The organism is Neorhizobium puerariae, assembly GCF_042429745.1.
GTDB lineage: Bacteria > Pseudomonadota > Alphaproteobacteria > Rhizobiales > Rhizobiaceae > Neorhizobium > Neorhizobium puerariae.
The window spans coordinates 57,672-114,253 of sequence record NZ_JBHMAA010000077.1; the positions used below are offsets into that span (position 1 = coordinate 57,672).

Below are 56,582 nucleotides of genomic sequence, written 5' to 3' on the forward strand. Positions count from 1 at the left end.
GTTACGAAGCCACGCTTGCCATCGGAACGGGAAATCAGGAACGGCGTGCAATGGGTTTCGAAAAAGGCGCGGGCCGAAGCGGCATCCCGTGGACCTTCGCCGGCCTTTTCCATCAACGCCTCCAGATCATGAGCCGTCAGGCCGAACGACCCGGTGCGATAGGGCTTGACGTTGCGAATATGATCAAGACACGCCCGCATGCCGGCAAAGAGCAGGGTCGGGTCATCTTCCTCCCACCCCGCCAGATCGGAAAAGAAAACGGCCCGGACCGTATAATCCGCGGAATTGCCCGTCATTGCTCTGATTCGGTCGCCACGAGCTTCCAGTTCGGGTCGCGAGAGCGGATGTCGCGTGCGAAGGTCCAGATATCCGTCACTTCGGCGACGGTTTCCTGATCGCCTTCGATCAGAGTGCCGGCCTTGTCATAAGTGGCGGAAATCAACTGGCTGACAATGCGAACCGTGACCTGCGCCTCGGAGTCCTTGACGGCCGCCTGTGTGATATCCGATTTGTCGATGCCGACAAAAGTGGACTTCACCAGCTCGCCCCTGGCTTCCCGTTCGGAAATAGCGGTGTCGAATCCGTCGTATACCTCTTTCGAGAGCAGGCCTTTCAACGTCTTGCGATCACCATCCGCAAAAGCCATGACGATCATCTCATAGGCCATGCGGGCGCCATTCAGGAACTCGCGCGGCCGGAAGGAGGGATCGGCCTTCAGCACTTCGCGAAGTGCGGCATTCAACGGCGTATCGGGCTTGGCCACGGCATCGATATCGGCATAACGCTGCTCGTCGTCCTGCGATTCACGGCGCGGCAACGTGACGACCTTGCTATCGTCGCCGTTCGGATTCTTCGCGACATCGCGCGGGCTGTACGGATCGAACGGCGGCTTCTCGTTTCCCGTCCGCCGACCGAGCACACTGCGCAGTTGCAGGAAGATCAGAACAGCGGCGACAAGGAAAAAGAGTGTTATAAAGTCGTTGGAGCCCATCTTAACCCGCAATTGCCGTTTAAATGTTTGGTGCACTTTCTCATATAGTCCGCATCCGCCGATCATTCAAATAGCGAAGACGTCAGTGCGAGAGCGCTGTCGGGCCATCAATAACAGGGAACAACATGCGTTTCTCTCTCGTGCCGCTCTTTCTCGTCGCCTGGCCGCTGGCAGAAATCGCCGGTTTTGTGCTGGTCGGCCGTGCGATCGGCCTTTGGGCGACGCTCGGGCTGGTGATCGGCACGGCGATCCTTGGCGCCGTTCTGCTCCGGACCCAGGGCATGCACATGTTGCGGCAGGTCTCCACGGAGGGCCGCGAAGGCCGGATGCCCGGGCGGGCACTCATCGACGGCGCTATGATCGTGGTCGCCGGCATCCTGCTTCTCCTGCCCGGCTTCCTCACCGACATCGTTGGACTGGCGCTTTTCATTCCTTTCGTGCGCAATCTCATCTGGTCGCTGGTCGGCCGCCGCATCGTTGTGGTCGGTTCATCCAACAGCACGCGCTATCGCTACGAAAGCGGAAAGCCCTCTCCCAATGACAGGAAGTCCGGCCCGGTGGTCGACCTCGACGAAGAGGATTTCCATCGCAATCCCAACCCGTCTTCACCCTGGGCTGGGCCAAAAGGCAAAGAACCTTGAGCGACGCCGCAAGTTTGCCAGGGTTGTAAGCCATATTACAAGATGTTAGAGGGCCTCAACGCTCTAAAGCCTCGAGGAAGTCCCATGGCAGACGAAAACAACCAGGCCGCCCAGCCGTCCATCAACATTCTGGCACAATACACCAAGGATCTCTCCTTCGAGAACCCGGGTGCGCCCCGCTCCCTGCAGGCTCGCGACAAGGCGCCAAGCATCAACATCAATGTGAATGTCAACGCCAATCCGCTTTCCGAAGTGGATTTCGATGTCGTGTTGACGCTGAACGCCGAAGCCAAGGAAGGCGACAAGGTGGTTTTCGCCGCCGAACTCGTTTACGGCGGCGTTTTCCGCGTCACCGGTTTCCCGCAGGAGCACATGCTGCCGCTGCTGTTCATCGAATGCCCGCGGCTGCTTTTCCCCTTTGCCCGCCAGATTATTGCGGATGTAACCCGCAACGGTGGTTTCCCGCCCTTGATGATCGACCCGATCGACTTTGCGCAGATGTTTACGCAGCGCATGGCCGAAGAACAGGCGCGCTCCAAGGTTCAGGCGCTCAACAGCTAAGAGTTGTTCCAGATACGATCCAGGAAAGCCGGGCCAAGCCCGGCTTTTTTATTCGGCCGTACGATATTTCAGCCAGAGGGCCTTGTCCTTGAGGGATGCGACCATCGCGCCATGGGCTTCGATCTCGGCTTCCGTCAACCGGGCCGGCAGAGGCCTCGGGCGGCTGGTGGCGGTGATCACCACTTCCTCGACCTCGATCACCGTCGTCGACTGTTCGGCTCCGCTCAGGCCGAGGGCCGCCTGACGGCCGCCGGTCATCTCGATATAGACTTCCGCCAGAAGTTCGGAATCGAGAAGCGCGCCGTGCTTGGTACGATGGGCATTGTCGATGCCATAACGACGGCAGAGCGCATCGAGCGAATTCGGCCCCATCGGATGTTTGCGACGCGCCATGGCCAGCGTATCGACGACCCGGTCCATCTGCACCGGCGGAAGTCCGATCCGAGCGAATTCCGCATTGATGAAACCGATATCGAAGGTAGCGTTGTGGGCGATCCACTTCGCGCCGTCGAAGAACTCTACGATCTTCTGGGCCACGTCCCCGAAGCCCGGCTTGTCCTTCAGGAATTCATCGGTGATGCCGTGGACGGCAAGCGCATCCGGATGAACCTTGCGATCGCCCGGATTGATATAGAGATGCAGCGTCTTGCCGGTCGGAAAATTGTTGATCAACTCGACCCCGCCGATTTCGATCACCCGATCGAACTTCGATTCGAGGCCGGTGGTTTCCGTATCGAAAATGATCTCGCGCATGTTCTCGCCCGTCTTTCCGGCGTTTATTTCGCGTCCCGCAGGGAGGCGATGATTTCCCGTACCCTTTCCCTTGCAGCTTCCAGGCCAAGACCTGTGTCGACAAGGAAGTCGGCTCTCTTCCGCTTTTCCGAATCAGGCAGCTGGCGGGAGAGAATCATCGCCAATTTTTCCTCCGTCATGCCCGGACGCGCAAGCACCCTCTCCCACTGGATCTGTGGATCGCAGGTGACGACGACAATCACATCCACGCGGCTTTCCGCCTTCACCTCGAAAAGAAGGGGGATGTCGAGAAGCACCAGACCAGTACCGGCTTGCCGATGGTGCTTCAGGAAATCGGCTTCCCGCTGTCGAACCAGCGGGTGGACGATCGATTCGAGGATCGGGAATTTTTCCGGAGCGACCGCAAGCTGACGGGACAATTCCCGCCGGTCTATGACCCCGTCGGCGATCGTGCCGGGAAAGGCCTTGCCAACGGGCTCAACCGCATCGGTGCGGTAAAGATCATGGACGACGGCATCGGAATCGTTCACCGGAATGCCCTCTTCGGCGAACATTTTCGCCGTCGTGGATTTTCCCATGCCGATGGAACCGGTCAGCCCGATGACAATCATCCGTGTTTTTCCATATCGGCGATCACGAGGTCACGAAGCACCTTGTCGACCAGCGGCCGGCGGCCGAACCATTTTTCGAAACCGGGTACGGCTTGATGCAGAAGCATGCCGAGCCCGTCGACAATCGCAAACCCCTGCTCTTCCGCCTGGGCAAGCAGAGGGGTCTTCAGCGGCACATAAACGATATCGGTCACGACCGCATCATCCCGGAGACGCGAGAAGTCGATCCGGGGCGCTTCACTCCCATCCATGCCGAGCGATGTCGTATTGATGAACAGCCCTGCGCCGGACATCACCTCGCCGAGAGCCTCGACGGCATGGGCGTGTACGCTTGGGCCAAAGCGGTCGGCCAGTTCCCGTGCCCGGGAAACGGTGCGGTTGACGACATGTATCTCTCCGACGCCGCGGTTGCGAATTGCCTGGATCACCGCACGGCTGGCTCCACCGGCTCCGAAAATCACGGCACGGCCGGCTTTGTCCCATTCCGGATGACAATCGTCGAGATTGGCGGTGAAGCCATAACCGTCCGTATTCGACGCATGAAGCAGGCCGTCTTCCATCCAGAGCGTATTCGATGCGCCGAGCTCTTCGGCAAGGGCATCGGGCCGGTTGGCCAGTTTGTAGGCCATTTCCTTGTGGGGAATGGTGACATTGCCGCCGCGATATCCCGCGCTGCCGTCCTTCAGGGCCTGTATGAAAGCCGGAAAATCTTGTTCTGAGATCGCCTCGGCCTTGTAGGTGCCGGATATGCCGAGCTGCCTGAGCCAGTAATTGTGGATCAACGGCGAGCGTGAATGCTTCACCGGCCAGCCTGTGACGAATGCGTTAACCAAGAATGTTTCACGTGAATCAGCCATCGATGGCTCCAAGTTCACGCAGTTTCCCCAGGAGCGGCAACATGGGCAGGCCGAGAATCGTGAAATAATCTCCCTCGATATCCGAGAAGAGCTGAATGCCCTCGCCTTCAAGCTGATAGGCACCGACGCTGCCGAACACCTTTTCACCGACACGTGCAAGATAGCGATCGACAAAGGTTTCGCTCAGCGGCCGGACCGTCAGGTCAGCATGGGAAACATGTTCCCAAACGATATCGCCATGTCCGGCAAGCGTGATCGCGCTGTTGAGCCGGTGGGTCTTGCCAGACAGCGAAAGCAGGCTTTCCCTTGCTTTGGCGAGGGACTTCGGCTTGTGATAGACCCGGTTGCCAAGAGACATGGTCTGATCTGATCCGATCACCAGCGCATGCGGGACATGGCGGCTGACATCCAGCGCCTTGGCCTTGGCAAGCGTCAACGCCACCTGGTCCGGTGACGCTCCTTCAAGCCCGGCCTCTATCTTCCGCTCATCGATCTCGGCGGGACGGTTCTCAAACGTCAGGCCGGCATTTGCCATCAGCGCGCGGCGGAAAGGACTGGAGGAGGCAAGCACAAGGGGCACTGTCACGAAAATCTCCCAAAAGCGGCAGGCCGTTTCGCTTAACGCAGCTTCGGTCGCAGCGCAACGATAGCGGCGGCCGTCTCCTCGATCGAGCGTCGCGTTACATCGATGATCGGCCAATTGTGCCGGGCGCACAACGCACGAGCATATTTCAATTCCTCGTTGATCGTCGCTCGGTCCGTGTAATGGCGACGGTCAAAGCCATGAGTGGAGCCCAGCTCGCGGTTTTCCCGCACCTGGCTGATCCGGTCGGTCGTCGCGACCAGGCCGACGATCAACGGTCGCGTGGCGCGATAAAGGCTATCGGGCAGATCCACGCCGGGCACGATCGGAATGTTGGCCGTCTTGATACCGCGATTTGCAAGATAGATGCTGGTCGGCGTCTTCGATGTACGGCTGATGCCGATCAGCACGATATCCGCCTCGTCATATTCCTCCGGCATCTGGCCATCGTCATGGTCCATCGTGAAATTGAGCGCCTCGATGCGCTTGAAATAATCGGCATTCAAAGCGTGCTGCGCGCCGACACGCCGACGTGACGGAGCGCCGAGATAGGCCTGGAACGTCGCCATGACCGGCTCGAGAACGTTGACGCAGGGAAGACCCATCTCACGGCAGCGCTGATCTATGAATTCCGCCAGTTCCCGATCGACGATCGTATAAAGAACGATGCCGGGCTCGCGATCGATATCGTTCAGCACAGACAGGAGCTGCTTGCGGTTTCGAATCAGCGGATAGACATGTTCGATCGCCAGCGACGATTGAAACTGGACGGAAGCGGCCCGGCCTGCGGAGATCAAGGTCTCTCCCGTCGAGTCAGATATCAGGTGCAGATGGAAGAAGTTTTTTCTGTTCTCCACGCTAATCTTGACCCTTTGTTGAAAACCCGGGAGAGCCGAACGGACTGTCCCTGCCTCGCGGCGAGGCCTGGGAAAACCGCCTCGTTTTCCACATCCGCAGATTCGATGAACAGCTATCAATGGAACTTGTGCGCTCTGGGGATAAAGGCATCAAGTCCTTTTCTTCTCCCCAGCTTGTCCACAGCCAGTTCCGCTTTCATGCCTATCTCATCTTATTGAATTATCTTGCTGAATCCCAGATATCCATTCAAACTTCCGTTCAACAGGTGATTTTATCCTGTCGAACGGAGATAGAGCGGCCGATGGTCGCGCAAGCTGTGATTTGACTTTAATCCTTGCTACCCACCGACTCTAAGAAATAAAAACCAATTAAATATTCATTTCTTTGATTAGGGAGAACCCATTGACCGGCGAAACCCGCAAGATCGTCGCGGTACTGGAAGGCAAGACCGTTACGCCACCGCCGATCTGGCTAATGAGACAGGCAGGACGTTATCTGCCGGAATACCGGGACACGCGCGCAAGGGCCGGAAGTTTCCTCGATCTCTGTTACACGCCGGATCTGGCTGTCGAGGTGACCTTGCAGCCGATCCGGCGATATGGTTTCGATGCTGCAATCCTCTTCTCCGATATCCTGGTCATCCCCGATGCCCTCAGAAGGAATGTTCGTTTCGTGCAAGGCGAAGGTCCGCAAATGGACCCGATCGACGTTCCCGGCATTCAAAGGTTGAGGAATGAGGACATTCTCGGACATCTCGCTCCGGTCATCGAAACTGTCCGCTGGTTGAGACGGGAGCTTCCCGCGGAAACCACGCTGCTCGGTTTCTGTGGTGCTCCATGGACGGTGGCGACCTACATGATCGCTGGCCACGGCACGTCCGACCAGGCCCCTGCCCGGCTGTTTGCCTACAAACATCCGGAGATTTTCGAAAAGCTTCTCTCCTTTCTGGCGGAGGTGTCGGCGGAATATCTGATTGCGCAGATCGACGCCGGCGCCGATGCGGTCCAGATCTTCGATTCCTGGGCCGGAGTCCTCGGGGAGGAGGAATTTAAGGCCTATGCCGCCAGGCCTGTTGCCCGGATGATCGAGATCGTGCGCGGGCAACGGCCGAAGGCCAAAGTGATAGCCTTTGCCAAAGGTGCCGGGTTGAACCTGAAGACATACCGCCAGAAGACGCGGGCCGATGCGATCGGGCTGGACTGGTCCGTGGGGCTTTCCTTTGCGGCCGAGCTTCAGAAGGATGGTCCGGTCCAGGGCAATCTCGATCCGATGCGGGTCGTTGCCGGTGGACAGGCGCTGCAGCAGGGTATAGATGCCATTCTCGACAAGCTCGGGAACGGGCCGTTGATCTTCAATCTTGGTCATGGCATCACGCCGGAGGCCAACCCCGATCATGTGACCGCTCTGGTGGAGCGTGTGCGGGGAGTAAGGCGATGAATCCGACGGAACCGCAGACTGGCAATGCGGCCGGCCGCCGATCTGCGGCCCGGGCGTTTATGGCGCTTGCGGTCTTCGTTGCCATTCTGGCTCTGGTCTACCTGATCCGACCCAATGACTTCATCCTTTACATCAAGGCTTTCCATGTGATCGCCGTGATGTCCTGGATGGCCGGGCTCCTCTACATGCCGCGGCTTTTCATCTACCACAGCGATGCCGAACCAGGCTCGCCGCAATCGGAAACGTTCAAGATGATGGAGCAGCGGCTTCTGAAAATCATCATGAATCCCGCGATGATGATCACCTGGGCTCTGGGCCTTTTTCTCGCGTGGGACGTCCACGAGTTTCGCGGAGGCTGGCTGCATGCCAAGATCGCACTCGTGGTCCTGCTGACCATGGTGCATGTGCTGTTTAGCCGCGCCGTCCGGACCTTTATAGTCGACGGCCCACGCCGGTCGCCGCGTTACTGGCGGATGATGAACGAGATTCCGACCGTCTTGATGATCGGAATCGTGATCCTCGTGATCGTGAAACCGTTCTGATTTTCTTCTTTGGCAAGATTTCTGCGATGCCCCTTGCGGCGTTCCATGTGAATCGCTATTTTCACCGCCATCTCATCTCGTGGCATGCGTGTAATTTCCCGTCGTCCCCGGATCATCTTCCGCGGTAGCGAATTTCACCGACACGCCTAAATTCCCCTGAAATTCTCACTATGGTCACCTCTTCATGGCTGAAATGAAGCTTCAAGAACTCAAGAGCAAATCTCCTACCGATTTGCTGACCTTCGCCGAATCATTGGAGGTCGAGAACGCCAGTACGATGCGCAAGCAGGAACTGATGTTCGCTATCCTCAAGGTTCTGGCGAGCCAGGATGTTGAGATCATCGGCGAAGGTGTGGTTGAGGTCTTGCAGGACGGATTCGGTTTCCTGCGTTCCGCGAACGCCAACTATCTCCCGGGTCCCGACGACATCTATATTTCCCCTTCCCAGATCCGGCGGTTTTCGCTGAAGACCGGCGATACGGTGGAAGGTCCCATTCGCGGACCGAAGGAGGGTGAACGTTATTTCGCCCTCCTCAAGGTCAACACCATCAATTTCGATGATCCGGAGAAGATCCGGCACAAGGTTCATTTCGACAACCTGACGCCGCTTTATCCGAATGAACGGTTCAAGATGGAACTCGACGTACCTACGTCGAAGGATCTTTCCGCCCGTGTCATCGATCTCGTGGCGCCGCTCGGCAAGGGCCAGCGCGGCCTTATCGTCGCGCCGCCGCGTACCGGTAAAACCGTTCTTCTGCAGAACATCGCCCATTCCATTACCGCCAACCATCCGGAATGCTATCTCATCGTTCTTCTGATCGATGAGCGCCCCGAGGAAGTGACCGACATGCAGCGCTCCGTGCGCGGTGAAGTGGTTTCCTCTACATTCGACGAACCGGCCGTTCGCCACGTTCAGGTCGCGGAAATGGTCATTGAAAAGGCCAAGCGCCTGGTCGAGCATGGCCGCGACGTGGTCATTCTGCTCGACTCCATCACACGCCTCGGGCGTGCCTATAACACCGTCGTTCCGTCGTCGGGCAAGGTGCTCACCGGTGGCGTGGACGCCAATGCGCTGCAGCGCCCGAAGCGTTTCTTCGGCGCTGCCCGCAATATCGAGGAAGGTGGTTCGCTGACGATCATCGCGACGGCCCTCATCGATACCGGCAGCCGCATGGACGAAGTCATCTTCGAAGAGTTCAAGGGAACGGGTAACTCGGAAATCGTTCTTGACCGCAAGGTCGCCGACAAGCGCATCTTCCCGGCGATGGATATCCTGAAATCCGGTACGCGTAAGGAAGATCTGCTTGTGCCGCGTCAGGATCTCCAGAAAATCTTCGTCCTTCGCCGCATTCTCGCTCCGATGGGTACCACGGACGCCATTGAATTCCTCATCGATAAGCTGAAACAGACGAAGAACAACGGGGATTTCTTCGATTCAATGAATACGTAATCCTTAGCCGGATTCAACAAGTACAAAACGCCCGGCTCGAAGTCGGGCGTTTTGTGTTTCTACATCCCGTTTGGTAAAGCATCCCGTATGGCTGGAACCGAAGACACCATTTTCGCACTTTCGAGCGGCAACCTGCCGGCTGGGCTGGCCGTCGTGCGGCTCAGCGGTTCCCGGGCTTTTGAAGTTGCTGGAATCCTCGCCGGGACGGTGCCAGCTGGTCGGCAGGCCGGTCTCAGAACGATTCGGAGTCGCAACGGTACGATTATCGATCAGGCTCTGATCCTCGGTTTTCGCGGCCCGAATTCCTTCACCGGTGAAGATTGCGTGGAATTGCATCTTCATGGAAGTCGTGCCGTGGTCTCCGCGATCTATGGGGAGCTTTCCGGTTTTCCCGGCCTTCGTCTGGCGGAAGCCGGAGAATTTTCAAGGCGGGCCTTTGAAAACGGCAGGCTCGATCTGGTCGAGGTCGAGGGGCTTGCAGACCTTATCGCAGCCGAAACGGAGATGCAGCGAAGGCTGGCTGTCGAGCAGGGTTTTGGCGGACAATCGGCGCTTTATCGGGAATGGGCGCGGCGACTGACGCACGCGCGGGCGATGATCGAGGCGGAGCTGGATTTCGCCGATGAAGATGATGTGCCGGGTTCGGTATCCGAGCGTGTCTGGGCGGATATGGGAGCTCTCTACCTGGAGATGGAAGAGCATATCGCTGCGGCGAAGGCGGGTGAGATCATCAGGGATGGATATAAGGTGGTGATCGCCGGACCACCGAACGCCGGAAAGTCCAGTCTGCTTAACGCCCTTGCGCAAAGGGACGTCGCCATTGTCGCGGAAGTTGCGGGGACCACCCGGGATATTCTACATGTGGATATCGATCTGGACGGATATCTCGTGCGTTTCTTCGACACGGCCGGTTTGCGGGAAAGCGAGGACCGGGTCGAGCAGGAAGGGGTACGTCGCGCGAGGATCGCCCTTGGGCAGGCGGACATGATCCTCCTCCTCGAAGAGATCGATTCGGTTCCGGAACATGATCTGGATTTACCGGACGCAAAGGTGGTGCGGATTGGCACCAAGCTAGATCAGCACGATAGTTCATCGAATTACGACATTTGCCTATCCAGCAAGAGCGGCGAAGGTCTGGGACAACTCCGTTCCTATATCCTCAATTATCTTCAGAAACTCTGGTCGGGATCACTTGTTCCCAATCGCATGCGGCACGTCAATCATCTCAAAGAGGCTTCCAATTTCGTCGCGGAAGCGTTAAACGGCCAAGGCTTGGATATCCGGGCTGAAAGCCTTCGAGCGGCCGCGTCGTCACTTGGACGTATTACGGGACATGTTGATGTCGAGCAGCTTTTGGATGTGATTTTTTCGCAATTCTGCATCGGTAAATGATTCACGTGAAACGTCGCGCTGCGTGGTTTCATGGAGCAATTGAAAATGACGACATTCGACGTAATTGTCATCGGTGGTGGGCATGCGGGATGCGAGGCGGCAAGTGCCGCTGCGCGCATGGGCGCAAACACGGCCCTGATCACCCACAGGCAGGAAACGATCGGCGTCATGTCCTGCAATCCCGCCATAGGCGGGCTTGGAAAAGGTCACCTTGTTCGGGAGGTGGATGCCCTGGATGGGCTGATGGGCCGCGTCGCTGATGAAGCGGGCATCCAGTTCCGCCTCCTTAACAGAAAGAAGGGGCCTGCTGTCCGTGGGCCTAGAACGCAGGCCGATCGAAAGCTGTATCGTTTGGCGATGCAGCGGGAGATATCGGATCACCGCAATCTGGCTGTCATTGAGGGCGATGCGTTCGATTTTTCGATCGAGGAAGGGCGCGTTGCGGCCGTTGTTCTAAAGGACGGCCGTCGATTCGGATGCGGAACGGTTGTCCTGACGACCGGTACTTTCCTGAAGGGGCTAATTCATATTGGCGATCAGAAGATACCAGCGGGCCGGGCCGGTGAAGCACCTTCCATGGGCCTGTCGGGCACTTTGGCACGTTTTGGATTGCGTCTGGGACGTTTGAAGACCGGCACACCGGCGCGCCTGGACGGGGGGACGATCGACTGGAGCGCGATTGGCCGCCAAGAGGCGGATGAAGAACCCGTCCCGTTCTCGTTCATGACGGACCGGATCGCGACAGCCCAGATTGCCTGCGGCGTTACAAGAACAACGGAAGCAACCCATCGGATCATCTCTGAGAATATCCACCGATCCGCCATGTATTCCGGCCAGATCGAGGGCGTGGGTCCGCGTTATTGTCCTTCCATCGAGGACAAGATCGTTCGTTTCGGTGAACGCGACGGCCATCAGATCTTTCTTGAGCCGGAAGGCCTGGACGATGCGACGGTCTATCCGAACGGTATCTCCACGTCCCTGCCCGCCGATGTGCAGGAGGCATTTATTCATACCATTCCCGGCCTGGAGGCGGTAACGATCCTGCAGCCGGGTTATGCCATTGAATATGATCACGTCGATCCACGGGAGCTGACCGCCTCCCTGGAGGTCAAGAAAATGCCCGGCCTTTTCCTTGCGGGGCAGATCAACGGCACGACGGGTTACGAGGAAGCGGCTGCACAGGGCCTGGTTGCCGGCCTTAACGCGGCGCGGCGGGCAGCCGGCGAGGAGGCTTATTATTTCAGTCGTGCTGACTCCTATATCGGTGTCATGATCGATGACCTCACTTCTCGTGGTGTCACCGAGCCCTATCGCATGTTCACGTCACGCGCGGAATATCGGCTGTCTCTTCGGGCCGACAACGCGGATAGCCGGCTAACCGATAAGGGGATCGAGCTCGGATGCGTGGGCGAGGAACGCAGGAAGAAGTTCGACGAGTACAAACGTTTACTCGACGGTGGCCGCGGACTCCTTCAGGCTTTGAGCCTGACGCCAAGCGAAGCCGGTCGACATGGCTTCAAGATGAATCAGGACGGACAGCGCCGGACGGCTTATGAAATCCTGGCATATCCGGAACAATCTCTGCAAACGCTTTCAACGATCTGGCCGGATCTCGGTAAACTCCCGGGCCGGATCGGCGAAGCTCTGGAAATAGAGGCCACCTATGCGGTTTACATGGACCGGCAAGTGGCCGATATCGACGCGACCCATCGCGACGAGGCGCGTGCCATACCGCAAGGCTTTGATTTTTCGGCACTTCCTGGCCTGTCCAACGAATTGAAGCAGAAATTGACGGTTGCAAACCCGACGAATCTGGCTCAGGCTTCGAAAGTCGATGGGATGACCCCCGCTGCGCTGGCTCTTATTCTTGCACTTCTTCGTAAGGAAGAGGCTGCCAATCGCGTCAAGCGGGTCTCCTGATGTTGCTGAACGGCGAGAGTGTTTCACGTGAAACGCAACAAAGGCTGGAGCATTTCTCTGGCCTTTTTCAGAAATGGGCCAAGACGATAAACCTTGTTGCGCCCTCGACGGTCGATGAACTTTGGCGGCGGCATATTGCGGACAGCGCGCAGATTTTTCAGCTTTCCCCGGGGCCTTTTCGCTGGGTAGATCTAGGGTCTGGAGGTGGTTTTCCCGGAGTGATAACGGCCATTCTTCTCGCTGAGGGAGAGGACGGATGGGTTCATCTTGTGGAAAGTAACCAGAAAAAGGCTGCTTTCCTCAGAGTCGCTCTCAGTGAAACTGGTGCCCGAGGTTCCGTACATCCCGTGAGGATTGAAGAGACATATGCGTCGATTCCCGAATGTGATCGGATTTCCGCGCGCGCGCTAGCGGAGCTGGACCAGCTTCTTTCCTATTCTGCTGGCTGGTTGAAAGAGGAACGTACGCGAGCCTTTTTTCATAAAGGACGGGATTACTCCGCGGAAATCGCAAAAGCCCGTGGCCGCTGGGACTTCGATCTGGTAAAACACCGGAGTGCCGTCGAGTCAGATTCCGTTGTCCTCGAAATTGGTAATTTAAGGCACAAAGAACCCTAGATTTCAGGTGTGGCATGTTCGAAAAGAACCGGATCATTACGATAGCCAACCAAAAGGGCGGCGTTGGCAAAACGACAACCGCCATCAATCTCGCTACCGCACTCGCGGCAATTGGTGAGCATGTCCTCATCGTGGATTTGGACCCTCAAGGCAATGCGAGTACAGGCCTGGGTATCGAACGCAAGGACCGTAAGCTGTCTTCCTACGATCTTCTGATGGGTTACAATACCATTGCGGAAACGGCGCTGGAGACGGCCGTTCCGAACCTGTCCATTGTCCCTTCGACCATGGACTTGCTTGGTTTCGAGATGGAGATTGCCCAATCTTCCGATAGAGCCTTCAAGCTTCGCCGGGCGTTGGGTGATCACGAAGCAAGCGCTTATTCCTATATCCTGCTGGATTGCCCGCCTTCGTTCAATCTGTTGACCATGAATGCCATGACGGCTGCGCATTCTGTACTCGTTCCCCTGCAATGTGAATTCTTTGCGCTTGAGGGATTGAGTCAGTTGCTTGAAACGGTCGATCAGGTGCGCCGGACGGTCAATCCCTCTCTGGACATCCAGGGGATTGTGCTCACCATGTTCGACGCTCGCAACAATCTTGCCCAGCAAGTGGTCAGCGATGTTCGTACCTATCTGGGGGAAAAGGTCTATCACACCCTGATTCCCCGAAATGTGCGCGTATCGGAAGCCCCCTCTTATGGCAAGCCTGCTATTCTTTATGATTTGAAATGCGCTGGCAGCCAGGCTTATCTCCAGTTGGCGTCGGAGGTGATCCAGCGGGAGCGGAGGCGAAAAGCCGCCTAAAAGGCCGCAGATTGACAGGTGAATGAGCATGAACGACGATGTTTCCAAGCGGCGACTTGGCCGCGGTCTTGCGGCCCTGATTGGTGAGATGGATCAACCGTTGCCGGCGGAGAATGCGCCGCGCAGCGTCAATCCGGATCGGATGGTGCCGATCGAGCACGTTTCTCGAAATCCGAAGAACCCGCGCCGGAGTTTTGACGAGAACGAGCTGCAGGATCTGGCAAGCTCAATCCGGCAGCACGGGATTGTCCAGCCGGTTGTTGTCAGGCCGAGAGGCGAAAGATACGAAATCATCGCTGGTGAGCGGAGATGGCGTGCGGCTCAACTTTCAGGTCTCGTCGATATCCCGGTCATCGTTCGTGATGTCGATGACCGGACCGCACTGGAACTCGCTATCGTCGAGAACGTTCAGCGCTCGGACCTCAATCCCCTGGAAGAGGCGATGGGTTATGAGCAGCTCATTGCGGAGCATGGTTATACCCAGAACGATCTTGGTGAAATTATTGGCAAAAGCCGAAGCCATGTGGCTAACAGCCTTCGTCTGCTGAAATTACCTGATCCGGTTCGTGATATGCTTGCCGCAGGAAGCTTATCGGCTGGGCATGCGCGCGCACTTGTTACCACCTCCGATCCGGCGGCGCTGGCTCGGACAATTATTGCAAAAGGCATGTCGGTTCGCGATGCGGAGCGGCTGGCTCAGAATGACATCAAGGCCCAATCCGAACCGGGTTCCGTTTCGAAAGCGGAACAAAAAGATTCCGATACGCTCGCGCTGGAGCGGACGCTATCGGATTCCTTGGGATTGGAGGTCAAGATCAGCCATAAAAACGGGGGCGGTCATGTGCGCATCGGTTACCGTACGCTGGAGCAACTGGAAGAGATATGCCGGCTCCTGGAACGGCGATAATACAGTGAATTCAACGGCTTGATTGTATGGCGATTGCCATCAGCGTGTGGAAGGCGATGCTTGGCTCCAACGTCTGCTTCTGGCGGGACATGAGAACGGCCGCCTGAAGCCGCTCGGTTTCACGGGAAAGTGCTTGGGAATTCCAGTTTCTCAGTGCTTTTTCCACGATTGGCTTGCGCTTGAAATGGATATGGCGGCCGAGTGTGGCCATGACCTGGGCGGTCGGAAGTTTCTTTTCTTCCATCTCGGCTTTCATCAGATCCAGCATCTGGAATTGTTTCAGGCATGACTGAAGGACGAGAAAGATCGGCGTCTTCGACGTCAGGACCTTCTGGATGGCGCGCTGGAGACCGGCAAGATCGCCGCTCAAGATCGCATCGACGGCTTCGTCGGCGGAAACACCGCTCGCATCGCCGATGATCTCGTCAATGTGGTTTTCCTCCACGGTTCCCATGCCGCGGCAATAGAGAGCCAGCTTGCGGATCTCATTGCGGGAAGCTACCCGGTCGCCGCCAAGGTGATCCAGCAGCTTCTGGCGTGCAGCGGGGCTTATCCTGAGACCCTCGTTTCCCAATTCGGTATCGACAAGGCTGTTCAGCGCCCTCGTGTCGTCCGCATAACAGGGGATCACGGCGATGGATTTCGCCGGCTCGGCAATTTTCCGCAGACCGCTGCCTTTCTTGAGGTCGCCCGCTTCGACGATCAGGACGTTTGCAGGCGGCGGGCCATCCGCAAGAATCTGGATCGCGTCGAGTAGCTGCTTTTCATTTGCTGCGCCACGTAACCAGATCAGCTTGCTGCCGCCAAAAAGTCCAAGGGCATTCACTTCATCCAGAAGGCGGCCGGGATCGCCCTGAAGGTCGGAAATATCGAGCTTCAGCATGGCAAACGGGTCGTCTTGAGAGACGCCGGTCTTGCCGGCGAGCACTGCGGCCCGCTCCGAAACGAGGCCGCGATCGGGTCCGTATATTATGAAGATCTTGTAAAGTTCGGCGCCTTTTTCCGCGAAGCGGTCGAACTCGTGCGATTTTATTTCTGCCATGTCGCTTGTGGCTGAGGTTCGCGCGCCAAGGCAATGGCGATCTCGGCACGGATGAATTCAGCCAGTTCCCTTGCGGCGCGGTTCTCGGCATCCCGGATGGCACGCAGTTTCGCAAAACCCTGGCCCGAAACGTCGATAAGGGAAACGACCTCCCGCTTGCCCGATTTAAGGACCTGTCCATCGCTCAAGCGCGTCAGCGTATAGGTGGCTTCGACCTGGACACGTCCCGGAAGCGGCACGCCGGTCGCGGAGACGTTGTCGTCGTCTTCGTCATCGATGATGCTGGAGGCCGTGCTCTTGGCCGTAAGTTTCACATCGTAAGCCGCATGTTTGGACTCGCCCGCCCCACCGGAGGTCAGGAAGACCAGGTGATTGCGGATAACTTGGTCGATCCGGCTTCCGGGATGCGAGAAGCCCACGGAGGCCAGCCGTTCTCCCGTGCCGCCGGCTTCGGAATAAAGCGGACGCACCTGGCAACCGGCGAGAACTGCGAGCATCGCCAGGCCGGAAAGGAGCCCGATGCGGCGGAAAGAGCGGTCAAACGACAATGTTCACGATCCTCTGTGGGACAACGATGATCTTTTTCGGCGCCCGGCCTTCAAGAGCCGCTTTCACCGCATCGAGCGTCAGAACCGCAGCTTCGACCGCACTTTGATCCGCGTCGCGCGCGATTGTCAATTCGGCTCGTTTCTTGCCGTTGATCTGAACCGGCAGCGTGACGTCGTTCTCGACGACCAGCGCTTCGTCATGCTTGGGCCATGCCGCGTTGGCAAGCAGTTCCTTGTTGCCGAGCACGGCCCAGCATTCCTCCGCCAGATGAGGTGTCATCGGCGCGACGATCTGGATGAGGATTTCCGCTGCGTTGCGGACGGCGGCAGAATAGGCAGTGTCAGTCTCTCCGGCAGCGACCTTGGCGAGCGGAGCAGCCAGGGCATTCACCAGCTCATAGATGCGCGCGACAGCCTTGTTGAAGGAGAGTTTATCGTAATCTCCCTGAACCGCCTTCAGCGTCCGGTGGGCAAGCTGGGAGATCGCGAGAGCTTCGCCCTTCGTGGCCGGAGCCGGCGCGGCCTTCGCCAGATTGTCAGCCGCCTCGGAAATCAGCCTCCAGAGGCGCTGCGTGAAACGGTGGGCGCCTTCGACGCCGGCTTCGGACCAGATGACGTCGCGGTCGGGCGGCGAGTCGGACAATACGAAGAAGCGTGCGGTATCGGCGCCGTAGGAAGCAATGATGTCGTCGGGGTCCACGACGTTCTTCTTCGACTTGGACATCTTCTCGATGGAGCCGATCGTCACGTCTTCTCCGGTCAGGAGCAGGGTTGCACGGCGCTTGCCGTCAATTTCCTCGATGCGGATGTCGGCCGGCGAGACCCATTCGCCGTTCGGGCCGGAGCCGCGGCGATAGGTTTCATGCACCACCATGCCCTGCGTGAAGAGACCTTTGAAGGGTTCTTTCACGTCCACATGGCCCGTTTCGCGCATGGCGCGGGTGAAGAAACGCGAATAGAGCAGGTGCAGGATAGCGTGTTCGATACCGCCGATATACTGGTCGACCGGCAGCCAGCGATTGGCCGCGGCCGGATCGGTCGGTTCGTTCTCCCACGGCGCGGTGAAGCGCGTGAAATACCAGCTCGAATCGACGAACGTATCCATCGTGTCCGTCTCACGGCGTGCGTCCTTTCCGCAATTCGGGCAAGCAACATGCCGCCAGGTCGGATGACGGTCGAGCGGATTGCCCGGCTGGTCGAAGGTCACGTCGTCCGGCAGGCGCACCGGCAAATCCTTCTTCGGCACCGGTATGACGCCGCAGTCGTCGCAGTGGATGACCGGGATCGGGCAGCCCCAATAACGCTGGCGGGAAATGCCCCAGTCGCGCAGGCGGAAATTCACCTTGCGCTCCGCCTGCGGCATGTTGCCGAGCGATGCGCTGGACAATTGTGCGGCGACGACCTCGAACGCTTCCTCAGTCGTCTTGCCGTCCAGGAAGCGGGAGTTGATCATCACGCCGTCATCGACATAGGCGGTGTCGCCGACGGTAAAGGTCGACGGATCGCCATCCCTCGGCATGACGACCGGAACGACCGGCAGACCATATTTGCGGGCGAAGTCCAGGTCGCGCTGGTCGCCGGACGGACAACCGAAAATCGCCCCCGTGCCGTATTCCATCAGCACGAAGTTCGCGACATAGACCGGCAGCTCCCAGGAGGGGTCAAGCGGATGTTTTACCCGGATGCCGGTATCCATGCCCTTTTTCTCGGCGGTTTCCAGCGCAGCGAGCGATGTACCCTGCCGGCGGCATTCCTCGGCAAAGGCTTCGATAGCCGGATTCGATGCCGCGACCGCCTTGGCCAGCGGATGATCGGCGGCAATCGCCAGGAAGGAGGCGCCGAACAATGTGTCAGGACGGGTCGTATAGACCACGACTTCGCCCTCGCCGGCCGGTGCCGTTTGCGGCACGATTTCCCAGCGGATGGTGAGGCCTTCGGAGCGGCCGATCCAGTTCTTCTGCATCAGCCGGACTTTTTCCGGCCACTGGTCGAGCGTGTCGAGCGCGTCCAGCAGATCCTGGCTGAAGTCGGTGATCTTGAAGAACCATTGCACCAGCTCGCGCTGTTCCACCAATGCGCCGGAACGCCAGCCGCGGCCATCGATGACCTGCTCGTTGGCCAAAACGGTCTGGTCGACCGGGTCCCAATTGACTTTCGACTGCTTGCGATAGACGAGGCCCTTTTCCATCATGTCCAGGAAAAGGTGCTGCTGGCGATGGTAATAGTCGACGTCGCAGGTCGCGAACTCGCGCGACCAGTCGAGCGACAGGCCCATAGCCTTCAGCTGCGTCTTCATCGACGCGATGTTCTGGTAGGTCCAGGATTTCGGATGGACCTTGTTGTCGCGTGCCGCATTTTCCGCCGGCATGCCGAAAGCGTCCCAGCCCATGGGGTGCAGGACGTTGAAGCCGCGGGCGCGCTTGTAGCGCGCAACGACGTCGCCCATGGCGTAGTTGCGCACATGGCCCATGTGGATGCGGCCCGACGGGTAAGGGAACATCTCAAGAACGTAATATTTCTCGCGCGGATCGGTGTTGTCGGTTTCGAAAACCTTGGCCTCGTTCCACTTCTGCTGCCAGCGAGGCTCGGCATCGCGCGGATTGTAACGTTCAGTCGCCATTTCGATGATATTCCGGGAAAATCAAGATAAAGAGTCGGCGAGACCTTCACCATGAAACCCCGCAAGCGTCAAGTTTTGCGGGCCGGGAAGGGCCAAGTTTCGGACGATGTGCCCTTGGCAGAAGCTTATATGAGAGCTACTCGCTGATCTCACAAGAAAGACGGGGCGAGAATACGGAAGGTGATCATGAGCGTCGAACAGAGGCTTCAGGATGTCAGAGAGCGGATCGGGGCGGCGGAGCGCCAGGCGAAACGGCCGAAGGGATCGGTTACGCTGGTCGCGGTTTCGAAGACTTTTGATGCCGAGCATATCCGTCCGGTGATCGCGGCAGGTCAGCGCGTGTTCGGTGAAAACCGGGTTCAGGAAAGCCAGGGCAAGTGGCCGGGGCTGAAAGCCGAAACGCCGAATATCGAACTGCACCTCATCGGCCCGCTGCAATCCAACAAGGCGGCCGACGCGGTAGCGCTGTTCGATGTGATCGAGACCGTCGACCGGGAGAAGATCGCCCGGGCGCTTGCCGACGAGATGAAGAAGCAAGGCGTAACGCTCAGGCTTTACGTGCAGGTGAATACGGGGCTGGAACCGCAGAAGGCCGGCATCGAGCCGAAAAGGACGGCGGCCTTCGTGGAGTTCTGCCGCAAGGAGCTTGGGCTCACGATCGAAGGGCTGATGTGTATTCCTCCGGCGGAGGAGAATCCCGGACCGCATTTCGCCCTGCTCGCGAAGCTTGCCCGGGAAAGCGCCGTCGAAAGACTTTCCATAGGCATGTCGGGGGATTTCGAGACGGCAATCGCCTTCGGCGCGACAAGCGTGCGTGTCGGCTCGGCCATCTTCGGCGCGCGATAATAGACTTTTGTCAAATTTGTACCGCTCCTTCTAGCGCTTTCGTCGGGGTTCCCCCCTTTCTTCCCGCGCCCTAGATTGGCTGATCTAGGCTGGTTTGTGACGGGAGGTACAGATGCAGAGCCGCTTTCCCAGCGTCTATGAGGCTTGGCAGAAGGAACCGGAGGTTTTCTGGCGCGAGGCTGCCGCTGCGGTCGACTGGTTCAAGGAACCCGACAGGATCTTCGACGAGGACCAGGGCGTCTACGGGCGCTGGTTCGCCGATGGCGAGACGAACACCTGTTACAACTGCCTGGACCGGCATGTCGCTTCCAGCAGGGGTGAAAGTCTTGCCTACATCTATGACAGCGCCATGACGGGAGACAAGAAAACCTTCACCTACGATCAGGTGCTTTCGGAGGTCCAGGCGATTGCCGCCGTATTGCGCAATCATGGCGTGGAGAAGGGCGACCGGGTCATCATCTACATGCCGATGATACCCGAGGCGGTGTTTTCGATGCTCGCCTGCGCGCGGCTCGGCGCGATCCATTCGGTGGTTTTCGGAGGATTTGCGGCTCACGAACTTGCAGCGCGCCTCGACGATTCCAAGGCGAAGGTGGTGATCAGCGCAAGCTGTGGCCTGGAACCCGGACGGGTGGTGGCCTACAAGCCGCTTCTGGACCAGGCCGTCGACATGGCGAAGGTGAAGCCGGATTATTGCCTGATCCTGCAGCGCGACCAGCTGCATGCCCCCCTGCGCTACGAACATGGCGACCGGAATTTCGCCGAGGCGATCGAGGCGGAAAAGGTCAACGGCACCCAGGTACCCTGCGTACCGTTGAAGGCAACCGATCCGCTCTACATCCTCTATACATCGGGAACCACCGGGCAGCCGAAGGGCGTGGTACGCGACAACGGCGGACATATGGTGGCCTTGCGGTGGAGCATGGAGAACATCTACGGGCTGAAGCCGGGCGATGTTCTCTGGACCGCCTCCGACATCGGCTGGGTGGTCGGCCATTCCTATATCGTTTACGGGCCGCTATTGGCCGGCACCACGAGTGTGCTGTTCGAAGGAAAACCGGTCGGCACTCCGGACGCCGGGACTTTCTGGCGCGTCATCAACGACCACGGCGTCAAGGTTCTTTTCACTGCCCCCACTGCCTTCCGCGCGATCCGCCGGGAGGACCCGGAAGGGGAGTATATAGGCAAATACGATATCTCCACCTTGAAGGCACTGTTTCTCGCCGGGGAGAGAGCCGATCCCGAAACGCTGAAATGGGCCGAGCAGCAGCTCCGGATTCCGGTCATCGATCACTGGTGGCAGACGGAAACGGGCTGGCCGATGGCTGCGAATACGGTGGGGCTTGGCCTGATGCCGGTCAAGCACGGTTCGCCCACCCGGCCGATGCCGGGTTATGCGCTGGATGTCCTGGACGACGCCGGACACCCGCTGCCGGCTGGCACGCTCGGCAATATCGTCGTCAAGCTGCCCCTGCCGCCCGGCTGCCTGGTGAGCTTCTGGGAGGCTGACGACCGCTTCCGCAAAGCATGTCTCGAAGAGTTTCCGGGTTATTACAAGACGGCGGATGCCGGCATGGTCGATGAGGACGGTTATGTCTTCGTCATGGCCCGCACCGACGACGTCATCAACTGTGCGGGGCACAGGCTCTCGACCGGCTCGATGGAAGAAGTCTGCGCCATGCATCCGGACGTTGCCGAATGCGCCGTCATCGGGGTCGCGGACGCGCTGAAAGGCCAGGTCCCCTGCGGCTTCGTGGTGCTGAAGCACAATGTCACGCGCGACCACGGGATGATCAAGAAGGAGGTCGTGGATCTGGTCCGGAACGAGATAGGCCCGGTCGCCGCCTTCAAGACGGTGATGGTGGTCGACCGGCTGCCCAAGACCCGATCCGGAAAGATCCTGCGGGGCACGATGCAGAAGATCGCCGACGGGATGCCCTGGAAGATGCCGGCGACGATCGACGATCCGGCGATCTTTGACGAGATCACGGCGATCCTCAAGGCCAACGGTTATGCGCATGAAACAGGCGGGTTCAGGCAAACCGCCTGAGAGACGAATCAAAAAGCCTCGGAAGCGATCCGAGGCTTTTTCCGTCTGGTCCGAAGCCGCTCAGAAGCGGTCTTCGTCCTCGTCTTCTTCGCGGCGGGTGGATTTCAGCGAGCTGAGCTTCTTGAAAACCGCATCCGCGTCGATTTCGTCTTCCTCGCGTTCGCTGCGATAGCTGAAGCCGAGGTTTTCCGTCTCGGATGCCGGCTGCAGCGAGGCGCCGAGTTCGGCTGCGGTCGGCAGCGGACGGCCCTTGGAAGCCTTTTCCACTTCGAGGTCGAGATCGATCTGGCTGCAGAGGCCGAGGGTTACGGGGTCCATCGGCGTCAGATTGGCCGAGTTCCAGTGGGTGCGCTCGCGGATCTGTTCGATGGTCGACTTCGTGGTGCCGACGAGGCGGGAAATCTGTGCGTCCTTGAGTTCCGGATGGTTGCGGACCAACCAGAGGATGGCGTTGGGACGGTCCTGGCGCTTGGAAACCGGCGTATAGCGCGGGCCGCGGCGCTTCGATTCCGGTACGCGCACTTTCGGCTCGGAGAGTTTCAGCTTGTAGTTCACGTCCGCTTCGCCGCGGGCGATCTCATCGCGGGAAAGCTGACCGGTGGCTATCGGATCGAGGCCCTTGATGCCCTGTGCCGCTTCGCCGTCGGCAATCGCCTTCACTTCGAGCGGATGCAGCTTGCAGAACTGGGCGATCTGATCGAAGGAAAGTGCCGTATTGTCGACCAGCCAGACGGCAGTTGCCTTCGGCATAAGCAATTGTTGAGCCATGGATATAGTTCCTCTGTCCGTCCGCGCCGGTGTCGCGGGCCGTGGGTATCAACCACAATTTCCGGGAATTCATGTGGCTCTATAACCGGATTGGGACAGAATTGCAAATCTCCGGGCAAAATACCCCTTCGTCTAATTGTCGGGCTTGCACCACCTGTTATGAATGCGGCACATATCGCTGAAGTCGGACCTGCTTTGGCGTTTCGAATGGGAGGTATTCATGTCCGAAAAGGTTTATCCAGTGCTCAAGTCTACCAAAGCGAGAGCTTTGATCGACAAGGAAAAATACGAAAAGTGGTACGAGGAGAGCATCGAGAATCCGGACAAGTTCTGGGGCAAGCATGGCCGGCGCATCGACTGGTACAAGCCCTACACCAAGGTCAAGAACACCTCCTTCAAGGGCAAGGTTTCGATCAAGTGGTTCGAGGACGGCCTCACCAACGTTTCCTATAACTGTATCGACCGGCATCTGAAGACGCACGGGGAGCGCACCGCGCTCATCTGGGAAGGCGACAACCCTTACATTGACAAGAAGATCACCTATAATCAGCTCTACGATCAGGTCTGCCGGCTTGCGAACGTGCTGAAGAAGCATGGCGTCAAGAAGGGTGACCGCGTCACCATCTACATGCCGATGGTCCCCGAAGCGGCTTACGCGATGCTCGCCTGTGCCCGCATCGGCGCCGTGCATTCCGTGGTCTTCGGCGGCTTTTCGCCGGAAGCTCTCGCCGGGCGAATCGTCGATTGCCAGTCCACCTTCGTGATCACCTGCGACGAGGGCGTGCGCGGTGGCAAGCCGGTGCCGCTCAAGGAAAATACCGATACCGCCATTCACATCGCGGCCCGGCAATACGTGACGGTCGACAAGGTCCTGGTGGTGCGCCGCACGGGCGGCAAGACGAACTGGGCGCCGGGGCGCGACCTCTGGTATCATCAGGAGATCGCCAGTGTGAAGCCGGATTGCCCGCCGGTGAAGATGAAGGCGGAAGACCCGCTTTTCATCCTCTACACGTCCGGCTCCACCGGCAAGCCGAAGGGTGTCCTGCACACGACCGGCGGTTATCTCGTCTATGCGGCGATGACCCATGAATATGTCTTCGACTATCATGACGGCGATATCTACTGGTGCACGGCCGATGTGGGCTGGGTGACCGGCCATTCCTACATCGTCTACGGTCCGCTCGCCAACTGCGCCACGTCATTGATGTTCGAGGGCGTGCCGAATTTCCCCGACCAGGGGCGTTTCTGGGAAGTCATCGACAAGCACAAGGTCAACATCTTCTACACCGCGCCGACGGCGATCCGCTCCCTGATGGGAGCCGGGGACGATTTCGTGAAGCGTTCCTCCCGCTCCAGCCTGCGCCTGCTCGGCACGGTGGGCGAGCCGATCAACCCTGAAGCCTGGGAATGGTATTATAACGTGGTCGGCGAGCAGCGCTGCCCCGTCATCGATACCTGGTGGCAGACGGAAACCGGCGGGCATATGATCACGCCGCTGCCGGGCGCGACCGATCTGAAGCCGGGCTCGGCGACAACGCCTTTCTTCGGCATCAAGCCACAGCTCGTCGACAACGAGGGGAAGGTGCTGGAAGGGGCTGCCGACGGCAATCTGTGCATCACCGATTCCTGGCCCGGTCAGATGCGCACGGTCTATGGGGACCACGAGCGCTTCGTGCAGACTTATTTCTCGACCTACAAGGGGAAATATTTCACGGGCGACGGCTGCCGGCGTGACGAGGACGGCTACTACTGGATCACCGGCCGCGTCGACGACGTGCTCAATGTCTCCGGTCACCGCCTTGGCACGGCCGAGGTCGAATCCGCGCTCGTTTCGCACCATCTGGTGTCCGAGGCCGCGGTGGTCGGCTATCCGCACAACATCAAGGGTCAGGGCATCTATTGCTATGTCACGCTGATGGCCGGAAACGAGGGCACGGACGCGCTGCGACAGGAACTGGTCAAGCACGTTCGCCAGGAAATCGGCCCGATCGCGGCACCGGACAAGATCCAGTTCGCGCCCGGCCTGCCGAAGACCCGTTCCGGCAAGATCATGCGCCGCATCCTGCGCAAGATCGCCGAAGACGATTTCGGCTCTCTGGGCGATACCTCGACACTCGCCGATCCGGGGGTCGTGGACGATCTGATCGCCAACCGCCAGAACAAGGCGGGCTGATCACCAAAAAGGGCCGTCCGGGAAGCCGGGCGGCCTTTCAGTTCGTCTCGCAGGCGAGGCGTGGCTTGCGGCCGCCATCATAAGACTGCGCGAAACCGGCAAGAAGCAGATCGTCGGCAACGCTCCGGCCGTCGGACAGCGTGACATCGGCAACGATGCGGCCGAAATACTTGTCTCCGGAAATGCGGGTGAGCTGGATTCGGTGCGATGTCGCTGTGAGCGCCTCCAGCGCGTGTTGCGCATCGAATGCGGCCTGCCGGACGCCTACGCATTTCGAATGCAGTTCCGGCGTATCGATGCCGCGGATACGGACATAGACTTCCATCTTCTGTTGCGGCCAGGGTTGCGCCTCGACGAGCAGCGTATCGCCATCGACGATGCGCAGGATTTCGGCTGCGACCGGTCCCGATATCTCGTCGCGTGCCAGCGCCTCGGCACCGAATGCCGCAGCCAGACCAGCGAGAATCAGAAACACCTTGACCATGAAAGGAATAAATTCCGTCATCCGGTCAAAGTCAATAGGAATATTTACTTATGCCATTGAGGCGGAATGAAGCGTGAAACGGGCGCGACATTTCGGCATCCCTTTTAGAAATCGATGGCGCGTCCGTTGATTTCCCAATCGCCGAAGCGGGCGGGGTCTGCGCCGCCGCGTCCGCCGACTTCCTGCGGCATCTCCACGTTGACAGCAGCCTGCCGCCGTTCCTCGGCTTCCTTCAAGGCCCGCTGCGCCGCCGGCGACAACGGCTTCCCGGCGGCATCGCTTTCCGATGCCGTCTCGATATTGTCGTTATCTGCGTTTTGCATCTTTTGCACCACTGGATGGTTTATTGAAAACTGTGGTTGAATTGACCACATGATAGGACGTTCGCTGGCGAGGGAAAACCCCGGACGAGCCCGGCAACAGGAGAGATGACGATGAATGTGATGCGCACCGCCATGCTTCTGGCCTTCATGACGGCCCTGTTCATGGGGGTCGGGTTCCTGATCGGCGGCAAGAGCGGGATGCTGATCGCGCTTCTGATCGCTGCCGGCATGAATCTGTTTTCCTACTGGAATTCGGACAGGATGGTGCTCTCGGCCTACCACGCCCAGGAAGTCGACGGTCGCACTGCGCCGGAATTCTACAACATGATCCGGGATCTGGCGGCCAATGCCGGCCTGCCGATGCCGAAGGTCTATGTCTACGACAACCCGCAGCCGAACGCCTTTGCAACAGGCCGCAATCCGCAGAATGCCGCTGTCGCTGCATCGACCGGACTTTTGCGGCGCCTGACGCATGAGGAAGTCGCGGGCGTGATGGCGCATGAACTCGCGCATATCCAGAACCGCGATACGCTGACCATGACGATCACCGCGACGCTTGCCGGCGCGATCTCCATGCTGGGCAACTTCGCTTTCTTCCTCGGCGGCAATCGCGAGAACAACAATAATCCGCTGGGCATCGTCGGCATGCTGGTGGCGATGATCGTCGCGCCGTTTGCCGCGATGCTGGTGCAGATGGCCATCAGCCGCACACGCGAATATTCCGCCGATCGTCGCGGCGCCGAAATCTGCGGCAATCCGCTCTGGCTTGCCTCGGCGCTTGCGAAGATCGCCGGCGCGGCGCATGCCATCCCCAACTATGAGGCCGAACGTAATCCGGCCACGGCTCATATGTTCATTATCAATCCGCTCTCCGGGGAGCGTATGGACAACCTGTTCTCCACCCATCCGAACACGGAAAACCGCATTGCCGCCCTGCAGCAGATGGCGGGCGAGTTCCGGGGCGATGCCTCGACGGGCGGGTTCCGGACTGATAGACCGCAGCGCACCGCGCGCTCCGTTCCGAATACCGGAGCCAATTCCGTTTGGGGCCGCGGCTCTGATGAACCGCGCAAAGGTCCCTGGTCTTGAACGACAAGAAGAAGAAGAAAAAGCCTGCCAAACCAATGGAACATAGCCGGAAACCGGCTTCTTTCCCCGACGGTGACAACCGGGGAACCCACAAGCCGGGGCTGGAAGTCCGGGCCACTGCCGCCAAGCTTCTCGCCGCGGTCATCGACCGGAGGATTTCGCTCGACGGGATGCTCGATCCGGTTCATGGCAACCCGGCCTACAAGGCACTCAATGACGCAGACCGGGCGCTGACACGCGCCATATTGATTTCGGCGCTTCGGCATCTGCCGCGCATAGAAGCGGCTATAGCCTCCCTCATCGATACGCCCTTGCCGGAGGGTGCTCGCGCCCTCCATCATGTGCTCGTCATCGCGGCCACGCAGATCCTCTATCTCGACGTGCCCTCCCATGCGGCCGTCGACCTCGCTGTCGAGCAAGCCAACCGCGATCCGCGCAACCGACGCTTCGCCAAGCTGGTGAATGCGGTATTGCGACGGCTGGTGCGCGAAAAGGACGAGGTGCTCTTGAGGGTCGCCACCGTTTCGCCGGTGCCGACCTGGTTCCGCGAGCGTCTTGCCGCCGCCTATGGCGAAGCGGGGGCTGCGCATATCGCCGAGGCGCAGCTCGTGCCGCCGGCGATCGACCTGACGGTGAAGTCCGATCCGGCAGCCTGGGCGGAGAAGCTCGGTGGCAGGGTGCTGCCGACGGGCAGCGTGCGCCTGGGCGCCTTTGAAGGCGCGGTATCCTCGCTTGAGGGCTTTGGAGAAGGCGCATGGTGGGTGCAGGATGCCGCCGCCACCATTCCTGCCAAGCTGTTCGGCGACCTCAGGGGCAAGAGAATAGCCGACCTTTGCGCCGCGCCCGGCGGCAAGACGGCACAGCTCATCCTTGCGGGGGCGCATGTCGTGGCGGTGGAGCAATCCGCCAACCGTCTTGCCCGGCTCAAGGAAAACCTGGTTCGCCTGGGATTGGAGGCCGAGCTGGTGGGGGGCGATCTTTTCGATTTCCGGCCCGCGGAGTTGCTGGATGGCATTCTGCTCGATGCGCCCTGCTCGTCAACGGGCACGACGCGCCGGCATCCGGACGTGCTATGGACCAAGGGACCGGAGGATATCGCCAAGCTTGCGGCGCTGCAGGAAAGGATGCTGCGCCATGTGGTCACGCTGGTGAGGCCGGGCGGCATTCTGGTCTTCTCCAATTGCTCCCTCGATCCATCGGAAGGAGAAGATCTGGTGGCGCGGGTGCTCAAGGCGCATCCACGGCTGAAGCGGCTGCCCGTCGATCCGAAGGACTGGCCCGGACTGGAGGAGGCCGTTTCTCCTCTCGGCGAGTTCCGAACCACGCCAGCCATGCTGCCGGGCGATGAAAATTCTGTGGGCGGAATGGACGGGTTCTTCGCGAGCGTGCTGCAGCTCCAGTAAGGCTTTATTCACCATACGGGATCATTCTTTCGAATGATCTAAAGTGATTCTTGCCGGTCAGGCGAAGACTGAATTCCTGCGGAGTGTTCCAGATTGATGATGCGGCTCGCGGATCGCCGGAGGCTTTTCTCCTACGGCATGCGGGAAATCTGGCGCCGACTTTGCCGGCGGTCGGCCGGATTTCGCCTGGCCTTGACGTCGTCTGCCCTGCAGGTCCCCGATCGGCTGATTGTTGCGCCAACGGACCTGAGAGCGCTTGATCCATTTGTCGCGGAAGAGATTCTGGAAGGCCGCTTTCCATTGGCCGGCCGGATTCTGGAAACCTACGGCCAATCGCCTTTCTCCGTCGAACTTCCGTCGCGCGCCTTCGCCGAACGGTTGCATTCGTTCGCCTGGCTCAGGCATATCCGCACCAACAAGACGGAGGAGGCCTGTGCCCATGTGCGGCACATCGTTTCCGACTGGATTGCGCTGCACGGACGGCGTCCGAAAGGCCTGGCCTGGGAGGCGAACATCGCAGCGGAACGGGTGGTTGCCTGGCTCTCCCATTCGACTGTCGTGCTGCAGGGGGCGGAAGCGGGATTCTACCGGCGCTTCATGAAGAGCCTAGCCTATCAGGTTCGATACCTGAGAAAGATAGCCGGCTGCACGCCGGAGGGCGATACCCGGCTGAAGCTCAGGATCGCCCTCGCAATGGCGTCGATCTCCATGCCGACCCGGGCCGCCTACATTCGTCGCGAAGGCGTCCGGCTCGACCGCGAGCTGGAACGGCAGATCCTCGCGGATGGCGGCCATATATCGCGCAGCCCCCGCACCGTTCTCGACCTGCTCATCGATCTCCTGCCCCTGCGTCAGACCTATATCAATCTCGGTCACGACCTGCCGCAGAAGCTCATTCCGACCATCGATCGCATGTATCCGGCGCTTCGGTTCTTCCGCCACCAGGATGGCGATCTGGCTCTGTTCAACGGAGCGAGCTCGACACCGGCAAGCGAGTTGATGTCGGTGCTGAGATATGACGAAACTGCAGGCAAGCCGTTCAAAGCATTGCCGCACATGAACTATCACCGGCTTTCGGCGGAAGGGACCACGCTGATCGTCGATACCGGCTATCCGCTTTCGACCGAGCTCTCCCGCGGCGGGCATGCCGGTTGCCTGTCCTTCGAGATGTCGGCCGGCCGGCACCGTTTCATCGTCAATTGCGGTGCACCGAAATATGCCAGCCGAAACTACAGGCAGGTCGCCCGGTCGACGGCAGCGCATTCGACCGTAACGCTCAATGAAACCTCTTCCAGCCGCATCGTCCGGTCGCGGCTCGCCGGGCCCATCCTGATCGGCGGCGTGTCCGAGGTGGAGTTCGAGCGAAGGGATGATGCACATGGCAATGACTGGCTGCGCGCGAGCCACGACGGTTATGTTCGCGAATTCGGCTATTTCCATGAGCGGGAGATCGGCCTCAACGCCAAGGGCGACAAGATCAAGGGCCACGACCGGCTGTTCCTGCCCAATGGCGAAGGCCCCAGGAACGGGCCTTTCATAGCTGTCGCGCGTTTTCACATCCATCCGGTCGTCACGCTTTCACGGCGAGACAGGGAAAGCGTCGTCATGCGGGCTCCGGACGGGGAAACCTGGACATTCGCCTCCCCCGGCCTGGAGGTTTTCATCGAGGAGGATATCTTCTTTGCGGATGTCTCCGGTGTCAGGCCGAGCCAGCAGCTCGTGATCGAGTTTTCCCCGCCGGAGACCAGCGAGATCCGCTGGATGCTGAGGCGCGGCGATTAACGCGCATCGCGTCCTGATCATTCGTGCTCGCATGTCGTCATTCCGAAACCGGTTCCCGCTTTCAGGCGCGATGCTTTAGTCATTCCCTCTTCCGCCAAGCTATGCTAACCCGCCGCCATCTTTTGATGGCGCCCGGTTTTGCGGCGCATTTTTGAGGAGAGACCGATGGCCGTCGTTTCCAAGAAGATCCCTGCTCCCGACCGTGTCAATATCCGCACCGCGCTGCTGTCGGTTTCCGACAAGACGGGGATCGTCGAACTTGCCCAGGCGCTCAGCGAACAGGGCGTAAAGCTGCTTTCGACGGGTGGCACGCACAAGGCGATCACCGCGGCCGGCCTGCCGGTTATCGACGTCTCGGAAGTCACGGGTTTTCCGGAAATTATGGATGGTCGCGTCAAGACGCTGCATCCGACCGTGCACGGGGGGCTTCTCGCCATCCGCGACGATGCGGACCATGCGGTGGCGATGAAGGAACATGGCATCGAGGGTATCGATCTTGCCGTCATCAACCTCTATCCGTTCGAGGAAGTGCGGGCCGCGGGCGGCGACTACCCCACGACGGTCGAGAACATCGATATCGGCGGCCCTGCGATGATCCGCGCATCGGCAAAGAACCATGCCTATGTGACGATCGTCGTCGATCCGTCCGATTATCCGGCCCTGATCGAGGCATTGCGCACCAATGACGGCCAGACGGTCTACGCATTCCGCCAGAAGCTGGCGGCAAAAGCCTATGCCCGCACGGCGGCTTACGACACTGCAATTTCCAACTGGTTTGCGGAAGCGCTGGATATCGAAATCCCTCGATACCGTACGATCGGCGGCGTCCTGAAAGAAGAAATGCGCTATGGCGAAAACCCGCACCAGAGCGCCGGCTTCTACGTCACCGGCGAAAATCGGCCTGGCGTCGCGACCGCCAAGCTGTTGCAGGGCAAGCAGCTTTCCTACAACAACATCAACGACACGGATGGCGCATTCGAGCTGATCGCCGAGTTCTCGCCGGAAAAGGCGCCGGCCTGTGCGATCATCAAGCATGCCAATCCGTGCGGCGTGGCGACCGGCCCCACGCTGAAAGACGCCTATCTGAGGGCGCTTGCCTGCGATTCCACATCCGCTTTCGGCGGCATCATAGCGCTCAACCGGCTTCTCGACGGGGAGACGGCCGAAGAGATCGTCAAGCTGTTCACGGAAGTCATCATCGCGCCGGAAGTCTCCGAAGAAGCGAAGGCGATCATCGCGAAGAAGCCGAACCTGCGGCTGCTCGTGACCGGAAGCCTGCCGGACCCACGCTCGCGCGGCATCACGGCGAAAACGGTTTCCGGAGGCTTGCTCGTCCAGACCCGTGACAACGGCATGATCGAGGATATCGATCTGCGCATCGTCACCAGGCGTGAGCCGACGGCTTCCGAACTCGAAGACATGAAATTCGCCTACAAGGTGGCGAAGCATGTGAAATCCAATGCCATCGTCTATGCCAAGGATGGCCAGACGGCGGGAATCGGCGCCGGTCAGATGAGCCGTGTCGATTCCGCCCGCATCGCCGGTATCAAGGCGGAGGAAGCCGCCCGGGCCATGGGCTGGGCCGAGCCGATGACAAAGGGTTCCGCAGTGGCATCGGAGGCCTTCTTCCCGTTCGCGGACGGTTTGCTGTCGGCGATCGCAGCGGGTGCAACGGCCGTGATCCAGCCGGGCGGCTCGATGCGCGACGACGAGGTCATCGCCGCCGCCAACGAGCACAACGTTGCCATGGTCTTTACCGGCATGCGCCACTTCCGGCACTGATCAGGCGGGTATCTACCCGGCTTGGGTCTTATTCGATCCATCGGCCGGGTAGGGTGTGGCGAGAAGCAGGATCAGGCCGGCTAGCAGGAAGATGATCAATGTCGCCATGCCCAGCCGTGCCGAACCGCTGGCATAGGTCGTCATCGAGAAGAACAGGGTGGCAAGAAAGCTCGTCGCCCGGCCGGACAGCGCGTAAATGCCGAAATAGCGGCCTGCTTCCGAAAGGCTGACGCTGCGGGCGAGATAGGATCGGGACGAGGCCTGGACCGGGCCGAAGGCGATGCCGATCAGCAAGCCGAAAAGGACATAGGCTTTTTCCGCGGCGGTGCCGAACAGGCCGCCGCCGTCTTCTGCCGAAAGGGGCAGAAACCCGAAGAAGACGAAGCCGGGGCCGGTTGAAATGATGCCGAGCGTTGCGACAAGCAGCAGGATCAGGCTGGTGGCGACCACGATCTTCGAGCCGAGCAGGCGATCGAGCCAGCCGGCGGCAATGCATCCGAATATTGCCACGACATTCAGAATGATCCCGTAGATACCGATCTCGAGCGTCGCCCAGCCGAACATGCCGGCGGCAAAGGTGCCGCCGAGGATGAGCAGGCCGTTGACGCCATCCTGATACAGCATGCGGGCGAGCAGGAACCGCGCGATGCCTGTACGCTTTCCCAGTTCCCGCAAGGTGCCGCCGAGTTCGCGAAAGCCCAGCCGAACGGCCTTGCCAAGCGGTGCGCCCCTGCCCGCATCGGGAGTGAACAGGAACATCGGCAGGATGAAGAGGAAATACCAGAAGGCCGAAATAGGCCCGGTGATGCGTGCGTCCTCACCGAGATGCGGGTCGAGGCCGAGGAGCGGCGGCAGGCCGATCAGCGTCACGCCGGTATCCGGATTGGCGGCGAGCAGCGTCACCACCGCGATCAGCACGATCATGCCCCCGAGATAACCGAGCCCCCAGGCGATATTGGAGATCTTGCCGACCTCATCCCGCGAAACCAGCCGCGGCATCATCGAATCGTTGAAGACGGTCGAAAATTCCGCGGCGATCGAAGCGAAGATCATGAAGATGACCGGCCAGATGATCGGCGAACCCGGTGCGGCAAACCAGAGCGATGCGACGCAGGCGATCTTGATCACTGCGAAAAAGGCGATCCAGGGTTTGCGCGGCCCGGACTGGTCGGCGATCGAGCCAAGGATGGGGGATAGGATGGCGATGACGATCGACGAGATCGTCGCCATGTTGCTCCAGGCTGCCTGCGCGGAAACCGGATCGTCCGTCAGGCGCGCGACGAAATAGGGGCCGAAGATGAACGTCGTCACGACGGTAAAGAACGGCTGGGCTGCCCAGTCGAAGAGCATCCAGCCCCAGATGCCGCGCCGGCTCGTCTTCGCCGGCGCATTATCCATGTGAGAAACGTTCATTTTTTCCCCGGATCAACCCTTTTTCCTGTGGTGCCCTACATCGCTCCGGCATGGGCAAGGTCATTGAGCAGACCGGCTGCGACGGTGATCTTCGGAAGCGTCAGGTCGCCGCTTTCGCTGAGGGATACCAGTTCCGTGCCGATGCGGTTCACCCGCACGCGGTCGCCGCCATGCCACGCCTCTACCGGTTTCTTCTCCTTCGGATGCCCGGTCAGGGCGGCGATGACGATATCGCGCCGGGCCGAGGCCATTTGTTGCAGGCTGCGGGAAAGCGCCAGGCTTTCGTAGTGATCCGAGGTGCTGATCCGTTTGCCGGCTCCGATGAGCCGGTCGACCCGGAAGGTTTCGGTCACCGTAAAATAGCTCTCCGTGGCGCGCGCCATGTTTTCGCCGGTGCGGTCGGCGATCAGCATGATCTCCGGCACGAGGACGAGGGTCGAGAGCAGCGTGATCTCACGGGCAAGGGAAGCCGGAACGCCTTGTGCTTCCAGTTCGGTTGCACGGGCGGCGGTTTCCACCGCGCTGGCGCCGTTGATCGAGGAACGCAACCCCTTGATTGCGGCCTTGAGCCGGCCCATTGCGCCCTCCATGTCGCCGGTGCCGACCTGCGTCTGGAGGATGAGCCGGGTGGCTTCCGCAAAGACCTCGCTGGTCTTGGCATATAGATCGTTCTGCGTCTGGCCGGCGATCTTGCCGTCCAGCGCGTCGATCTCCGCCCAGAGCTTCGGCAGATCGAAACTGTCGCGGGCAAGGAAGGAAGCCTTCACGACATTGGCCGCCGTGGCCCCCGTCATGTCGCTCATCTGCTGCACGAAGCCGGGGCCGCCGCGATTGATCGCTTCGTTCGCCAGTACTGTGGCAATGATTTCGCGATGCAGGCGATGGTTTGCGATATCGGCAGCATAGGCCTTCTGCATCTTGGCCGGGAAATAGGCCTTCAACACCGCCGAGAAATAGGGATCGTCCGGAATGCCGCTTTCGATCAGGGCATCGAAGAGCACGATCTTCGAATAGGAAAGCAGCACGCCGATTTCCGGCCGGGTCAGCGGTCTGCCGGAAATGTAACGTTCCGCCAGTTCCGCATCGTCGGGCAGGGTTTCCACCTTGCGGTTCAGATGCCCCTGGGCTTCCAGCACGGACATCAGGCGCGACAGCTCTTCCCGGTTGGCGGCGCCCTTCCGTTCCGTCAGGGAGATTGCCAGCGGCTGCAGATAGTTGTTGCGCAGGACGAGGCCGGCGACCTCGTCGGTCATCGAGGCGAGAAGCTGGTTCCGCTTCTGGCGGGTGAGACGATCGTCCTGCATGGCCGGATTCAGCGCGATCTTGATGTTGACCTCGACGTCGGAGGAGTTGACGCCCGCGGAATTGTCGATGGCGTCGGAATTGCAGCGGCCGCCGGCGAGCGAATAGGCGATACGGCCTCTCTGGGTCATACCGAGATTGGCGCCCTCGCCGATCACCTTTGCACGCACGTCGCCCGCCGTGATCCGGATCGGGTCGTTGGCGCGATCACCCACTTCCGTGTCGGTTTCGGAGGTCGCCTTGATGTAGGTGCCAATGCCGCCGAACCAAAGCAGGTCGACGGGGCTCTTCAGGATCGCCATCATGATCTCGAAGGGCGTAGCGGTCGTCTTGTCGATGCCGATCGCCGCTGCCGCTTCCCTGGTGAGCTTCACCGATTTTTCCGAGCGGGAAATGATCATCGCTCCTTCGGACAGAGCCTTGCGGTCATAATCCTGCCAGCTCGACCGGGGCAGCGCGAACAGGCGTTCGCGCTCGGAGAATGACTTTTCAATATCCGGATCGGGATCGATGAAGATGTCGCGGTGATCGAAGGCAGCCGTGAGCCTGATCTTGCGCGACAGCAGCATGCCGTTGCCGAAGACGTCGCCGGACATGTCGCCCACGCCGGCAACCGTGAACGGCGTTGTCTGGATGTCGATATCCCTTTCGCGGAAATGCCGCTTCACGGCTTCCCAGGCACCACGGGCGGTGATGCCCATCTTCTTGTGGTCGTAGCCGGCAGAGCCGCCGGATGCGAAGGCGTCGTCCAGCCAGAAGCCGGCCTCCTGCGCCAGGCCATTGGCCGTGTCGGAGAAGGTCGCGGTGCCCTTGTCGGCTGCAACGACGAAATAGGGGTCGTCGCCATCGATGCGGATGGTGTTTTTCGGCCCGGCCACCTCGGCGCCGGCGATGTTGTCGGTGATGGACAGCAGGGTGCGGATGAAGGTCTTGTAGGCCTCCTTGCCCGCATTGAACATCTCGTCGCGCGAGCCGCCGGCAGGCAGCATTTTCGGGAAGAAGCCGCCCTTGGCGCCGACCGGGACGATCACGGCATTCTTGACCTGCTGCGCCTTCACGAGGCCGAGAATCTCGGTGCGGTAATCCTCGCCGCGGTCCGACCAGCGGATGCCGCCGCGCGCCACCTTGCCGAAGCGAAGGTGCACGCCTTCCACCTCGGTGCCGTAGACGAAGATCTCACGGAATGGGCGCGGTTCCGGCAGCCCGTCGAGCTGCTTCGGATCGAGCTTGAAGGCGAGCATCCTTTTCGGTGCGCCGTCGGCGTCCTGCTGGAAATAGTTGGTGCGCAGCGTCGCATCGACCGCGTTGACGAAGCGCCGGAACGTGCGATCCTCGTCGAGGTTCGGCACCTTGGACAGGGCCTCCTCTATCTCGGCATGGCAATCTGTAAGCTTCTTCAAGCGCGGCTTTTCGCCGATTTTCGGATCGAAGCCATCGCGGAAAAGACGGAAGATGGCAGCAGAGATAGCCGGGTATTTCGTCAGCGTATCGGCAATGTAGTTCTGCGAATAGACGATGCCGGTCTGGCGCAGGTAGCGGGCATAGGCTCGCAGCACGGTGATTTCACGGGCGGACAATCCGGCGAGCAGGACGAGCCGGTTGAAACCGTCGTTGTCGATCAGGCCGTTGAAGGCGGTCAGGAAGGCCTCTTCCAGTAGCGGCCCCTCGCGGGACAGGTCGATTTCCCTTGCATCGTCGAGCTGCAATTCCATGTCGTGCAGCACGACGAGCCTGCTTTCCGGGCCGACATGGATTTCGAACGTCTGCTCGCTCACGACATGGAAGCCGAGGTTTTCAAGCAGCGGCACGCGGCGGGAGAGCGACAGGTGCCGATCCCTGTGGAAAATTTTCAGCGATACGATATTCGCGGCATCCGTCGGGCGGCGGTAGAAGGCGATGCGAATGGTCTCATCGGCTGCGCAAGCGGCAATGTCGGGCAGGTCTGCAAAGGTTTCTTCAGCCGAGAAGGTCTCCTGGAAGGCCTGCGTAACGGAAAGGCGCGGGCCTTCCTTCGCGAATGCGGCAAAGCGTTCCTCCCAGGGCGTGGCGATGAGCCGGATAGCCTCTTCGAGTTTCGCCTGAGCGACCCGCGGCGTCTTGCCGCTGCGCCGGCCAATGATGATATGAACGCGTGCAACGCCCCCTTCGGGAAAAGCCGGGTAATAGGCCGAGACGTGGCCGTCATAGATGCCGGCAAGGTAGTCGCTCACCTTTTCGCGGACGAGCGAATTGTAATCCTCGCGCGGAACATAGACGATGACGGACACGAAGCGGTCGAAGTGGTCGATACGCGGCAGGACCCGGACCCGGGGCCGCTCGCTGAGCTCCATGATCTGCTCGCAGAACCTTGCAAGCAGGTCCGGATCGATCTGAAAAAGGTCGTCGCGGGGATAGGATTCCAGGGTGTTTTCCAGCATGCGGCCGGAATGGCTGTCGGGATCGAAGCCGAAATGTTCGTCGATCCGGGCCGCCTTGGCGCGCAGCAGGGGAATGTCGCGGACGGAATGCGTGTAGGCCGTTGCCGTGAAAAGGCCGACGATGCGCAATTCGCCGACGACCTCGCCTTTCTCGTCGAAACGCTTGACGCCGACATAGTCCATGTAGGCGCGGCGGTGCACGACCGATTTCACATTGGCCTTGGTGACGATGAGGAAATCCGGTCCGTCGAGGAATTCGAGGATTTCCGGGGTGGTCATCACCGCATCCTTGCCCTGGCGCAGGACGAGGACGTCCGGGTCCGACAGGATGCCCAGGCCTCGCCCCTTGCCGCGCTCGACCTTTGCTTCCGCGCCCTTGCCCGAATAGACATATTCGCGCATGCCGAGGAACGTGAAATTGTCGTCGCGCAGCCATTCCAGGAAAGCGAGCGCTTCATCCCTATCGGTTGTGCGGCGGCTCGTCGAATTGTCGAGCTGCTTGGCGGCGCCTTCCAGCACTTCCAGCATGGAGGCCCAGTCGGTGATCGACAGATGTACCTGATCGAGAATGTAGCGAATACGCTCGGTAAGGGCGGCCGCCTGTTCCTCGCCGAGCGGTGCGATGTGAATCTGGATGAGGCTCACATGGTGAGCCGGATTCCCGGGCTGCTCGTTGGAGCGCAGCACCGGCTCCTTACCCGGCTCCAGGAGAAGGATCGGGTGAACCGCCATCAGCAGATCGCGATGCGTCGCGGTGACTTCGCCCATGACGGAGTCAAAAAGGAAAGGCATGTTCCGGTCGACGACGGTCAATATCGAGACCGGTATGCCGTTCGGCGCGACGCCCGGGACAGTTTCCACCGTGATGTCCGCCCGGACCCGCGTCCAGGCGTTCAGCCGCTCTGCCGCATGGCTGGCCGACAAGGCCAGCATCGCGGGCGTATAGCTCTCGAGGTCGTCACTGCTGGCCCGGCTGAACAGAATGGATGGATCGAGATGGGGGCCTTTGCTTTCGTCAGTGATCTTGCGCGCGCTTTCGATTTGCTTTTCCCGTTTCGGATTCTGTCTGGCGGCCATGCCCTCTCCCCTTTTCCCTTCAAAGACCGAGTCATCTCGTTTCTGTCATCTTGCCGCAACATGGCGCTTCCATGTCGGTGCAGCAGAACCTACACGTTCCATTCTTCCGTGAAGCCTTGTTGACATAGCTGAGCGAAGAACCCATCAACAGACCCATCGAAGCCGGAAACAGACCCCATGCAGGATACCAGCAACGCCGTCATCGTCATCTCCAGCCATGTGGTGCGGGGTTCGGTTGGCAACAGAGCTGCCGTCTTCGCGCTGGAAACCCTTGGTTTCCCCGTTTGGGCGATGCCGACCATCGTCCTCCCCTGGCATCCCGGACATGGGCCTTCCACGCGCCTAACCTTTCCCGAATCAGACTTCGACAAAGCTATAGACGATCTCATTCGCGCGCCATGGCTTGGTGAAGTGAAAGCCGTGCTGACCGGTTATTTCGGCAATGCGGCCCAACCGCGTTCGGTGGCGCGGCTCGTCCGGGCATTGAAAGAGAAGAATCCCGATCTCCTCTATGTCTGCGATCCGGTCATGGGCGATCTCGGCGGGCTCTATATTCCTCAGGCCACCGCAGAGGCGATCCGCGACGAGCTTATTCCGCTGGCCACCATCGCAACGCCGAACCGTTACGAACTGGCCTGGCTGTCAGGAGCGCCGCTGGAGACCAACAACGCGATCATGGATGCAGCCATCGCTCTCGGGCCGCCGCGCATCCTGGTGACTTCGGCCGTGCCGATGATGGCGGGCGGAACCGGCAATCTCTATCTCACGGGCAAGCACGCGCTGCTTGCCGAACACCGGCTGATCGACAATCCGCCGAACGGCCTTGGCGATCTCCTGAGCGCGCTTTTCCTTGGACGCGTCCTGGCCGGCATGGACGAGGAAAAGGCGCTGCAGCTCGCCACGGCCAGCGTTTTCGAGATTCTCGCCCGCACGGCCAAGCGCGGCGGCGATGAGTTAACGCTCGAAACGGACGCGTCCAGCCTTTCCGCTCCCATGGCGATGGTGCAGATGCGCCGGCTCGTGCATCCGCTGCAGCAGATCAAGCGTTGATCCGTCGTCCATGTTCGCGATTGCACAATGACCGTTGATCTTCGCCGGGCGGCACTGTAATCCTTGAGCCATGACGGACTTTCCAGAAAGACTGCTGGCGGGTTACCGCAACTTCATGAACGGGCGTTACAGCGACGAACGCGACCGCTATCGTGTCTTGGCGGAAACCGGCCAAAAGCCACACACCCTTGTCGTTGCCTGTTGCGATTCCCGCTCTGCGCCGGAGACCATCTTCGATTGCGGCCCCGGCGAGCTTTTCGTGGTGCGCAACGTCGCCAACATGGTGCCGCCCTACGAGCCGGACAGCCAGTTCCATGCGACGTCGGCCGCTCTCGAATATGCGGTCCAGGTGTTGAAGATCCGCAATATCGTGGTCATGGGGCATGGCCGCTGCGGCGGTATCCAGGCGGCGCTCGATCCTGCGGCCGAACCGCTGTCGCCTGGCGATTTCATCGGAAAGTGGATGAGCCTCGTGCGGCCGGCCGCGGAGCAAATCCAGAGCAACGAATTCATGACCCAGTCCGAGCGTCAGACGGCGTTGGAGCGGGTTTCCATCCGCAATTCGATCGTCAATCTCAGGACTTTTCCCTGCGTCCAGATTCTGGAGCAGCGGGGCAGCATGCATATCCATGGCACCTGGTTCGATATTTCGACCGGGGAGCTCTGGATCATGGACGCCAAGGGCGATTTCGTCCGCCCGAATCTGGACGGACCATTGCCGGACGCCGAGCAGGCGTCGGCCTGAACGTTCAGCGGGAGCTGGTCTGCACGCCGTCGATCTCGGCGCCGATATAGGCAATCGCCCGCTGATAGACGGAGGCGGCGTTCCAGCCCTGGATGGCGGCGAAGTTGGGTTCTCCTGGCTGGTAACCTGCGCCGGCCCTCCACCCATGGCCACGCAGGAAGTTGGCGGTCGAGGCGAGCGCATCGGCGCGCGAGCGGACCATGTCGATATGGCCATCGCCGTCGCCATCGGCACCGTAGCGTACCACGTTCAGGGGCAGGAACTGGGTCTGGCCGATTTCGCCGTGGGCTGCGCCCCGGGCGGACGTGCTCAGGTCACCGCGGGCGACGAGCTGGAGAGCTGCGTTAAGCTGCTCCGTGAAATAGGCGGAACGACGGCAGTCATAGGCTAGGGTTGCAACGGCCGACAGCGTATGCTGGTTGCCCATGAAGCCCCCGAAGCCGGTTTCCATGCCCCAAATGGCGAGCAGGGGGCCGGCGGGAACGCCATAGCGGCGCTCGATCGAGGCAAAGAGCGCTGCATTGCCGGACTTCATGCTCTTGCCGCGGGAAATGATGGCGGCGCCGCCACGCTTCCTCATGAATTCGTCGAAGGACAGCTTGAAGCTCTTCTGCCCGCGATCGGCGCGGATCGTCTCGCGATTGTAGGAGACGCTCGCGAAAGCCTTTTCAACGACGGACGGGCTGATGCCATTCGAAGGGGCGACGCGCTTGAATTCCTCGACCCAACGGGCGAAGCCGGAGGAATCGTTGCCGCATTGGAGGGCGGCCAGCGCTGGCGTGCCTGCCGAAAATCCGGTTGCGATCAATGCTGTCAGAAGAAGCTTCTTCATGCGGTAAACCCGTCCTGAGCCGGACCGCTCCATCATGAGCGTCCAGAGTGTCTATTTGGCCTTATGCCCATGGTTGCGGATATTCGCAACTCATCCGTTCATGAACAGTTCGTGAAGTGCGATGATTCGCGGGAGCCCCCGACCATGTCTGGCGGGGGTTCTATCGGAACATGCTTAATAAATTTATTACCGATCAGGCTGCTGCCTTGCGCGGCTTGATCAGGCCGCGGTTGACGAGAAGCTCGGCGATCTGCACGGCGTTCAGCGCGGCGCCCTTGCGCAGGTTGTCGGAGACGACCCAGATGTTGAGGCCGTTTTCGACCGTCGCATCCTCACGGATGCGGGAAATGTAGGTAGCGTCTTCACCGGCGCATTCGTACGGTGTCACATAACCGCCGTTCTCGCGCTTGTCGATGACGAGGCAACCCGGGGCTTCGCGCAGGATATCGCGGGCCTGGTCGGCGGTGATCTCGTTCTCGAACTCGATATTGACCGATTCCGAATGCCCGATGAAAACCGGGACGCGCACGGCCGTGCAGGTCACCTTGATCTTCGGGTCGAGCATCTTCTTGGTTTCAGCGAGAACCTTCCACTCTTCCTTCGTATATCCGTCTTCCATGAAGACATCGATATGCGGGATGACGTTGAAGGCGATGCGCTTGGTGAACTTCTTCGCTTCGATCGGATCGGCCACGAAGACGGCGCGGGTCTGGGTGAAGAGCTCGTCCATGCCTTCCTTGCCGGCCCCGGAAACCGACTGATAGGTCGAGACGACGACACGCTTGATCTTGGCGAAGTCGTGCAGCGGCTTCAGCGCGACGACGAGCTGGGCAGTCGAGCAATTCGGGTTGGCGATGATGTTCTTCTTCGGGAACCCCTCGATCGCATCCGGGTTTACTTCCGGCACGATGAGCGGCACCTCGGCATCGTAGCGCCAGGCGGACGAGTTATCGATGACGATGCAGCCCTGCGCGCCGATCTTCGGAGACCACTTCTTGGAAACATCGCCGCCGGCCGACATCAGGCAGATGTCGGTATCGGAGAAATCATAGTTTTCGAGATTGGAAACCTTCAGCGTCTTGTCGCCGAAAGAGACTTCTGTGCCCTGCGAACGGGCGGAAGCCAATGCCACGACTTCATCGGCCGGGAAGCCCCGCTCCGCGAGAATGGACAGCATTTCCCTGCCGACATTGCCGGTTGCGCCGGCGACTGCGATCTTGAAACCCATTTTATGCTCTCTTTCTGTCTCTCCTCGATCCGGTGAGGGGGAAGCCGCGCGGTTGAGGTCGCGGTATTCCTGGTCCCCGGCCTTGCCGGGGAGAGAGCGGCGGGCCAGAGACGTCAGACGGTTTTCGTCGTCGTTTTGGCCTTGGTTTTGGAGAAAGCGGAAAAACATGCCCGCTGCGCGGCCTGGCCGGCCGGCAGTGCAGAGTGAGCGATGTCGAATTCGCAGGCACGCATGGGTGTTTTCCCTTTCGCGAAGCTGTTTAGAAGATTTTCGCAATGAGTCAAGCGAGCTCGATATCGTGCTGCGTTGCATTGCCATCATGACGCGCTGCAACATCAGGGTTGCTCGGGAAGCGGGATATTAGACGAAAGTCATAATCCCAAAGCATCTCTCTTCCTTTGTCCCGAATTCTGCCAATCTGCGACAATGCGTCGCCATATTCGTGTCCAGGAGGGAAAGGGCGCGGAACCGGCGCGTAAGTTTCACATTTTGGGAGGACGACAATGGCAAATGTCGCAACGACTGCCGGCGTAAAAAGCGGCAGCATGACGCGGGAGGAGAAGAAGGTCATCTTCGCTTCCTCGCTCGGCACTGTTTTCGAATGGTACGACTTCTATCTCTACGGCTCGCTGGCAACGTTTATCGGCGCGGCCTTCTTCAGCCAGTATCCGGAAACGACCCGGAACATCTTCGCGCTGCTGGCTTTCGCCGCCGGCTTCCTCGTTCGTCCCTTCGGTGCGCTGGTCTTCGGTCGCCTGGGCGATCTCGTCGGCCGCAAATATACCTTCCTCGTAACCATTCTGATCATGGGTCTTTCGACCTTCCTCGTCGGTGTCCTTCCCGGCGCAGCTTCGATCGGCATCGCGGCTCCGATCATCCTTCTCCTCCTGCGCATGCTGCAGGGCCTGGCTCTTGGCGGCGAATACGGCGGTGCCGCAACCTATGTGGCCGAGCATGCGCCGCATGGAAGACGGGGTTACTTCACTTCCTGGATACAGACGACGGCGACCCTCGGTCTCTTCCTGTCGCTGCTGGTCATTCTCGGCGTTCAGATGCTGCTCGGCCGTGATACCTTTGCTGCCTGGGGCTGGCGCATCCCGTTCCTGGTCTCGGTCGCCCTGCTCGGCGTATCGGTCTGGATTCGTCTGAAGATGAACGAATCCCCGGCGTTCCAGAAGATGAAGGAAGAGGGCAAGGGTTCCAAGGCGCCGCTGACGGAGGCCTTCGGCCACTGGAGGAATGCCAAGGTCGCGCTTCTGGCCCTGTTCGGGGCCGTCGTCGGGCAGGCCGTCGTCTGGTACTCCGGCCAGTTCTACGCCCTGTTCTTCCTGCAGAACATCCTGAAGGTCGATGCACAGTCGGCAAACATCATGGTTGCCGTCTCGCTCCTCATCGGCACGGGCTTCTTCGTCTTCTTCGGCTGGCTCTCCGACAGGATCGGCCGCAAGCCGATCATCATGGCCGGTCTTCTGCTTGCCATGCTGACTTATTTCCCGCTGTTCAAGGCGATGACCTGGGCCGGCAACCCGGCTCTGGCACAAGCTCAGGACACGGTGCGCGCAACGGTAACGGCGGCGCCGGGCGACTGCAAATTCCAGTTTAACCCGACCGGCACCGCCAAGTTCACCACGTCCTGCGATATCGCCACCTCGTACCTGACGCGCAATTCGGTGCCCTATGACGTCGTTGCCGGCCCGGCCGGTCAGCCCGCCACGGTCAAGATCGGGGATGCGACCATTGCCAGCTACGATGCGATCGCCGCAGGCGCCGATGCCAAGGCGAAGGATGCAGGGTTCCAGAAGCAGGTCAACATTGCTCTTCAGAGCAGCGGTTATCCGCTCGCACGCGCTGCGACCAAGGTGCCCGATGCCAAGCTGGATGCTTTCATTGCGGCCAATCCGGAACTCAAGCTCGATGCCGCCGCCCTCCGCGCCGGCAACAAGACCGTGGTTCCGGGCGCCGACCTCGTTTCCCAGAAACTGCTGACCGCGCAGGAAGCCACCGGCGTAACGGAAATGGCGGTGTACACCGTCGCGAATTCGGGGGCCTTCTCGATGGTGGCAGATCCGGCCCGGGTCAACTGGGTGACGATCATCGCCATCCTGACCGTTCTGGTCATCTACGTCACGATGGTCTATGGCCCGATCGCCGCGCTGCTGGTCGAACTCTTTCCGACCCGCATCCGCTACACCGGTATGTCGCTGCCCTATCATATCGGTAACGGCTGGTTCGGCGGCCTCCTGCCGGCAACGGCCTTCGCCATGAGCGCGGCCAAGGGCGATATCTATTACGGCCTCTGGTATCCGATCGTCTTCGCGGGCCTCACTCTGGTGATCGGCCTGCTGTTCCTGCCGGAAACCAAGGACCGCGATATCCATGCGGAATAGGCCTAGAGCGCCGTGCGTCCTTTGGGACGCACGGCGCTCTAACTTATTGAATCTACGCATCGTGCTTTCCGAAAATCGATTCCGATTTTCGGGCCGATACTGTAGCGCATAATCCGGCGGACCTTCAAGGAGAAGACCCGGCACAGTAAACTGTGCCGGGTCTTTCGTTTTTCATTCGGCTTTTTCCTCAGGCACCCGCTTTTGCGGAGCGCCGCGTGGCGGCGGGAGCGTGCCCGTCCAGTCGGGCCGCATCACCAACGGTATGGGACGGCGCAGGGTCGGCCAGCCGTCGGGCTCTTGCCGGAACAGCAATCCATGACGGGCGAATACGATCGCCGTCATGATGGAAAACCAGGCGCCGATGGAAAGGCCGGCGATCACGTCGCTTGGATAATGGGCGGCAACGATGACGCGGGAGAAGCCGAGCCAGAGGCCCATGATCAGGAAAAGCAGGCGATAGGGTGGAGCAAGCAGGGCCATGGCCATGAGGAACGCGCCGACCGTCGTGGAATGGCCGGATGGAAAGCTTTCGAACCGGGCGCCGGAAAAGGGATTGAAGCCGTGGGAGGTCCATTGTTCGTAAAGAACCGGGCGGGCCCGGCCGATGATGCGTTTCGTCAGGTTGACGAGAAGGCCCGACCCGGCGACCGAAACGAAAACGTAAAATGCCATGTGGCTGACGAGCATGGCCTGGAAGCGGGCTTTCAGGGTGGGGGCCAGTCGTATGACGGCCAATGCCTCGAAGAACAGAAGCGCGCTTCCAAAAAGAATCCAACCCGATTTCCCGAGATCGGTAATGGTATCGCCGAACGGTTTCAGCAGGTTCGGCGTATGGGCCGCATAGGAGCCGACAGGCGCATCGAGCAGGAAGAAGGCGATCAGGATCAGGTTGACCGCGACCAGCGCATAGGGCCACCAGCGCGGCGACGGTGGACTTGAACGGTAGCGATAACGGCGGTTTCTGAGTTTCTCGATTATCCGTTTCATCAGCCTCTATCCGTGGGCAGGTTCATTCCTGTTTTCTCGCAGGTGCCCGATATGGGGTATCGAAACGGCAAAGACCAGTCGCGGGAGCCGGGTCTTCTCGTCCTGCGACGGAAAGACCCGGCGGCATCGTGTTCAAACGGAACCAAAGACGTTTTCGGCTCCGTTCGGCCATGCCGTCACCAGACATGGTGATGGTGCGATGTGCCGCAATGTGTCAGGCGGAAAGGCTTACAAACTCCTTGAGGATCGCATCGCCCATTTCGGACGTGCCGACCCTGCGGCAGCCTTCCGCCATGATGTCGCCGGTGCGGATGCCCTGGTCGAGCACGTTGGCGATCGCCTTTTCCAGGTTGTCGGCTTCCTTCACCATGTTGAAGGAATAACGCAGGCACATGGCGAACGAGGCGATCATCGCGATCGGGTTGGCGACGCCCTTGCCGGCGATATCCGGCGCCGAACCGTGGACCGGTTCGTAGAGCGCCTTGCGCTTACCGGTCTTCGGATCGGGCGCGCCGAGCGAGGCGGAAGGCAACATGCCGAGCGAGCCGGTCAGCATGGCGGCAACGTCGGACAGCATGTCGCCGAACAGGTTGTCGGTGACGATCACGTCGAACTGCTTCGGCTGGCGCACGAGCTGCATTCCGCCGGCATCGGCGAGCATGTGCTCGAGCTTCACGTCCGAATAGGTACGTTTGTGGGTTTCGGTGACGACCTGGTTCCAGAGCACGCCCGACTTCATGACATTGCGCTTTTCCATGGAGCAGACGGCGTTGCGGCGGGTCCGGGCAAGCTCGAAGGCGACACTGGCGATGCGCTCGATTTCGTAAGTGTCGTAGACCTGCGTATCGATGCCGCGCTTCTGGCCGTTGCCGAGATCGATGATCTCCTTCGGTTCGCCGAAATAGACGCCGCCGGTAAGTTCGCGGACGATCAGGATGTCGAGGCCTTCCACCAGTTCCGGCTTCAGCGAAGAAGCGGAGGCAAGCGCCGGATAGCAGATCGCGGGGCGCAGGTTGGCGAAGAGTTCCAGGTCCTTGCGCAGGCGCAGGAGGCCTGCTTCCGGACGAACCTCATAAGCAACATGATCCCATTTCGGACCGCCGACAGCGCCGAAAAGCACCGCATCCGCGGCCATCGCCTTGGCCATGTCCCCTTCCGAGATGGCGGCGCCATGGGCATCGTAAGCGCATCCGCCGACCAGGCCTTCATCCAGTACGAAGTCGGCTTTCATGGCGCTGTTCATGTGAGCGATGATCTTGCGGACTTCGCCCATGGCTTCGGGGCCGATGCCGTCGCCGGGAAGAAGGAAGAGGTTCTTTGCCATATCTTGTGGTGTCCTTGCTCTCTTGTTTCCGCATGCCGTTTTCCCGGAAGCGGATTTCCGCTTTCGGGGCCGCATGCGTCAGCAGGCTCACCATTCTCCCGCGCGGGATTTCAGACCCGCGCCTGGTTAAACCCCGTCCGAGCCTGCCGAAGGACGAGGCCGGAAAGGTTCAGGAACTGCCAGCGCCAATCCGGGCAGTCACTTCGATCTCGATCTTCATTTCCGGCGTGGTCAGGCCGCAGACGACCATGGTCGCAGCCGGGCGGATCTTGGAAAAGGTGGCGCCGAGCACGTCGACCACCGCATCGTAATCGGCCATGTCGACGAGGTAATAACGTACGCGCACCACATCCTGAAGGCCGCTGCCGGCCTCCTTCAGTGCTTTTTCGATCGTGCCGAGCGCATTGCGGGTCTGGGCTGCGACGTCTTCCGGCATTTCCATCTTCGCATAGTCGTAGCCGGTCGTGCCGGAAACATAGACCATGTCGCGGTCCACCACGGCACGCGAATAACCAATCCGCGCTTCGAAGGGTGATCTGGAGGAGATCCGCTTGACCATCAGGAGGTTCCGGAAATCAGAGCCAGGGACGCTCGGTGCGAATCTTGTTCTCGAAACTGCCGATTACTGCATCGCTCTTCAGCGTCGAAGCGATGTCGTCCAGTCCCTCGAGCAGGATGTGGCGGCGGCCGGGATCGATGTCGAAATGAATCGAACCACCATCCGGCCCGGTGATTTCCTGGGCTTCCAGGTCGACGGAAAGAATGGCGTTCGCACCCCGCTCGGCATCGTCCATCAGCTTGTCCAGGTCTTCCTGGCTGACGACGATCGGCAGGATGCCGTTCTTGAAACAGTTGTTGTAGAAGATGTCGGCGAAGCTCGTCGAGATCACGCAGCGGATGCCGAAATCGAGAAGCGCCCAGGGCGCGTGTTCGCGGGAGGAGCCGCAGCCGAAATTGTCGCCGGCCACCAAGATCTTGGCGTTCCGGTAGGCGGACTTGTTCAGCACGAAATCCGGGTTTTCGGAGCCGTCTTCCTTGTAGCGGGCTTCGGCGAAGAGGCCCTTGCCAAGGCCGGTACGCTTGATCGTCTTGAGGTAGTCCTTGGGAATGATCATGTCCGTATCGACGTTGACGACCGGAAGCGGCGCAGCAACGCCGGTGAGCTTGGTGAACTTTTCCATGATCTGCCTCCACATGGACTTATCTGCGGAAGCTGCCATAAAGCAAACCAGCGCGAATTTGAAGGGCTGTTTGCTCTCAACCGGTACGTCGGCGCGCCGAAAACCGGCGCATTGGCGCCTCTTTCATCACTGTTCGGCGATCAAAGGTCGATGATCGTGCCGCGGCCGTCGTTCCAGACACGCATTTCGCGCTTGCCAGCCTTCGCACGCACCGGAACCGGCTTCAGCCGCGCTGAAAGTACCCGGCCGAGGGAAAGAACCGCGAGGATACCGGCAAAGGCTACAGTCAGGGAGGCCGTCAGAAGCGCGGCCATGGCGAGCACGGCGATTGCCGATACGATGACGAAAAATGCGCGAATGTTTTGCATGGTCCAAACCTTTCTCACCGAGGAATGTGGGCCCTCCCGCCCTTTCTTGCAAGGGGTTTTGCACGGAACGGTATTGCCGCAGGCTTAAAAGATTGGCACAAAGCCGTGATGATCGCCTTGACCGACATCAATTCTGCGTCCGTTCGCCTTCGCCGCTCGATCCTGAGCGTGCCGGCCGGCAATACAAGGGCATTGGAAAAGGTGCATGGCCTCGGCTGCGATGCGGTGATCTTCGATCTGGAAGATTCCGTCGCACCGGAAATGAAAGCCGAAGCCCGGAACAATCTGCGCCGGCTTTTCAAGGAAAGCCCCCTTAGGAACCGGGAAACCGTTATCCGCATCAATCCGCTCGATACCCCGTTCGGCAGGGCCGACATGGACCTCGTGATCAAAATATCGCCTGACGTGGTGCTGGTTCCCAAGGTCGAGCGTGTCTCGGAAGTGCAGGCGGTGGCGGATATCCTCTCCGAGGCCGGCGCTCCGGACGATCTTGCCATATGGGCGATGATCGAGACGCCGAAAGGGGTACTGAATGCAGCCTTGATCGCCGGCGCAGACGAGCGGCTCGGCTGTTTCGTCGTCGGTCTCAACGATCTGCGCAAGGAGACCGACGTTCTGCCGCAACCCGGCCGTGCCTATCTCGTTCCCTGGCTGATGCAGATCGTGCTCGCCGGCCGTGCCCAGGGCATCGATGTGGTCGACAGCGTCTTCAACGATTTCAGGGATGCGGAAGCGTTCGACGCCGAATGCGCCCAGGGCCGGGCCATGGGCTTTTCCGGCAAGATGCTGATCCATCCCGCCCAGATCGAGCCCGCCAACCGGCATTTCGGCCCCGATCCGCGGGCTGTCGAAGAGGCGGAGGCGATCATTGCCGCTTTTGCCGAGCCTGAGGCGCGGCATCTCAATGTCATCAACCTGGACGGCAAGATGGTCGAACGCCTGCACCTTGTCGAGGCGGAGAAGCTTGTCGCCAGGGTGCGAGCCATCGCTGAACGAAAGAAAACGCCATGAAACTCTATCGCCTCCTCACCGGTCCGGACGATTCCTCCTTCTGCCACAAGGTGACGGCCGCGCTGAACAAGGGTTGGGATCTGCACGGCTCTCCGACCTATGCCTTCAACGCCACGACCGGCCTGATGCAGTGCGGCCAGGCCGTCACCAAGACCGTGCATGGCAAGGAATACGATCCCGAGATGAAACTCGGCGAGCAATAAGGCCTGTTCGGGTTCAGCGCTGGGCAGCGTCTTCGGCGCTCGCCTCGATGCGTTCCATGTCGGCGTCGCTGAGGCCGAAATGATGGCCGATTTCGTGGATCAGCACATGGGTGATGATATCACCCAGCGTTTCCTCGTTTTCCGCCCAATAATCGAGGATCGGCCGGCGATAGAGGCGGATACGGTTCGGCAGCTCACCCGTTTCCATGTTGAAGCGTTCGGAAATGCCGCGCCCTTCGAACAGGCCGAGCAGGTCGAAGGGTGTTTCGAGCGCCATGTCCTCGAAGACCTCGTCGTCGGGAAAATCCTCGATCTCGATGGTCAGATTGGTCGTAAGGGCCCGAAATTCCTCCGGCAGGTGGCCATAGGCCTCGATCGCCAGCGACTCGAACGCGCTGATCGTCGGCGCATGGCGGTCCCGCCAATCGTCGGTCTGGTCAATACGGGCCATGGGCTCTCCTTCTGATCAGGCCCATATAGTGCCTTCAGAAATATTTTTCGAGAGAAGAATCATTGGCCTATCGTCAGAGGAAAAGATTCCTGCCGTCCGGCAGTTGACTCTTGATGAGGGCTCTGGAATCCATAAGAACATAAAGAGAACACTGTGAATGGAGCTGACGCCATGGCAGGGAACGCCACGGCGCGGGAGACGCTTTTTGCCCTGCGCGAACAGATCGCCAGACTGGAGGGAAAATCTCTGCCGGCGCTCGCCGCGGCGGAGCAGGAGGACGCTGCCGTCGATCCCGCGGCCTGGAAGGCCGGGAACAACCGGCTCCGCCTGCCGCTCGGCATAGCAGACATGGATGCTGCCCTGGACGGTGGCCTGCCGCTCGACGGCCTCACCGAAATCCGCTCAGCGCTGATGCTGGATGCGGGCGCCGCAAGCGGTTTCGTCCTGGCGCTTGCAGCCTATCTCAAGGCGAGGGAAACAAGCGGGGCACCGGTCCTGTGGATCGGCGATATCGTTTCCACCCAGGAAGCAGGCGCGCCCTATGCCGTCGGTTTCAAGCAGTTCGGATTGAGACCCCGGGATATCCTCTATGCCTCGCCACGCAAGCTGGAAGAGGCATTGTGGCTTGCGGAAACTGCGGTGGCGAGCGGGGCGCTTGCCGCCACCATTCTGGAGATCCGGGGCAACCTCAGGCAATTCGGTCTTACCGAAAGCCGGCGGCTCTGTCTTCGGGCGAAGGCGGCGGGGCGGCCGCTTTTCCTGTTGCGGCATGCGGGTGGAGAGGAGGCAAGCAGCGCTTCCTTCCGTCTGTCTGTCGAACCGGCGCCGGCCTGCGGACGGCGCCTTTCAGACGGGTCCCTGCTTGGCGGCAGCATCGGGCATCCTGTTTTCCGGCTTATCCTGGAGAAGAGCCGCAATCCGGCTCCGCTCTCCTTCCTTTTGGAGTGGAATCCCCGTGACCGTCAATTTTCGCTCGACCGGGAAGCAGGAGAAGCTTCCTCTTCCCGCAACCCGCCAACGCATCCTGGCGCTCGTCTTCCCGCATCTGCCAACCGACAGGATCGCCCGTCGGCTGTGGGGACCGTCGTGGCGTTCGAGAGGGCGTCCTGACCATCCGCCGATCCTTTGTGCCGGGCGGCGTGACAATGCCATGCGGCTTACAGCGCTCGACGAGGCTTCCGAGCGGCTTGGCCTGAAACGGGGGCAGGGGCTGGCGGAAGCCCGGGCCATGTTTCCCAAGATCGACGTGGCCGACGAGGACGAGGGAGCCGATCTTGCGCTCCTCGAAGCTGTTGCCGACTGGTGCGACCGTTATACCCCGCTCGTGGCATTCGACGGCCGGGAAGGACTCTTCCTCGATATCACCGGATGTGCGCATCTCTTCGGCGGAGAAGACGCGCTCCTGAAGGATATTCTTGAGCGGCTTTTCCATATGGGGCTGGACGTCAGGGGCGCAATTTCCTCGTCTCCCGGCCTTTCCTGGGCCGCCTGCCGCTTCGGTCGTGGCGGAGTGATTGCCGACGAGGCGATCGAAGAGGTTCTGGCGCCGCTGCCGGTCAATGCCTTGCGTATCGACGGGATCACGGTCGCCTCGCTCTGTAAACTCGGGCTGAAACGGGTGGGGGATCTCATGCCCATGCCGCGCGCGCCGCTTGCCCGCCGGTTTGGACCATATCTGTTGCTTCGCCTGGATCAGGCGACCGGTGTGAACGAAGAATCCATTTCGCCGCGCCGGCCCGTCGCGGCTCTTTCCGCCGAGCGACGGTTGGCCGATCCGGTCCAGGCTGAGGACCATATCCTCCAACTGACCGGCCAGATCGCAGCGTCGCTGAAACCGGGATTGGAGGCACGCGGTGTCGGGGGGCGGGTTTTCGAGCTGGTGCTGTTTCGTGTCGACGGACGTGTCTTTCGCATCTCCGCCGGTGCTTCGCAGCCATTGCGCGACCCGAAGCGTATCGCCGCGCTTTTCACGGAGCGCCTGAAGGCTGCGCATGACGATCTCGATGCGGGTTTCGGTTTCGAACTCCTGCGTCTCAATGTGTTGCAGGACGATATTTTCAAGATCGCCCAGGATGATTTTGCCGGCAATGGCCGGGGTGAGATATCGCTTACGGATTTCATTGACCGGGTTTCGGCCCGGTTGGGGGAAAACTGTCTGCAGGCCGCAGAGATGCGGCAAAGCCATGTGCCGGAACGGGCGGAGATCTTTGCTCCGGCGATTACGGCAAGGAACGCACGGGACAAGGTCGAAGAGGCCCTTGTCTTTGCGCCGGGGAGTGACCGTCCTTTACGGCTTTTCCGTCATCCCGAAACGATAAAGGCTTTTGCGGCGGCGGTACCGGATGGCCCTCCGCAGCGGTTTCGCTGGCGCCATGTCGTCCATGAGGTCGTTCGTGCCGAGGGGCCGGAGCGGATTTCGCCGGAATGGTGGGCGGATACGGAAAATGCGCTGGAACGTGATTATTTCCGTCTCGAAAGCGAGGCGGGCCGTCGTTTCTGGGTTTTTCGCGAGGGCCGTTACGACGGAAAGATGGCGCCGAACTGGCGTATCCATGGAATCTTCGCATGAAGGACACTCCTCTTTTTTTCGAAATGGGCGCCAAGACCAATTTCTCCTTTCTGGAAGGCGCGGCAAGGCCGGAGGAAATGGTGCTGACGGCGAGCCTGCTCGGGCTTTCCGGCCTCGGCATTGCCGACCGAAATTCGGTTGCCGGCGTGGTGCGTGCGCATAACCAGGTCCGGGAGATGAAGGAGGCGTACGAGCGCCAGCAGGCGCAGGGAAAAAGGGAGGGCGAAGATGACGCCGTCCGGCCTTGCGCCTTCTATCCCGGCGCACGGCTCGTCTTTTCCGACCGGACGCCGGATGTGTTGGCCTATCCGCAAAACCGCAAGGGCTGGGCCAATCTCTGCCGTCTCCTCAGCCGTGGAAATCTCAGGACGGAAAAAGGTTCCTGCATCCTGGAGGAATGGGATTTCCGGGAATGGTGCGACGAGATGATGCTCGGGGTCGTTCCGGATTTTTCCCGCGCGGAGGACGCTGGATATGTGGCGCATCTGGAACGCAGTCTGGAGGATTATCGGAAACGGTTTCCCAGGAGCATCTATCTGGCCATGTCGCCGACCTATGATGGGCGCGATGCGCTCGTATTTGCCACATGCGCGCAGGTCGCCTTTCGGAGCCGTGTTCCTCTGATCGCGACCAACCTGCCCCTTTACGGTCTTCCTTGTCGGCGTTCGTTATCGGATGTCGTGACGGCCATCCGGGAGCATGTGACGGTTCAGGAGGCTGGCTTTCGCCTTGCTCCCAATGGGGAGAGGCATATCAAGCCCGGTGCCGAAATGGCTCGCCTCTTCCATGCGTATCCGGATGCCGTCGCCAATACGGAAAAGTTCTTCGATCGGCTTGCATTCTCGCTGGATGAGTTGAGCCATAATTATCCCGATGAAAGCGTGCCGGGCGAGACCGTGTCCGAAACCCTGGAGCGGCTGACCTGGGAAGGCGCCGCCCGCCGTTATTCCGGCGATATTCCGGAAAAAGTTTCCGACCAGATCAGGTATGAACTCGGCCTCATCAAGGAGATGCAATACGAGCCATATTTCCTGACGGTGCGCCATATCGTCTGGTATGCCCGATATGAGCTGAAAATCCTGTGCCAGGGGCGCGGTTCGGCCGCCAATTCCACCGTCTGTTATTGCCTCGGCATCACCGAGGTCGATCCGACGTTCACGACGCTGCTTTTCGAACGTTTCATTTCCACGGAGCGCAATGAACCGCCGGATATCGATGTCGATTTCGAGCATGGGCGGCGCGAAGAGGTCATCCAATATATCTACCGGCATTACGGTTTCCGGCATGCGGGCTTGACGGCGGCGGTCACGAGCTACCGCACCCGCATGGCAGGCCGTGAGGTGGCGAAAGCCTTCGGGCTCTCGGAGGACGTGCAGGCGGCGCTTTCCAGTCTGGTCTGGGGATGGTCGGAGGATGGGCTTTCGGAACGGGATGCGAAGGCTGCCGGTCTCGACGTCGAGGATTCCACGACGCGGAAAGTCATGACGCATGCGAAGGAACTCCTGGGATTTCCGCGTCATCTCACCCAGCATGTCGGGGGATTCCTCATCACGCGCGACCGGCTCGACGAGGTCGTTCCGATCATGAAGACGGCCATGCCGGGGCGTTACATGGTGGAGTGGGACAAGGATGATCTCGATACCCTGAAGCTCCTGAAGATCGATGTGCTGGCGCTCGGCATGCTGACCTGTCTCAAGAAGGCGTTCGATCTCATGCGGGTCCATTACGGGCGCAATGAAACGCTCGCCGGTCTCCTGCACAACGAGCAAGACGCCGTCTACGACATGATCTGCCGTGCCGATACGATCGGTGTTTTCCAGATCGAGAGCCGGGCGCAGATGAGCATGTTGCCGCGGCTCAGGCCCCGCCGGTTTTACGATCTCGTCGTTGAGGTGGCGATCGTTCGTCCGGGTCCCATTCAGGGAAACATGGTTCACCCTTATCTTCAGAGAAGAGAATGGGTTCGCGCTGGAAAGCAGGTGGATTACCCGAGCGAGGAATTGAAACTTGTGCTCGAGCGAACTCTCGGCGTGCCCCTGTTCCAGGAGCAAGCCATGCAGATTGCCATTACCGCTGCCAAATTCGAACCGGGCGAGGCGGACAGGTTACGAAGGTCGATGGCAACCTTCAAACGGACGGGCACCATCGGCACCTTCGAGACGAAGATGGTCGAAGGCATGGTCGCGCGGGGTTATGACCGCGAATTTGCCCAAAGCTGTTTCAATCAAATCAAGGGTTTCGGGGAATATGGCTTTCCGGAAAGCCACGCGGCGTCATTTGCTCTGCTTGTCTATGTCTCGTCCTGGATCAAGGCTCATTATCCGGACGTCTTCTGTACGGCGATGCTGAATTCGCAGCCCATGGGTTTTTACGCGCCGGCGCAACTCATTCGCGACGCGCGCGAACACGGCATCGAAATCCGCCCGGTAGACATCAACTGGTCGGGTTGGGATTGTCTTCTGGAAAAGGCCGTCTTCAACAGGGATGCGATCGATAAACGCCACGCATCCATGCGTGACGTCATCTGGACGGAACATGCCGTGCGGCTGGGTTTCCGTCAGGTCAAGGGTCTGGCTGAAAAGGATATGGCCGAAAAACTGATCGCCAATCGAGGGAATGGCTACACATCCGTCCATGATCTCTGGTTGCGATCCGGTCTCGACAAATCGGATATCGAGCGGCTGGCGGATGCCGATGCTTTCACTTCCATCGGGCTCACGCGTCGCGAGGCGCTTTGGGCTGCGCGGGGACTCGATGAGAAAAACGCCGTCGAAAAATTGCCTCTGTTCGATTCGGCAGGCGGGGCGGATCTCCGGCCTGAAGTGAAGCCAAGGCTCCCTTCAATGCTGCCGGGGGAAGAAGTCATCGAGGATTATCGCTATCTTTCGCTTTCGCTGAAAGCGCATCCGGTTTCCTTCCTGCGCCCCGAGCTGCAGGCCATGGGAATTACCCGCAGCGTCGATCTGCTGGAGGTTCCGAATGGGCGGCGGGTTACGATCAGCGGGATCGTTCTGGTACGCCAACGTCCGGGTTCCGCCAGTGGCGTGATTTTCATGACGCTGGAAGATGAGACCGGGGTTGCGAACGCGATCGTCTGGCCGAAAGTCTTTGCCCGCTTCCGGTCCGTCGTCATGGGAGCGCGGCTGGTCAAGATCCGCGGAAAGCTGCAGAGCCAGAGCGGCGTCATCCATACGGTGGTCGAGCATATCGAGGATATCACTCCCATGCTCGGCCTGCTTCAGAAGGAGACGCGGCGGCTCGATGTCCTGGCGCGTTCGGATGAGGCGCCGCAGTCGGACGACGGCCATATGTCAAAGCGGCGCTCCAACAAAACGGGCGAACGCAGCGCCAGTGTCAGGCCGGAAACAGGTTTTCCGAATTCCCAGGTCACCGAGCCGGGAAGCGTCATGCCGAGAGGCCGCAATTTTCATTAGTCATTCAAAGCGGCAGGCGAATTTGATGTGGATCATCGTCGGGAGGGGGCGTTTGTCTAGGATTTGCCCCTAGGGCTGCGTTGTTTCCCGAAGCCAAAGACACAACAGGCTTCTTCCAGGAAATGACGCGGATACCTGTTTTTTCTTGACATCCGGTGTCCGCTTTCGCAAAAGAGGATGCTACAGGTCATGTTTCGCAGGTCGACCGAGAATGCTGGTTTGCAGTTGCAATTACATTACCGACAAAGAAATCAGGGATGTCATCACCGAACTCCTTGATGAAGACTGTTGGCAGCTCATCGTACCAGCAAAGGTGTATCACGCGATGGGAAAGCGCGGCCGTTGCTGCGGCTGTTTCCCGAATGTCGTCGATCTGATCATCCGCACAACCGAGGAATATCACGCCCAGCACCACTCGACGGAAGCCGAGGTCGTTGTATATATGTCCCGCTTAAGACAATTCCATGAAGAAAACAGGAGAGCGGACATTGAAAGGCGACTCAAAGGTCATCGAGCGGCTTAACGAGGCATTGTTTCTCGAACTCGGTGCCGTCAACCAGTATTGGCTGCATTATCGTCTTCTTGAGGATTGGGGTTATCTGAAGCTCGCGAAGAAGGAACGCGCCGAGTCCATCGAAGAGATGCAGCATGCCGACAAGCTGGTCGCGCGGATCATCTTCCTCGAAGGTCATCCCAACCTGCAGACCGTCGCACCGCTGCGCATCGGCCAGAACGTCAAGGAAGTTCTGGAAGCCGACCTCGCTGGC

Annotated in this window: 51 protein-coding genes (2 of these 51 cut by a window edge); 28 read left to right on the top strand and 23 right to left on the bottom strand. The window is 60.0% G+C overall.

Going from position 1 to position 56,582, the window contains the following annotated elements; all coding sequences use genetic code 11:
• Positions 1-296, bottom strand: the start of a protein-coding gene (mltA, locus tag ACFFP0_RS31275; RefSeq protein ID WP_377266137.1) for a murein transglycosylase A. 823 nt of this gene lie to the left of the window's left edge; the window shows 296 of its 1,119 coding nt (coding positions 1-296); it begins with the start codon at positions 294-296; its stop codon lies beyond the left edge, outside the window.
• Positions 293-991 (bottom strand): Tim44/TimA family putative adaptor protein, encoded by a 699-nt coding sequence (locus tag ACFFP0_RS31280; protein WP_377266286.1) that lies wholly within the window; start codon positions 989-991, stop codon positions 293-295. Before ACFFP0_RS31280 ends, mltA begins: the two co-directional genes overlap by 4 nt.
• Positions 992-1,116: 125 nt before the next feature.
• Between ACFFP0_RS31280 and ACFFP0_RS31285 the strand changes: the two genes are divergently transcribed.
• Entirely contained in the window at positions 1,117-1,632 is a 516-nt protein-coding gene (locus tag ACFFP0_RS31285) for an FxsA family protein (protein WP_377266138.1), read from the top strand.
• A gap of 84 nt (positions 1,633-1,716) precedes the next feature.
• Entirely contained in the window at positions 1,717-2,193 is a 477-nt protein-coding gene (gene secB / locus ACFFP0_RS31290) for a protein-export chaperone SecB (RefSeq protein WP_377266139.1), read from the top strand.
• Between the two features lie 48 nt (positions 2,194-2,241).
• On the opposite strand, the gene dnaQ is transcribed toward secB, so the two are convergent.
• Genes dnaQ through ACFFP0_RS31315 form a run of 5 tightly spaced genes read right to left on the bottom strand, consistent with a single transcriptional unit; the run spans position 2,242 to position 5,854 of the window.
• Complete coding sequence (dnaQ, locus tag ACFFP0_RS31295) at positions 2,242-2,946, bottom strand: DNA polymerase III subunit epsilon (protein WP_377266140.1); 705 nt, start codon at positions 2,944-2,946, stop codon at positions 2,242-2,244.
• Between the two features lie 23 nt (positions 2,947-2,969).
• Entirely contained in the window at positions 2,970-3,557 is a 588-nt protein-coding gene (gene coaE / locus ACFFP0_RS31300; protein ID WP_377266141.1) for a dephospho-CoA kinase, read from the bottom strand.
• Positions 3,554-4,414, bottom strand: a complete 861-nt coding sequence (locus ACFFP0_RS31305) for a shikimate dehydrogenase (protein WP_377266142.1) — start codon at positions 4,412-4,414, stop codon at positions 3,554-3,556. The genes coaE and ACFFP0_RS31305 overlap by 4 nt, the downstream gene beginning before the upstream one ends.
• On the bottom strand, positions 4,407-5,000 hold the full coding sequence (locus ACFFP0_RS31310) for a Maf-like protein (RefSeq protein WP_377266143.1): 594 nt from the start codon (positions 4,998-5,000) through the stop codon (positions 4,407-4,409). The genes ACFFP0_RS31305 and ACFFP0_RS31310 overlap by 8 nt, the downstream gene beginning before the upstream one ends.
• Before the next feature lie 32 nt (positions 5,001-5,032).
• On the bottom strand, positions 5,033-5,854 hold the full coding sequence (locus tag ACFFP0_RS31315; RefSeq protein WP_377266144.1) for a pyruvate, water dikinase regulatory protein: 822 nt from the start codon (positions 5,852-5,854) through the stop codon (positions 5,033-5,035).
• Between the two features lie 119 nt (positions 5,855-5,973).
• On the opposite strand from ACFFP0_RS31315, the gene ACFFP0_RS31320 reads away from it, so the two are divergent.
• The 9 genes from ACFFP0_RS31320 to ACFFP0_RS31360 all read left to right on the top strand — a co-directional run bounded on the left by ACFFP0_RS31320 (position 5,974) and on the right by ACFFP0_RS31360 (position 14,926).
• Positions 5,974-6,180 carry a hypothetical protein gene (locus tag ACFFP0_RS31320; RefSeq protein WP_377266145.1) on the top strand — a complete coding sequence of 69 codons (207 nt, stop codon included), beginning with the start codon at positions 5,974-5,976 and terminating at the stop codon, positions 6,178-6,180.
• 77 nt (positions 6,181-6,257) lie between these two features.
• Entirely contained in the window at positions 6,258-7,292 is a 1,035-nt protein-coding gene (hemE, locus tag ACFFP0_RS31325) for a uroporphyrinogen decarboxylase (protein WP_377266146.1), read from the top strand.
• Positions 7,289-7,834, top strand: a complete 546-nt coding sequence (gene hemJ / locus ACFFP0_RS31330) for a protoporphyrinogen oxidase HemJ (RefSeq protein WP_377266147.1) — start codon at positions 7,289-7,291, stop codon at positions 7,832-7,834. Before hemE ends, hemJ begins: the two co-directional genes overlap by 4 nt.
• 184 nt (positions 7,835-8,018) lie before the next feature.
• On the top strand, positions 8,019-9,284 hold the full coding sequence (rho, locus tag ACFFP0_RS31335; RefSeq protein WP_139346276.1) for a transcription termination factor Rho: 1,266 nt from the start codon (positions 8,019-8,021) through the stop codon (positions 9,282-9,284).
• A gap of 87 nt (positions 9,285-9,371) precedes the next feature.
• Complete coding sequence (gene mnmE, locus ACFFP0_RS31340; protein WP_377266148.1) at positions 9,372-10,676, top strand: tRNA uridine-5-carboxymethylaminomethyl(34) synthesis GTPase MnmE; 1,305 nt, start codon at positions 9,372-9,374, stop codon at positions 10,674-10,676.
• Positions 10,677-10,721: 45 nt separating this feature from the next.
• Positions 10,722-12,596: a tRNA uridine-5-carboxymethylaminomethyl(34) synthesis enzyme MnmG gene (mnmG, locus tag ACFFP0_RS31345; protein WP_377266149.1), complete on the top strand. Its 1,875-nt coding sequence runs from the start codon at positions 10,722-10,724 to the stop codon at positions 12,594-12,596.
• On the top strand, positions 12,596-13,213 hold the full coding sequence (gene rsmG, locus ACFFP0_RS31350; RefSeq protein ID WP_377266150.1) for a 16S rRNA (guanine(527)-N(7))-methyltransferase RsmG: 618 nt from the start codon (positions 12,596-12,598) through the stop codon (positions 13,211-13,213). The genes mnmG and rsmG overlap by 1 nt, the downstream gene beginning before the upstream one ends.
• Positions 13,214-13,227: 14 nt before the next feature.
• On the top strand, positions 13,228-14,019 hold the full coding sequence (locus ACFFP0_RS31355; protein ID WP_377266151.1) for a ParA family protein: 792 nt from the start codon (positions 13,228-13,230) through the stop codon (positions 14,017-14,019).
• Between the two features lie 28 nt (positions 14,020-14,047).
• The gene (locus tag ACFFP0_RS31360) at positions 14,048-14,926 is read left to right on the top strand and encodes a ParB/RepB/Spo0J family partition protein (protein ID WP_377266152.1); all 879 of its coding nucleotides are present in this window, start codon (positions 14,048-14,050) and stop codon (positions 14,924-14,926) included.
• Between the two features lie 10 nt (positions 14,927-14,936).
• Here ACFFP0_RS31360 and holA read toward each other — a convergent pair whose 3' ends face one another.
• From holA to leuS, 3 genes are read right to left on the bottom strand one after another with little or no spacing between them, the layout of a single operon-like run.
• Positions 14,937-15,968: a DNA polymerase III subunit delta gene (gene holA / locus ACFFP0_RS31365; protein WP_377266153.1), complete on the bottom strand. Its 1,032-nt coding sequence runs from the start codon at positions 15,966-15,968 to the stop codon at positions 14,937-14,939.
• A complete protein-coding gene (locus ACFFP0_RS31370) occupies positions 15,956-16,465 on the bottom strand; it encodes a hypothetical protein (RefSeq protein ID WP_377266287.1) in 510 nt (169 codons plus the stop codon). Before ACFFP0_RS31370 ends, holA begins: the two co-directional genes overlap by 13 nt.
• 40 nt (positions 16,466-16,505) lie before the next feature.
• Positions 16,506-19,136, bottom strand: coding sequence for a leucine--tRNA ligase (leuS, locus tag ACFFP0_RS31375; protein WP_377266154.1), 2,631 nt, complete (start codon positions 19,134-19,136; stop codon positions 16,506-16,508).
• A gap of 186 nt (positions 19,137-19,322) precedes the next feature.
• Between leuS and ACFFP0_RS31380 the strand changes: the two genes are divergently transcribed.
• Together ACFFP0_RS31380 and ACFFP0_RS31385 are read left to right on the top strand one after the other, a co-directional pair.
• Positions 19,323-19,982, top strand: a complete 660-nt coding sequence (locus ACFFP0_RS31380; protein WP_377266155.1) for a YggS family pyridoxal phosphate-dependent enzyme — start codon at positions 19,323-19,325, stop codon at positions 19,980-19,982.
• Between the two features lie 112 nt (positions 19,983-20,094).
• The gene (locus ACFFP0_RS31385) at positions 20,095-22,032 is read left to right on the top strand and encodes a propionyl-CoA synthetase (RefSeq protein ID WP_377266156.1); all 1,938 of its coding nucleotides are present in this window, start codon (positions 20,095-20,097) and stop codon (positions 22,030-22,032) included.
• A 60-nt stretch (positions 22,033-22,092) separates the two neighbouring features.
• Here the strand turns inward: ACFFP0_RS31385 and ACFFP0_RS31390 are convergent, their stop codons facing one another.
• On the bottom strand, positions 22,093-22,800 hold the full coding sequence (locus tag ACFFP0_RS31390) for a DUF1013 domain-containing protein (RefSeq protein WP_377266157.1): 708 nt from the start codon (positions 22,798-22,800) through the stop codon (positions 22,093-22,095).
• Positions 22,801-23,020: 220 nt separating this feature from the next.
• Between ACFFP0_RS31390 and acs the strand changes: the two genes are divergently transcribed.
• A complete protein-coding gene (gene acs, locus ACFFP0_RS31395; protein ID WP_377266158.1) occupies positions 23,021-24,973 on the top strand; it encodes an acetate--CoA ligase in 1,953 nt (650 codons plus the stop codon).
• 37 nt (positions 24,974-25,010) lie between these two features.
• Here the strand turns inward: acs and ACFFP0_RS31400 are convergent, their stop codons facing one another.
• Positions 25,011-25,457 (bottom strand): thermonuclease family protein, encoded by a 447-nt coding sequence (locus ACFFP0_RS31400; RefSeq protein WP_377266159.1) that lies wholly within the window; start codon positions 25,455-25,457, stop codon positions 25,011-25,013.
• Positions 25,458-25,561: 104 nt separating this feature from the next.
• Entirely contained in the window at positions 25,562-25,780 is a 219-nt protein-coding gene (locus tag ACFFP0_RS31405; protein ID WP_377266288.1) for a DUF1674 domain-containing protein, read from the bottom strand.
• A 111-nt stretch (positions 25,781-25,891) separates the two neighbouring features.
• On the opposite strand from ACFFP0_RS31405, the gene htpX reads away from it, so the two are divergent.
• The 4 genes from htpX to purH all read left to right on the top strand — a co-directional run bounded on the left by htpX (position 25,892) and on the right by purH (position 31,836).
• A complete protein-coding gene (htpX, locus tag ACFFP0_RS31410; RefSeq protein WP_377266160.1) occupies positions 25,892-26,869 on the top strand; it encodes a zinc metalloprotease HtpX in 978 nt (325 codons plus the stop codon).
• A gap of 35 nt (positions 26,870-26,904) precedes the next feature.
• Positions 26,905-28,272, top strand: a complete 1,368-nt coding sequence (locus ACFFP0_RS31415; RefSeq protein ID WP_377266161.1) for an RsmB/NOP family class I SAM-dependent RNA methyltransferase — start codon at positions 26,905-26,907, stop codon at positions 28,270-28,272.
• Positions 28,273-28,371: 99 nt separating this feature from the next.
• Positions 28,372-30,054, top strand: coding sequence for a heparinase II/III family protein (locus tag ACFFP0_RS31420; protein WP_377266289.1), 1,683 nt, complete (start codon positions 28,372-28,374; stop codon positions 30,052-30,054).
• Positions 30,055-30,219: 165 nt separating this feature from the next.
• A complete protein-coding gene (gene purH / locus ACFFP0_RS31425) occupies positions 30,220-31,836 on the top strand; it encodes a bifunctional phosphoribosylaminoimidazolecarboxamide formyltransferase/IMP cyclohydrolase (protein WP_377266162.1) in 1,617 nt (538 codons plus the stop codon).
• 12 nt (positions 31,837-31,848) lie between these two features.
• Here the strand turns inward: purH and ACFFP0_RS31430 are convergent, their stop codons facing one another.
• Together ACFFP0_RS31430 and ACFFP0_RS31435 are read right to left on the bottom strand one after the other, a co-directional pair.
• The gene (locus tag ACFFP0_RS31430) at positions 31,849-33,249 is read right to left on the bottom strand and encodes an MFS transporter (RefSeq protein ID WP_377266163.1); all 1,401 of its coding nucleotides are present in this window, start codon (positions 33,247-33,249) and stop codon (positions 31,849-31,851) included.
• 35 nt (positions 33,250-33,284) lie between these two features.
• Entirely contained in the window at positions 33,285-38,045 is a 4,761-nt protein-coding gene (locus ACFFP0_RS31435) for an NAD-glutamate dehydrogenase (RefSeq protein WP_377266164.1), read from the bottom strand.
• A 177-nt stretch (positions 38,046-38,222) separates the two neighbouring features.
• Between ACFFP0_RS31435 and pdxY the strand changes: the two genes are divergently transcribed.
• The gene (pdxY, locus tag ACFFP0_RS31440) at positions 38,223-39,095 is read left to right on the top strand and encodes a pyridoxal kinase PdxY (RefSeq protein ID WP_377266165.1); all 873 of its coding nucleotides are present in this window, start codon (positions 38,223-38,225) and stop codon (positions 39,093-39,095) included.
• A 70-nt stretch (positions 39,096-39,165) separates the two neighbouring features.
• The gene (locus ACFFP0_RS31445; RefSeq protein WP_377266166.1) at positions 39,166-39,840 is read left to right on the top strand and encodes a carbonic anhydrase; all 675 of its coding nucleotides are present in this window, start codon (positions 39,166-39,168) and stop codon (positions 39,838-39,840) included.
• A 4-nt stretch (positions 39,841-39,844) separates the two neighbouring features.
• On the opposite strand, the gene ACFFP0_RS31450 is transcribed toward ACFFP0_RS31445, so the two are convergent.
• Together ACFFP0_RS31450 and ACFFP0_RS31455 are read right to left on the bottom strand one after the other, a co-directional pair.
• A complete protein-coding gene (locus tag ACFFP0_RS31450; RefSeq protein WP_377266167.1) occupies positions 39,845-40,672 on the bottom strand; it encodes a lytic murein transglycosylase in 828 nt (275 codons plus the stop codon).
• A 193-nt stretch (positions 40,673-40,865) separates the two neighbouring features.
• Positions 40,866-41,900 (bottom strand): aspartate-semialdehyde dehydrogenase, encoded by a 1,035-nt coding sequence (locus ACFFP0_RS31455; RefSeq protein WP_377266168.1) that lies wholly within the window; start codon positions 41,898-41,900, stop codon positions 40,866-40,868.
• A 503-nt stretch (positions 41,901-42,403) separates the two neighbouring features.
• Between ACFFP0_RS31455 and ACFFP0_RS31460 the strand changes: the two genes are divergently transcribed.
• Entirely contained in the window at positions 42,404-44,287 is a 1,884-nt protein-coding gene (locus ACFFP0_RS31460) for an MFS transporter (protein ID WP_377266169.1), read from the top strand.
• 171 nt (positions 44,288-44,458) lie between these two features.
• Here ACFFP0_RS31460 and lpxE read toward each other — a convergent pair whose 3' ends face one another.
• From lpxE to ACFFP0_RS31485, 5 genes are all read right to left on the bottom strand, one after another.
• Positions 44,459-45,274, bottom strand: coding sequence for a lipid A 1-phosphatase LpxE (gene lpxE, locus ACFFP0_RS31465; protein ID WP_377266170.1), 816 nt, complete (start codon positions 45,272-45,274; stop codon positions 44,459-44,461).
• 214 nt (positions 45,275-45,488) lie between these two features.
• On the bottom strand, positions 45,489-46,598 hold the full coding sequence (leuB, locus tag ACFFP0_RS31470) for a 3-isopropylmalate dehydrogenase (protein WP_377266171.1): 1,110 nt from the start codon (positions 46,596-46,598) through the stop codon (positions 45,489-45,491).
• 169 nt (positions 46,599-46,767) lie between these two features.
• The gene (locus tag ACFFP0_RS31475; RefSeq protein ID WP_377266172.1) at positions 46,768-47,157 is read right to left on the bottom strand and encodes a RidA family protein; all 390 of its coding nucleotides are present in this window, start codon (positions 47,155-47,157) and stop codon (positions 46,768-46,770) included.
• Between the two features lie 16 nt (positions 47,158-47,173).
• Positions 47,174-47,779: a 3-isopropylmalate dehydratase small subunit gene (leuD, locus tag ACFFP0_RS31480; protein ID WP_377266173.1), complete on the bottom strand. Its 606-nt coding sequence runs from the start codon at positions 47,777-47,779 to the stop codon at positions 47,174-47,176.
• A gap of 140 nt (positions 47,780-47,919) precedes the next feature.
• Positions 47,920-48,147 (bottom strand): hypothetical protein, encoded by a 228-nt coding sequence (locus ACFFP0_RS31485; protein ID WP_377266174.1) that lies wholly within the window; start codon positions 48,145-48,147, stop codon positions 47,920-47,922.
• Between the two features lie 108 nt (positions 48,148-48,255).
• Between ACFFP0_RS31485 and ACFFP0_RS31490 the strand changes: the two genes are divergently transcribed.
• Both ACFFP0_RS31490 and ACFFP0_RS31495 read left to right on the top strand, forming a co-directional pair.
• Positions 48,256-49,158 carry an HpcH/HpaI aldolase/citrate lyase family protein gene (locus ACFFP0_RS31490; RefSeq protein WP_377266175.1) on the top strand — a complete coding sequence of 301 codons (903 nt, stop codon included), beginning with the start codon at positions 48,256-48,258 and terminating at the stop codon, positions 49,156-49,158.
• A complete protein-coding gene (locus ACFFP0_RS31495; protein WP_377266176.1) occupies positions 49,155-49,361 on the top strand; it encodes a DUF1737 domain-containing protein in 207 nt (68 codons plus the stop codon). The genes ACFFP0_RS31490 and ACFFP0_RS31495 overlap by 4 nt, the downstream gene beginning before the upstream one ends.
• A 13-nt stretch (positions 49,362-49,374) precedes the next feature.
• On the opposite strand, the gene ACFFP0_RS31500 is transcribed toward ACFFP0_RS31495, so the two are convergent.
• Positions 49,375-49,812, bottom strand: a complete 438-nt coding sequence (locus tag ACFFP0_RS31500) for a metallopeptidase family protein (protein ID WP_377266177.1) — start codon at positions 49,810-49,812, stop codon at positions 49,375-49,377.
• A 171-nt stretch (positions 49,813-49,983) separates the two neighbouring features.
• Between ACFFP0_RS31500 and ACFFP0_RS31505 the strand changes: the two genes are divergently transcribed.
• The 5 genes from ACFFP0_RS31505 to bfr all read left to right on the top strand — a co-directional run.
• Positions 49,984-50,922 carry an ImuA family protein gene (locus ACFFP0_RS31505; protein WP_377266178.1) on the top strand — a complete coding sequence of 313 codons (939 nt, stop codon included), beginning with the start codon at positions 49,984-49,986 and terminating at the stop codon, positions 50,920-50,922.
• Between the two features lie 40 nt (positions 50,923-50,962).
• On the top strand, positions 50,963-52,381 hold the full coding sequence (locus tag ACFFP0_RS31510; RefSeq protein ID WP_377266179.1) for a Y-family DNA polymerase: 1,419 nt from the start codon (positions 50,963-50,965) through the stop codon (positions 52,379-52,381).
• Positions 52,378-55,815 carry an error-prone DNA polymerase gene (locus ACFFP0_RS31515; protein ID WP_377266180.1) on the top strand — a complete coding sequence of 1,146 codons (3,438 nt, stop codon included), beginning with the start codon at positions 52,378-52,380 and terminating at the stop codon, positions 55,813-55,815. The genes ACFFP0_RS31510 and ACFFP0_RS31515 overlap by 4 nt, the downstream gene beginning before the upstream one ends.
• 145 nt (positions 55,816-55,960) lie before the next feature.
• On the top strand, positions 55,961-56,338 hold the full coding sequence (locus tag ACFFP0_RS31520; RefSeq protein ID WP_377266181.1) for a (2Fe-2S)-binding protein: 378 nt from the start codon (positions 55,961-55,963) through the stop codon (positions 56,336-56,338).
• Positions 56,304-56,582, top strand: the 5' portion of a protein-coding gene (gene bfr / locus ACFFP0_RS31525) for a bacterioferritin (RefSeq protein ID WP_377266182.1). Its footprint extends 207 nt past the window's final position; only the first 279 of its 486 coding nucleotides appear in the window; its start codon is at positions 56,304-56,306; the stop codon falls past the right edge of the window. The genes ACFFP0_RS31520 and bfr overlap by 35 nt, the downstream gene beginning before the upstream one ends.

Excerpts from the sequence above, each read along its gene's own strand:
- ACFFP0_RS31280 (WP_377266286.1), bottom strand. The coding sequence starts at position 991 with ATGGGCTCCAACGACTTTATAACACTCTTTTTCCTTGTCGCCGCTGTT.
- ACFFP0_RS31285 (WP_377266138.1), top strand. The coding sequence starts at position 1,117 with ATGCGTTTCTCTCTCGTGCCGCTCTTTCTCGTCGCCTGGCCGCTGGCA.
- secB (WP_377266139.1), top strand. The coding sequence starts at position 1,717 with ATGGCAGACGAAAACAACCAGGCCGCCCAGCCGTCCATCAACATTCTG.
- dnaQ (WP_377266140.1), bottom strand. The coding sequence starts at position 2,946 with ATGCGCGAGATCATTTTCGATACGGAAACCACCGGCCTCGAATCGAAG.
- coaE (WP_377266141.1), bottom strand. The coding sequence starts at position 3,557 with ATGATTGTCATCGGGCTGACCGGTTCCATCGGCATGGGAAAATCCACG.
- ACFFP0_RS31305 (WP_377266142.1), bottom strand. The coding sequence starts at position 4,414 with ATGGCTGATTCACGTGAAACATTCTTGGTTAACGCATTCGTCACAGGC.
- ACFFP0_RS31320 (WP_377266145.1), top strand. The coding sequence starts at position 5,974 with ATGGAACTTGTGCGCTCTGGGGATAAAGGCATCAAGTCCTTTTCTTCT.
- hemJ (WP_377266147.1), top strand. The coding sequence starts at position 7,289 with ATGAATCCGACGGAACCGCAGACTGGCAATGCGGCCGGCCGCCGATCT.
- rho (WP_139346276.1), top strand. The coding sequence starts at position 8,019 with ATGGCTGAAATGAAGCTTCAAGAACTCAAGAGCAAATCTCCTACCGAT.
- mnmE (WP_377266148.1), top strand. The coding sequence starts at position 9,372 with ATGGCTGGAACCGAAGACACCATTTTCGCACTTTCGAGCGGCAACCTG.
- mnmG (WP_377266149.1), top strand. The coding sequence starts at position 10,722 with ATGACGACATTCGACGTAATTGTCATCGGTGGTGGGCATGCGGGATGC.
- rsmG (WP_377266150.1), top strand. The coding sequence starts at position 12,596 with ATGTTGCTGAACGGCGAGAGTGTTTCACGTGAAACGCAACAAAGGCTG.
- ACFFP0_RS31355 (WP_377266151.1), top strand. The coding sequence starts at position 13,228 with ATGTTCGAAAAGAACCGGATCATTACGATAGCCAACCAAAAGGGCGGC.
- ACFFP0_RS31360 (WP_377266152.1), top strand. The coding sequence starts at position 14,048 with ATGAACGACGATGTTTCCAAGCGGCGACTTGGCCGCGGTCTTGCGGCC.
- holA (WP_377266153.1), bottom strand. The coding sequence starts at position 15,968 with ATGGCAGAAATAAAATCGCACGAGTTCGACCGCTTCGCGGAAAAAGGC.
- ACFFP0_RS31370 (WP_377266287.1), bottom strand. The coding sequence starts at position 16,465 with ATGCTCGCAGTTCTCGCCGGTTGCCAGGTGCGTCCGCTTTATTCCGAA.
- leuS (WP_377266154.1), bottom strand. The coding sequence starts at position 19,136 with ATGGCGACTGAACGTTACAATCCGCGCGATGCCGAGCCTCGCTGGCAG.
- ACFFP0_RS31380 (WP_377266155.1), top strand. The coding sequence starts at position 19,323 with ATGAGCGTCGAACAGAGGCTTCAGGATGTCAGAGAGCGGATCGGGGCG.
- ACFFP0_RS31385 (WP_377266156.1), top strand. The coding sequence starts at position 20,095 with ATGCAGAGCCGCTTTCCCAGCGTCTATGAGGCTTGGCAGAAGGAACCG.
- ACFFP0_RS31390 (WP_377266157.1), bottom strand. The coding sequence starts at position 22,800 with ATGGCTCAACAATTGCTTATGCCGAAGGCAACTGCCGTCTGGCTGGTC.
- acs (WP_377266158.1), top strand. The coding sequence starts at position 23,021 with ATGTCCGAAAAGGTTTATCCAGTGCTCAAGTCTACCAAAGCGAGAGCT.
- ACFFP0_RS31400 (WP_377266159.1), bottom strand. The coding sequence starts at position 25,457 with ATGGTCAAGGTGTTTCTGATTCTCGCTGGTCTGGCTGCGGCATTCGGT.
- ACFFP0_RS31405 (WP_377266288.1), bottom strand. The coding sequence starts at position 25,780 with ATGCAAAACGCAGATAACGACAATATCGAGACGGCATCGGAAAGCGAT.
- htpX (WP_377266160.1), top strand. The coding sequence starts at position 25,892 with ATGAATGTGATGCGCACCGCCATGCTTCTGGCCTTCATGACGGCCCTG.
- ACFFP0_RS31415 (WP_377266161.1), top strand. The coding sequence starts at position 26,905 with ATGGAACATAGCCGGAAACCGGCTTCTTTCCCCGACGGTGACAACCGG.
- ACFFP0_RS31420 (WP_377266289.1), top strand. The coding sequence starts at position 28,372 with ATGCGGCTCGCGGATCGCCGGAGGCTTTTCTCCTACGGCATGCGGGAA.
- purH (WP_377266162.1), top strand. The coding sequence starts at position 30,220 with ATGGCCGTCGTTTCCAAGAAGATCCCTGCTCCCGACCGTGTCAATATC.
- ACFFP0_RS31430 (WP_377266163.1), bottom strand. The coding sequence starts at position 33,249 with ATGAACGTTTCTCACATGGATAATGCGCCGGCGAAGACGAGCCGGCGC.
- ACFFP0_RS31435 (WP_377266164.1), bottom strand. The coding sequence starts at position 38,045 with ATGGCCGCCAGACAGAATCCGAAACGGGAAAAGCAAATCGAAAGCGCG.
- pdxY (WP_377266165.1), top strand. The coding sequence starts at position 38,223 with ATGCAGGATACCAGCAACGCCGTCATCGTCATCTCCAGCCATGTGGTG.
- ACFFP0_RS31445 (WP_377266166.1), top strand. The coding sequence starts at position 39,166 with ATGACGGACTTTCCAGAAAGACTGCTGGCGGGTTACCGCAACTTCATG.
- ACFFP0_RS31450 (WP_377266167.1), bottom strand. The coding sequence starts at position 40,672 with ATGAAGAAGCTTCTTCTGACAGCATTGATCGCAACCGGATTTTCGGCA.
- ACFFP0_RS31455 (WP_377266168.1), bottom strand. The coding sequence starts at position 41,900 with ATGGGTTTCAAGATCGCAGTCGCCGGCGCAACCGGCAATGTCGGCAGG.
- ACFFP0_RS31460 (WP_377266169.1), top strand. The coding sequence starts at position 42,404 with ATGGCAAATGTCGCAACGACTGCCGGCGTAAAAAGCGGCAGCATGACG.
- lpxE (WP_377266170.1), bottom strand. The coding sequence starts at position 45,274 with ATGAAACGGATAATCGAGAAACTCAGAAACCGCCGTTATCGCTACCGT.
- leuB (WP_377266171.1), bottom strand. The coding sequence starts at position 46,598 with ATGGCAAAGAACCTCTTCCTTCTTCCCGGCGACGGCATCGGCCCCGAA.
- ACFFP0_RS31475 (WP_377266172.1), bottom strand. The coding sequence starts at position 47,157 with ATGGTCAAGCGGATCTCCTCCAGATCACCCTTCGAAGCGCGGATTGGT.
- leuD (WP_377266173.1), bottom strand. The coding sequence starts at position 47,779 with ATGGAAAAGTTCACCAAGCTCACCGGCGTTGCTGCGCCGCTTCCGGTC.
- ACFFP0_RS31485 (WP_377266174.1), bottom strand. The coding sequence starts at position 48,147 with ATGCAAAACATTCGCGCATTTTTCGTCATCGTATCGGCAATCGCCGTG.
- ACFFP0_RS31490 (WP_377266175.1), top strand. The coding sequence starts at position 48,256 with ATGATCGCCTTGACCGACATCAATTCTGCGTCCGTTCGCCTTCGCCGC.
- ACFFP0_RS31495 (WP_377266176.1), top strand. The coding sequence starts at position 49,155 with ATGAAACTCTATCGCCTCCTCACCGGTCCGGACGATTCCTCCTTCTGC.
- ACFFP0_RS31500 (WP_377266177.1), bottom strand. The coding sequence starts at position 49,812 with ATGGCCCGTATTGACCAGACCGACGATTGGCGGGACCGCCATGCGCCG.
- ACFFP0_RS31505 (WP_377266178.1), top strand. The coding sequence starts at position 49,984 with ATGGCAGGGAACGCCACGGCGCGGGAGACGCTTTTTGCCCTGCGCGAA.
- ACFFP0_RS31510 (WP_377266179.1), top strand. The coding sequence starts at position 50,963 with ATGCGGCTTACAGCGCTCGACGAGGCTTCCGAGCGGCTTGGCCTGAAA.
- ACFFP0_RS31515 (WP_377266180.1), top strand. The coding sequence starts at position 52,378 with ATGAAGGACACTCCTCTTTTTTTCGAAATGGGCGCCAAGACCAATTTC.